The sequence below is a fragment of the Syntrophus sp. (in: bacteria) genome (genome assembly GCF_040768185.1).
GTDB lineage: Bacteria > Desulfobacterota > Syntrophia > Syntrophales > Syntrophaceae > Syntrophus > Syntrophus buswellii.
The window spans coordinates 1-57,671 of record NZ_JAXGNC010000010.1 but is presented as its reverse complement, the minus strand read 5'-3'; the positions used below and the strand labels follow the sequence as shown (position 1 = coordinate 57,671).

Genomic DNA, 57,671 nt, shown 5'->3' with positions numbered 1-57,671 from the left:
CCAGGACCGGCAGGTGGATCTCGAGGAGAGGCGCCTGCGCAATCTTGACGGCACGAACACGGATGCGGTCATGAAGGACATGGGAATGTCTCTGAAGTTTGCCGTAGCCAACAAGATTGACCCCGCAGCATCGGACGATATGAATGTCGACGTTCCCATCACCAGCATGAGATCTTTTTCTCCTGACGAAGTGGCCAAGCATGTGCCCAAGCTTCGAGGGATACTCCAGGTGAAGAGTCTCCTGGAAGAAGTCATCTCCAATGTAGACAACCGGAAGGAGTTTCGCAAATTGCTCAATGAATTAATGGGCAACGAGGAGGCCCTGGCGAAAATGCTGGAGCAGTTGAAAGGCTTCGAAAGCATGAAACTTCCTTCAGGTAACAAATAAGGGGAACCCCGAATGATTCTCCCGGGAACTGCCTGTCCAACCAGAGAATAGAACAACCGCTTTCAAGGAGAAGTCAAATGACTGATAAAACAAAACCTGTTGAAAAAACGGAAGAAAAAATTGAAGAGCTGGATCTCAAACGATTCCTTTCCAGCATGCGCCTGAGCACCGAGCTCAAGGAACCGGTCCCGATGGTTCAGGAAAATCTCCAGGTCGTAAAAGAAGATGTCAGCGACGAAGACCGATTCCTTTCCGGGATGGCCGCTCTGCTGCTCAATGTGGATAGATCCTCAAAACGTCTGGACAAGGGGAGCATCCAGGAACTGATCGCCCATATTGATCAGGTTGTGATCGATCAGGTCAACGAGATCATCCATCATGACGATTTCAAGTCGATGGAATCCGCCTGGCGTTCGCTCAACGATCTGGTCTTGAACACCAATTTCAAGGCCGACATCATGATTGATATTCTTGATGTGGGTAAGGACGAACTCTACGAGGATTTCGAAGCCAATGCCGTGGATATTACCAGCAGCGCCCTGTTCAAAAAGGTCTATGTGAGCGAATACGATCAGTACGGAGGGAAACCCTTCGGCGCCATCATCGGCCTCCATGAATTTACCCAATCGCCTGACGACGTCTTCTGGCTGACGACCATGGGAAAAATCGCCGCGGCCAGTCATGCCCCCTTTATCGGATCGGTTTCGCCGAAATTTTTCGGCTGCGACTCCATTGAGGAACTGTCCGCCATCAAAGACCTCGAGGGCCTCATGAACCATCCGAAATACGGAGCCTGGAACAAACTGCGCGACTCCGAGCAGGCGGCCTATCTCGGGTTGACCCTGCCCAGGTATATCACCCGTCTCCCCTATGATCCGGAAGTCAATCCCTGCAGAGAGATCACCTTCAAGGAGAAGATCCGGGGCAGCAATGACGAGGACTACGTCTGGGGCAGCGCCGCGATGCTCTTCGCCCAGAACATGGTGCGCTCTTTTGCCCAGTCCGGCTGGTGCCAGTATATACGCGGTCCGAAGGGCGGCGGCCTCGTAACCGGTCTTCCCGTGCACACCTTCAATCTGCGTGGCGAAGAAGAAATCAAGATCCCTATTGAGATGGCCATTCCGGATTATCGCGAACTGGAGTACGCCAACTGCGGATTTATTCCCCTGATCTACCGGAAGGGTACCGCCGATGCCTGCTTCTTCAGCTGCCAGTCGCTTAAAAGGGCCAGGAAGTTCAAGGATCCGAAGGACTCGGAGAATGCCCAACTGGTCACCAATCTTTCCTACACCTTCTCCATTACTCGAATCGCCCATTACGTCAAATCCATCATGAGGGACAACATCGGCAGCAATGCAGATGCCCAGTATATCCAGAACACGCTGAGCAACTGGATCTTCCAGTACGTGACGACCGTCGTTGATCCCGATGACCTGACGCTGCGCTTCTATCCTTTCAAGGCGGCATCCGTGGAGGTGACCGAACGGCCGGGAATGATCGGATGGTATGACTGCAGGATAGCGATCCTTCCCCATATCCAGTTTGAAGGGATGGATGCCGAGCTCCGGCTAGACACCCGGCTTTAGAAAATAACCTTTAACTTCCAAGAGGAGGAAACATCATGGCTGAATCAAATTATAGCTGCAGCGTTTCACAGGGATTCAATTTTCAAAAGGATCAGCAGGTTCTCGTAGGGCATATTGTTTCATGCAAGATCGGAAACGATCAGTTTGATTCCGACCTGAATGTGAGCAACCCGGAGAACGCTTCAAACCTGGTTAAGGTTTTCGGTATCGTATCGTCGATCTATTGGGCCGGCGGTTATGCCGATCCGGTTCAGTTTTCCTGCCAGGTTTCCAATTTCAATAAGACAAAAATTGCGACCTTGACCCACAAAAGCCTGGCCAATACGGAGGTCCTTTTTGATTTCAACATCTACGACTACGATCCCAAGGAGAAGAGATATTACAAGTGCTTCCACACCAACGACACGAAGCTCAAAGGGCTTGTCCTGAAATCGGGTGGAGAACTTGCTATGAGCATCGATATGGACCAGTCCATGGAAGTCGTCTCGCCCAAGAACTTCTCTTTTTCTCTTGGGGTCATGCCTCAGGATCTTGACATGGCCATTCATCTGGCTGTTTCCGTTTCTGATAAGTTCGCGAAAAAGTGGGGCGTTGAAGTGGCCAAATGATCCATTGTCAAAAGCGGCCCCCTTTGCAGAAGGGCCATTCACGAAGGGGGATCGGCGTGTCATCTCTCCTTCCGCCCCCTCCATCCGGGAAGGGGAAGAGGGAGGGGCGTTGCCCGCCGTGGCGGGCAGCCGATCGGTTCTGAAAACTTCTATTCTTAGAATCACCAAGGCGGCACAAAGAGATGGATGACAAACTAGCACGAGTCAGCTGGAAAATGGGACAGACCCTCCTGCCGGAACATCTGACGGCTATGGAGGATTCGCTGCTGGCAAACACCGTACAACGGTTCCGTATGCAGGGGCTGCCTGCCTACGGGATCGGAAAGCTGATCCTGAATGAGACGCTCTTAGGCGAAGGAATTTTTTCCGTACAGGAAATGACCATCGTCCTGTCTTCGGGATTGCTGCTGAGCATTCCGGGCAATGCCGGTCTCTCTCCGTTCAACTTGAACCTTCCCGGGACGGCGAATGTAGCCCTTTATCTGCACATTCTCGGCGACACGCCTACCGCCGAAAGCAGCCCGGAAGGCTGGGGCGACCAGGTCGACGAAAGGATCCCGAGGATCATGCACAGGATGGCCCTCTCTTCGGAGCAGGATTACCGTGGTGCCATTGAAACATTGAAGCTGGCCGAATTTCGAAAAAGCGTAGAGAGCGTCTGGCAGATTTCGCGGGACTATATTCCCCCGTTGCTGCAGGTGGGAACCTCCCCTTTTTTGAGGAGCGAAATGGCCTCGCTCTCCGAGGCTCTGGCCCTTTTTCAATACAATCTCTACATGGATGCCGTATCCTACCTGAGCGGGGACAGTCTTTCCAGCGTCAAGCAATGCCTGAAGAGCGTTTTTCGGACCCAGCGCCTGCTGGCCAACCTGGGTTCCCAGGTCCATCTCCACCCCTTCTTTCTCTGCGAAGAGCTGTTAACCCTGTATACCGAGGTCTGTTTCTACAGGAATACGACACCGGAAAACATTACGTCCCCCTACAACCATGATCAGCTTGCCTTTCTGCAGACGATTCTAGATCTGATCAACACGCAGATGCAGATGGTGAGGGCCCTGCCGCCTTACCTGCCCTTTGAACTGAGCGACAACATCTACAAGGTCAAACTGCCCGATGAGATCCGGCAGGCCACGAATGTGTATCTCCTGGCGCAGAAAGACCGGGTCATCAGCAGGCTTTCCCTTGACGAAGTCAAACTGGCCTGTCTCTCACGATTACCCGTCGTACACAAGATGGCCCTCCAGGGCGTTCCCTTTAAAAAAGTGGAGCACCCTTCCTTTCAGCACTCCTTCGGAGCAGAGGTGGAATTCTATCAGCTCAAGGAGGGAGAGGAATGGGACAATGCATTGAATGAAAAGGTCGTGGCTTTTTACAATCGGCCGGAACTGAAGGATACCGCCTTCTATATATTCTGGCGTATCGAGTAACCGTTTCCTGGAATTTCAGTCGCTGGACAATCCCGATGGCCCTATTCAGTAAATTCGGAGACCGCTCCGTTACCGGCAAAAAAGACGAAATTCAGGATATTCTTGAAAATCTGAATAACGTCCTCAATACCAAGAAGGGCTATGGCAGCTTCCTCTCCGATTTCGGCATACGGGACATGAACCAGTTCAGCTCCCGCGATCAGCTGGCCACGGTCATCATGGAGGAAGTTCAACACAACATCGAACAGTACGAGCCGAGGCTGCAGGTGGTGAAGATCTCCGTCGAGGACCATCCCGATCCTTTCCGCATTTCCTTTAAAATCGAATGCCTGGTCAAGGATACTCAGAAGGAGCTGTTCATGGAATTCAACTCGGTGCACCATGACTTTCACATCAAGAACTCATGAACCCGGAGCGGGAAATGTTCGAAGATAGCCTGAAAATGACGCTGGCCCTGACGATCGGCATGGACAGGATCAAGGTGCCGGGCGGTCAGATCAAGTTCCTGACGGCTTCCATACACCCTTACGGCTACACGGCACGCCTGGAGTTCTGGATTTCATCGGCAACGGCCAGGGGGAAGGAAAACGATCCCCTTTTCTCCAGGTTTGTGGAACAGGATCTGATCGAGGTCAAACTGGATATCGAGCCGCATTTGAAGCCCAGGGACACGAAGATTGAACCCCTGACTCTGCAGGGATTTGTAACGGACAAAGCGATTCTCACGGAGCTCACCATTGAGAATGTAAACCTGAAGGGCGATCCTGTTCTTTATCGGCATTACCAGATTGATTTTGCCGATCCTGCCCATGTCCTCTGGCGTCAGCATTTTCCCTGTGATCTGATGGTTGATGAAGACGTTAAGGAGCTCATCGAAGCCAACAAGGCGGACGGAGTGAATCTGACGTATGACTGGTCATTCTTGAATGAAAAATTTGCCGTCAGCACGCTTTCGCCGGGCTTCCCCGATGAACCAACCAGCTTTTATGACTTCATCATCTGGTACGCGGCGACTTACAACGGCGTCTTCACTTATGAAGGCAGGACAAACTCGTACACCCTGTCCGGATCAAAGGAACAGGATGGAAAAGTGACTGCCATGAGCGAACTGGAAGTCGCAGACCATCGGATCGATTTTCCTGAGACTTCCCGCTGCAATGACCGGTTTCTCAATGCCGTGGCGGAAGATCCCCAGGAAATGGAAACAAGCCGAAGTACGGCGGAGAAAGACCTGAGGCGGGACGTTCTGGTGCTGGAATCAAACGCCGGGAATTTTGAAAAAGCGTTCCGGCTTGAATCAAGAAAGCGGAAAAGCCGGCAGCATGAGCTGTTGCTGACCCATCGGCGTTTTCCCCTCCTCACCTACCGGCCGGGCACCTTTGTCAAATTCGAAGGCGGCCTCTGGAGCAAAAGGATTTTTCTCAAGGGGAAGGAATACCGGGTAAGGGATATCTCCCTCGAGGCCCATGCCGTCCATGATGCCCCCGATGCCGATCACAATATGATGTCTGCGACCTACAGAATGGAGATGACTTCCCGGTTGGAGCTCAAGGGGGAACGGGCGTTGAATCTGCCACCCTTCAAGGCCCCGGCCTACCCCATCCAGGTGGAGGGAAAAATCGTCAGCGACGAGGGGCAGGAGAAGGAAGAAACCTATCAGCTCTATCAATATCCGGAGTACGATATCGATATCCCCTTTGTCGGCGAGGAAACGGAGGAGATGCTCGAGCAGCAGGCGGAAAAAATCCCCTTCGTCGGCGATAAGCTGGAGGCGGAGAAGAACCATTACAGGGTTAAAATTCCGATTTTTGACGACCTGCAGGTTGTCTGCCCCTTTGAGCCTCTCTTTGCACCAGGGCACTTTTATTTTCCGGCCTACAAGGACGAGCGGGTGCTTGTGGAGCTCGATTTTCACGGCGCACGGATTGTCCGATTTCTGGACTGGCGTCCGGGCGGCCAGCTGCCCCTGGACACGCAGGGAAATCAGATTCTGTTCGGGAAAAGCGAGGACAGCCAGACCTCCATTCGCCATGAGTATGTGGACAACAAACCCCAGCTCAACGTGAAGCGTTCTTCCAGCAATGATACGGAAATCATCCAGCTGCAGGAAGGAACCATTATTCTCCAGACCAAAGAGGAGAGTTCAGAAGAAAAATAGGATTGCGATTATGGGAAACCTGGTTTGCCGGGTAGAGCTCGACAAGAAGAAGGGGATCGTCCTGACGGTGGAGAACGGCGAGGGAAAGATCACCCAGACGGTGGTCATGGATGGAACGAAGATTACGGCGACCGTCAAGGGGGCGAATGAAACCAGCACGATCACCCAGCAGGAGGATGGGATTCACATTGACTGCAAGGCCTTTACGCTCCATGCGGAAACCATCACCTGCGTCTCCAAAAAGGAGACCACCCATGAAAGCGGTGAGGATTTCACGATCAAAAGCAAGGGCAATCTGAATGCCTCCGCCGTCAGCGACGCGACGTACAAGGCCATGAATTCCGCCATGGAGAGTTCCTCGGAAACGAAGATCGGCGGGATGAGCCTGAAGCTCTCCGGCACAACCAGCGCGGAAATGAAGGGGGCCATGATTACCGTTGACGCGTCGGCGACGCTGGATCTGAAATCGAAAATCGGAAACCTCAAAGGCTTCAATGTCAATATAGGTTGAAAACCGGAAAAGATAGCGAGCATGAGAATCGACGAAGGCCTGTATAAAATCTTCCTGGAAGAGATGAACGCCCTGGAAAATTTCCGCATCGCCTACGCATCCCTGCACCCCGGCGTTCCTCTGGACCGTGAGGACCCGGACGTGAGGCGATTGATCGAGGCGATGGCCCTTTTTTCGGCGCGCACCCGGCTGGCCGGTTCGCGCAGCATCAGCGCGGTCAGCCGAAGGATCTTCCAGCAGTTTTTCCCTCACCTGCTGGCTCCCATCCCCTCTATGGCCATCCTTCAGGCTCTCCCAAGCCGGCAGTTTGTAGAGCCCGTGATCTTCCCCAGGGGATCGGAATGGATTCTTTCTCCGGAATCCGGTGGGGGAGCGGTCTTTCAAACCCTGGGAGACCTTCGCATCCTGCCGATAGAGCTTGCCAGATTCTCCATGCTGCTGCGGGACAAGGGATTCCGGATCGCCCTTCGCTTCGGCGCCTTCTTTGCCCGCAGTGAAGACATCGGACAGATGAGCTTTTTCATCAACCACCTCAACAATTATGAATCCTCCCAGATGGTTCTTTTTTCCCTCAAACGCCACCTCAGGAGGGTGTCCGTCCTCTTCAACGAAAAAGCCACCGAAACATCCTCCGGAGCCCCCTGCGGCGTATCCTTTGGAATGCCGCGGGCGGCTGATGATCATGCCCATCCCCTGCACAGGGAAAGGATTTTCTTCCACTTCCCCTGGCAGGAAACCTTCCTGAATGTTCAGGTCCCCCGGTCTCCGGGAAGCTGGAGCGATTTTACCCTCCTGCTCGACCTTGACCCCGGATGGCCGCGGAATCTTGTCTTGAACCGGGATGTGTTCCAGCTCTTTGCCATCCCCGCCATGAACCTCCGTCAGGGCACGGCCCAGCCGGTCATCTGCGACGGGACTCAGGAACGCTATGCGATTCGCCACCCGGAGAAGGATTACGGATTCGAAATCCATTCCGTAACGGGTGTCCATGAGGTCACCAGAGAGGGCATGGCCTTTGTCAAGCCGGGCATTCTTTCCGGATCGGCCCCGTCTTACGAGACCGAGGAATCGATGGACCCCCAGGGACGGAGGCGCCATTACCTCCACCTCCACTTCCCCAAGGCCTTCGAAAAGCCGAGAACCATCGTGACCGACGCCCTCTGGTTCCAGCCCTGGTTCAGTGCCAGAATCGCGGAAAGGCTGACGGCCACCCCCTACAGCCGCAGAACGACGGGGCTGAAGTGGGATCTCCTCGTCAACCCGGTCCCCCATGCCGAAAACCTCTTCCAGGACAGCATCGAGGGATTTCTCCATTTTCTCACCCTGACCAACCGGGAAACATTGAGCCGTGATGACCTGATCGACATCCTGCAGGTGATGGGCATTACGAGGCAGAAACAGTTCCAGGCCCTTTGCGACCTGCTGGCCGATGTCCGGGTTGAAAAATCCCCGCTGCCGGAAACCCGCTTTTCAGGGCTTTTGAAACATAGATATATCCTGCGCTTCAGAGAGTACGATCCCAGCAGGGAACCCCTGATGGAGATTTTCCTGACGCAGGTGGAACATATCCTTAACGCGTGGATTTCCGGCGCCACCGTCGAAGTCCGAAAGGAGATCGGGGACGCTGAAACCGGCATGCCTCAGATAAGGAAGAAAAATGAAGAATAAGTCATGGGAAGCCATACATGAACTCTATACCCGCATGGAAAAGCTCTGCGGGAGAAGCCTGTACGTTCCGGAAGAGCAGCTTTCCGCCGCCGGGGAAGAAAACCGCGAAGAGATGGAGAGAAAGCCGGAGGCGGCACCGGGGGCATTGAGCATCGACGACATGGTGCGCATCCGCGCGGAACTCAGGAATCAGCTGGACTTTCTTCAGGCGACGCTTGCCGAACACTATTCCGGAAGGGAAACCTACATGGTCCTGTTCGCCGTGGTGGCTCAAATTGACGAGCTGATCCAGACGAATGTTCTCCACAGTCTCAACACCAGCTGGCCGCTTCTCCAGAAGGAGCTCTTCGACCTCGAAGATGCCGGTGAAGTCTTTTACGAAATCCTGGATGACATCCTGTCGAAGCCGCAGACCAACACCTTTGTTTATGAGGTCTATTTCTTCTGCATCCGTTACGGATTCCGCGGGCGGTACGAAAACAATCCCGTGAAGATAACGGAATATCTCAAAAAGCTTCAGGCGAAGCTCAAGCAGGATGAGATCCCTCCGCCGCCTGCCGCAGGCGGCGAGAATGTGAAGCTGAAGCGGTTTTATTCGCCCTACTGGTACTACCTGATAGCGGTGGGCGTCATTGTGTTCGCCTATCTCTTTTTCTTGATCCTGGCGAATATCGACCAGCCGTAACCCGCCTGGCCGCCCCGGGCGCTTTTAAGGAAGCAGAGGAAGGTCATGCCCAACAAGATCGATGAACTATTTTCCCCGGAACGGTTGAGCCAACGCTGGCAGAAGGCCCCGAAGCCCGCAGGCCGATCCGCCACCGCCAAGGGGGAAGGACCGTCTCCCCTGGAGCTTTTTGAACACCTGAAAACGCTCGTTTCCGGACGCTTCTCCGGGGATGAGGCCGTCGTGGTCAATCGGATGCTTGAAGAGCTGCATCTTCACCTGTGCCGCGTGTTTCCGAAGGGCTCAAAAACGGAGCCCCGAGCGGAAGACATTGCCGCTCTTCACGAGGCCCTGAACCGGCTCGAGGATCTTCTGGACGCTTATGAAATCGACCGCCCCAACGGGAAGGGGAGATAAGATCTTCGCCGCCGTGCGCGCCCGGTGCAGGAAGAAAAGAGCGGGACATACCGTATCGGAGGATCGTGATCCATGACGGGCCTGAGGGAAAAAATATCCGGAGCAATCCATGAGTTCGATATCGTCTCGCTTCTGCATCTCCTGAAGACCATGGATTACGCCCCGGAAGACATCCGGTTCCGGAGTTCCAACAGCACCTGTTCACAGCCCGGCCTGATCCAGGGCATTCAGTTCTACTCCGAACCGGTTCGAGAGGCGGTCATTACGATGAACATGGGCCTTCTGAGCGCCCAGTCCCCGCTGCCCTCCTACTTCAGAAAAAAAATGGACCAGGAAGAATCCGGTCGGGCCTCGCTTGTGGATTTTATTCGATATTTTGATCACTGCCTGATCCGGAATTATCTCCTGAACATCTATCCCGAAATCAACGCCTTTTTCTTCCCGGACTGGGAGTTGACCAAAAGGCGCTATCTCCAGATTCTTAATATCAGATCCATCGGCACACTGCACTGGCTCTTCTCGAAGGTCTTTCCCGAGATCGGCGTCCAGGTTGAAAATGCCGTGTTAAGCAGTGACGTGCAGACGCGGCCGATCCGCCTGGGGGAAACCGCGCTCGGCTTTGATGCGGTCTTTGGCAGCAGAACCCGTGTCCCCATTAACGGCCGGAGAATCACCTTCTACAGCGACGAGGAGATGACCGATACCCGGGTGCCCTGGCCGAAGGAGATAAAAAACCGGCTCACCAACCTGGTCTTTCCAGTCCTGCGACCGGCTGGGATCGACCTGGAAATTCTCCTTGTTTTAAAATCCCAGAAAAGGTGGGTGCGCCTTCACGAGAAAACCTACCTGGGTTATGACCGGATTCAAAGTGACGAGGATACCTACCGGCGGGTTCGTATCTTCAGGGGGCATATCGGGCAGTCATTCGGAAATTCAGAATAATCCCGGCGCCCATCGCCGCGGGAAACATCAGGGGGGAGTGCTATGGAATGCAAAAAATGCGGCATCGACCTTTCCGGAAAAGAGTACAAAAAGGTCGCCTCATGGCCTTTCTGTTTGGAGTGTTTTCAAGCCCTGTTCGCCAGGGCCGAGGAGGAGAAAAAAACCCCGGACGCTGCGCCCGAGGCGGGGGCAGCGGAAAAACCGCAGCAATGCCTGATTTGCGAAAAGGAGCTTGAAGAAGGAGCCGCCCGCGAACTCCTCGGGATGATCCTCTGCCGCCAGTGTTATGAAAACCTGATCAAAAAACCGGAGATCCCCCCCGCGACAGAAACAGGGGAAAGGGAACAGGAAATGGCCGAGACGGAGAAGCCGCCGGTGATGCAGGTCCGCGTGGACTTCAGCACCCCCGTTCAGTGTTATGGCTGCGGCAGGCAAATCCCCTTCATCGGCAGCAAGCAGTTCGACGGCCATCCCTACTGTCCCGACTGCTACCACTGCCTTCAGGAGATCATCGCCCGGAAGCCTAAGCCATTTCCCACGGAGTATGCCGCACATCGCGCTGAAGCAGAAGAGGTCCCTGCCGGTGCGGCAGACCAGGCCGTCGGCCTGGTCTGCCAGGCCTGCCGGCGTCCTGTCCTGCCCGCCAACCTGAAGACCGTGGAAGGCTTTGAGATCTGTCTGGCCTGCCTGGCCACGGATCCGGAAACGGCCCTGGAAATTGCCCGTGCGCGGCACCGCAGCACCCTGGAAAGGATCAGAAAAGAGTTGCTTTAGCCAATTTTTTCATCTACGGGAGACCCCATGAAGATTGAACTGATACAAGGGACACTGGAAGTCGGAGAGAAACCCGGCCTGGACATCACCGATCCGAGGTTTACGGACATCGCCACCCTGGTGCAGGAGGGCAGCTATCTGGAGGCGGCGGCGGGGGCGGAGGCGATCCTGGAGGACCACATCTACGACATACGCATGATCGGCTATGTTCTCTACGGCCACTTCATGGAAGAGGGCATCCCGGCCCTGACCGACATCTATCGGAGCCTGGCAGACCTCCTGGGCGAAAACCTGGAGGCCCTCGGCCCGACGAGAAACCGGGCCAGGCATATCCAGACCATCCTGAACTGGCTGGTCCGACAGATTCTCAAAACGCTTCAGTACGAAGAGGGTAGGAAGAGCCGCCTTTACGAAGACTGGGTTTCGTCCGTTTCCAGCGATTCGGTCCGGGAGTCCCTGGAGGCGGGCGAAAAGCTGAGCCGCGTCCTGGGGGCGACCCTGGAAGACGCGGCCGCTCCCGTCCTCGAGGGCCTGGGGAAGATCAGCGACTGGCTGAAGGCTTTTGAGCGCCTTGTCTACCGGGCACCTGAACCGGCAACCGAAGAGGCACACGAGGAATATCCACCGGAAGGAAATGAACCGTCCGCACCAAGAGAGGAAAAGCCGGGCGAAGGAAAGACGGGACAGGAGGAAGGCAGGCCGGCTTCCATCCCCGACTCTTCCAGAGGAGAAAAGGCGGATCATGCGGAAGGCTCTTATCATCTGACGGCCCTTTTACGCAAACTGGAAGTCTTCGACGAGCTGATTTCAAAAGGAAAATATCCCAGTGCCGCCATCGTCGCCGATGACGTCAACGCCATTATTGCCGACTTCGATCCCAGGATCTACTTCCCGAAGCTCTTCACCCCCTTTGTGAGACAGTCCGCCGCACATATCCATGAACTGACGGCTTTTGAAGAATACAAAACCTCTGCGGCATGGCAATCCCTGAAGGATTTATACCGGGTAGATCTGGAGAGCTTCGTCGACTTCGATCCGGCGCTCGTCGGCCTCGACGCCTGCGGTGGGGCCGGAGGGCACGAATACCCCGGTCCCCGCGGGGACAGCTCAGAGGACGAGGACCAGTACCTGGAAGATTCTTCGGACCAGGAATCCGATGAGACATGGTGAAGTCCTCTCAGAACGGTCCGCCCATGAACGCAAAAAAACACTTCCGTTCTTCCCCGAGGAAATGCTCCATGCTCCGCAGACTCCTTTCATACATCCTGCCGGTCGGCTGTCTTCTCGGCGCGCTGCTTTTCGGGTCCTCCGCTCTGGCGGCTGCAGGAGAACTGAAGACTGTGACCTTTCTCCCTCAGTGGCTGCCCCAGGCCCAATTCGCCGGATATTACGTGGCCTATGAAAAGGGCTTTTATAAAAAGCACGGCATCGATCTCAAAATTCTCCGGGGCGGGCCGGGATTTCCCTCCGATGTCATGCTCTCCCGGAAACAAGCGGACGTGACGACGCTCTTTCTTTCCGACGCCATCCAGCAGCGGGACCGGAACGTTCAACTCATCAATATCGGCCAGATCGTTCAACGCTCCGGCTACATGCTTGTGGCCAAAAAAGGCAGCGGAATTTCCAGGCCGGAAGACTTGAATTCCAGGAAGGTCAGCCTCTGGCAGAGTTTCAGCGTTCAGCCGCAGTCTTTTTTCCGCCGATACAAGATTACCGTCCGCCCCGTGGTTCAGGGGACGACGGTGAACCTCTTTCTTCGGGGCGGTGTGGATGCCGCTTCGGCCATGTGGTACAACGAATACCACGCCATTCTCAATGCGGGGTGGGATGAAAACGAGCTGACCCTTTTTTTCTTTCACCAGTACGGCCTGAATTTTCCCGAGGACGGGATCTATGTTCTCGAGGAAACCTTTCGTCGGGACCCGGCCCTGTACTGCAGCTTCGTCAGGGCGTCGGTGGAGGGCTGGAACTACGCCTTTGAGCACCGCAAGGAGGCGCTTGACATCGTGATGAGATACGCAGCCGAAGCTCATACGGGAACCAACCGGACCCATCAGCAGTGGATGCTTGACCGGATGAAGGACCTGATCCTGCCGGAAGGTTCAAGGGTCCCCATGGGCGTCCTGGAGTCCGGGGGCTATCAGACGGTCGCGGAAGAGCTTCTCAAGGCAGGCCTTATTCGACAGATCCAGCCCTTCGACCGTTTTTACGTCGACTGCCTGCGTGACGGCTACCATGATTAAACACGGCCTCGCCTTTAAACTGACCCGCGTCATCCTGTCCTGCACAGCCTTCATTTTCCTTGCAGCCTTCGGCTACACCTACCTTTACTCACGGGACCAGCTTCTCAGGGATACCCAGGTCAATGCGGCAAACCTGACGCTGGCCGCCGTCAACAAGATTGAGACAACCCTCAACGGAATCGAGAAAGTCCCCACCTATGTCGCCCGTTCGCTGGCCACCCAGAATCTGGAGGATTTGCCCCTGCAGCGGGAGATGGAAAATTTTCTTTCGACCAATCCGGAAATATTCGGTTCCGCTGTCGCCTTTGAACCTTATGCCTTTGATGGGAAAACGCTCTATTACGCCCCCTACATCTTCCGCGAACGCAACACGCTCAAAAGGATCGCCCTGGGAAGTTCGCAGTACGACTATTTTCATCTCGACTGGTATCAGATCCCCAGGGAGCTGGGGCGCGCCGTCTGGAGCGAACCGTACTTTGACGAGGGGGGTGGGAACATCCCCATGGCCACCTACTCCGTTCCCTTCTACCGGTACGTCGACAACAGGAGAACCTTTACGGGCGTCGTCACCGCGGATATTTCCCTGGATTGGCTTCTGGATATCGTCGCGAAACTCATCCCGGAACAGACGGGTTACGCGTTCCTCGTATCTCGAAACGGCGTTTTTGTGATCCATCCGAACAAGCACTATATTCTGCGGGAAAGCGTCTTCAGCATTGCCGAAGCCCTCGATAATCCAGAGCTGCGGCGGATCGGCCGCCACATGACCCGCGGAGGAGAAGGATTCGTCTCGATCACGCGCAATTATGCCAGCCAGAAGATCTGGATATATTACGCGCCGCTGCCCTCCCTGGGCTGGTCCATGGGCATCGTCTTTCCGGACGAGATCCTTTTTGCCGAGATCCAAAGGTTGAACCGGGTGAAGCTCGCCATCGGCGCCGCCGGTTTGTCGGTTCTCTTTTTCGCCATCATCTTCATTTCCGGAAAGGTGACCCGCCCCCTGCGGGTCCTTGCGGAAACGACAAAGGAAATTTCCAGGGGAAACCTCGACCTCGATATACCGCCCACGGCTTCGCAGGATGAAGTGGGGGAACTGACCCGGTCGTTCCGCGACATGCAGACCGCTTTGAAAGATTATATCAGCGACCTGGCTGAAACAACCGCAGCCAAGGAACGGATTGAAAGCGAGCTGAAGATTGCCCACACCATCCAGATGAGCTTCCTGCCTAAGAAGTTCCCCCCCTTCCCGGAAAAGCAGGAATTCGAAATATTTGCGGCTCTGGAACCGGCCAGGGAGGTGGGAGGGGATCTCTACGATTTTTTCCTGATCGATAACGAACACCTGTTCTTTTCCATCGGCGATGTTTCCGGGAAAGGCGTCCCCGCGGCCCTGTTCATGGCCGTTACCAAAACCCTGATCAAGGGCATCGGCTCAAGCCAGGGAATCCAGCCGTCGGAAATCCTCAACGCCGTCAATGCCGAGCTTTGCATAGACAATGAATCGTGCATGTTTGTCACCCTGTTCTGCGGGATCCTGAACTTCAGGACGGGGGATCTGCGCTTTACCAACGCAGGCCATAACCCCCCCGTGCTGGTGCCTGCGGAGGGCGCACCGCGCTGGCTGGAAGTTCCGCCGGGGTTAATTCTCGGAATCATGGAGGATGCCTCCTATGACACGAGCCTCATGACCCTGAAGCCTGGAGAGACGCTGCTCCTTTATACGGACGGCATTACCGAAGCCATGAACGAAGAAAAACAATTGTTTTCCGATGCGGCGCTCCTCGAAACGGTAAGTTCCTGCCAGAGTTCGACACTGGAGGAGTTGATCTCTTCCGTCCTGACATCCGTCAGGCATTTTGTCGGCCAGGAGCCGCAATCGGACGATATTACGATCCTGGCGCTCCGCTACCGAGGTCGGCCATGATGAGGACAAGCATTTTATTTTCCGCTCTTCTTCTGCTGACCATCCTGGGTTTGTCCGTTACAGGCTGCTCCGATCGTGGGGAACCCGTTCGAATCGGCGTCATAGCGGAGCTCACCGGTGATATGTCGGCAGTCGGGGCATCCTGCCGCAAGGCCGCCCAGATGGCGGCTGATGAAATCAATGAAGGCGGGGGTCTCTTGATCAATAAAAAGAGGCATCCCGTAGAACTGATTCTGGAGGATAACGGCGGCAGAGAGGATCTGTCTGAACAGGCCGCCGTTAACCTGATCCGCAAGCACTATGTGGTGGCCATCGTCGGACCGAACGCCAGCCGCTATGTGATGCGGGCGGGAGCCGTTGCCGAGAAGAATGAAACGTTGCTGATTTCACCCTGGTCCACATCTCCCTGGTCCACGCTTGACGAGACGTCGGGAAAACCGAAGAAATTCGTCTTTCGGGCCTGCTACAACGATTTGTTTCAAGGCCGTGTCCTTGCGGAATTTACTCTTGAAACACTGCGGCTGAAAAAAGGGGCTGTGCTTTACGAAAGCGGCAAATCGGTCATTGCCCATTTCTTTCGGGATGCCTTTGAAAAGAGCGGGGGGAAGGTGGTGGCCTTTGAAACTTACAAAATCGGCGATACGGCCCTTGCGGATCAGTTGAAAAGAATCAAGGCGGCTCGTCCAGAGATCGTTTTCCTCCCCAACTATTATTGGGAAATACCTCTTCAAATCCATCTTGCAAAAAAAATTGGCCTGACGGCCTCCTTTCTCGGCAGTGACTCCTGGGGAAATTATGAGCTGCTGGAGAAATGCGGCTATGACTGCGAATCCTGTTATTTCAGCGGCCACTATGCGTTGGATGCTTCGACCGCTGCAGCAAAACAGTTTATCAACAATTACCAAGCACGGTACAACCAGATTCCCGATGATGTGGCCGCTTTGACCTACGATGCCCTTGGGTTGCTTTGGGAGGGGTTGAAGACTGCCGGAACAGTGGACCGGAAAAAACTCCGCAATGCCGTGGCAAAAATGACGCACTACGAAGGTGTCACGGGGACGATGAAGTTCAGGGAAGGTTCCGGAGATCCCATCAAGAGCGCCGTCATCCTCCAGATTAAGGACGGCCTGTTCACCTGGTTTTTGGACATCAAGCCTGAGGATTCCGCGGTTGCGTTCTGAGCGGGAACTTCAGCCCGGATTGAGAAGATGACGAAAGAGGGAAAACCATCCCTTTCCCCTCTTTTCGGTCGGGCTAATGGATATTCGCATCGATCTCCTTCGCTTTTTTCAGAATGAAATCAACCCCATGGTCAAAAGGGATCTGCTCGAACACGTGGGCGGTCTCCGGATTGATCGCCGCCCTGGCCTTGTGCCTGGCGCGGTCCCGATCATTCGAGCAAGCCCAGGCGGCATGCGCCGTCGGGGACATTCCTCTGCGCTTGTTCTCCGATATGGCATACAGATGTGTCACCCTTGCTTCGGCGTCGGCTAACGCCCGTCTGACTGCCTGGTCGAAGGTTGAACTGTAGACCTTCATGCCCGCACCGGCAGAGGGGAGTAACGTTGTGTAGTAACCGACATGGTAGTCGATAAAGTCGTTCAGAGAAAGGGCTGTCCCCATCTCGCATACGGAATGGTGCATCTGGGCGCCCATCTGGATGACGGGAATGAGATGGATGTAGGGCAGGAACATCTGTATGCGTTCGGCGAGGCCCTTCATGTGAACAGCATTTTCAACATTTCTCCGGACATTGTCTTCTGTTCCAATCGACTCGACGCGAGATAGTATTTCATAGATCGCAAACTGGTGGTCCGTCGTCGTCCCCGAGATCGTCGCGCCTCGAGGCAGCCCGTAAAGCTGAGAGATCTGCCATAGACGGTCCCATTCCATCTGCCGCCATTTGGTGATGCCTGCGAACTGCCAATCAGAGTCATTATTGATATTAATCGTGCTCTTCTTGTGCGACGGCATTTTGATGTATGGCCGCAGCTCGCGCGGGATAGGAACGTTGCTCTCGCTTCGTCGGGCACGCTGCAGCTCGTACTCTGAGCCGCGTACCTCCTCGAGCTTCGCCTGGTAAGCTCCGGCTGCCGGGTCGCCCTTGTACTGCCACTTTGCGAACCATTCTGCGGTATAGGCGTAGATTTTGTATTTTCTGCCCCCGGGCGTCGCGCCTTGACCTTTAAGGTAACGCTGCACAAGCCTGGCCTGGTGACTGAGCCGCCCCTCGTACTCCCGATCAAGAATCGCAGCCATCAGTTGAATGCGATGCTTGTCCCGGACCGGGTTGGGCGCTTTGGGCGCACCGGCTATGAGCTTCAGGTACTTCGTTACGAGGGGATTGTCGGATGTCTCGAACCGGGACCTGGCCATGAGGGTATCGATGTCCGGGTCCCGTCTGAGGCCAAGCTGATCGAGGATGAATGTGCACATATGTTCCGACAGCTCGGCCTGGACCCGGAACCAGCCGCCGATCTTCCCAATATCCCTGAACCAGACCTCCGGGCGTTTCTGCATGTCCTCGAATTTGGCCCTGGTGGGGGATTTTCCCTCGAAGCAATCCATGTTCTTGACCTCGTCCAGCAACTTATCACCCTTTCTGTTGCGGAAGACGACTTCAAAGAATTTATTAAGGTCAGGCTCGTTGACTGCATCAGCGCATTTCTTGAGCCACTCGAGTGAAATTCCGGCTCCAGCGGCGCACATCTGGCGGAGGACGGACATAAGGGTCGTGTTTTTTTCATAGATATCCCAGAGTCTGCCGCAGATTACCAAATCCTCGATCTGGCGAGTCTTCTCTGCTTCTATCGTTTGATTGAGGCTGAGGCTGATCATTTCTTCTTTCTCCAGATGGTCTTGGGGTTAAACTCAACGGACTTTCTTCCTGCCGTCGTCAGGAAGACTCTGAATCCGGGCCGGAATCTTGAGTATCGAGGTGTCATGCCGATCCATTTTCCATCTTCTTCCGGATAACCATCACGGAAACCAGGTATTCCATAAAACTCCGGTCATGAAGCCGCAGGGTCCAGGGAACTTCTTCTACCGAGAGAAGTTCCAGCACTTCAACAGCGTTGGGATGGCCACCTCCGGACATGAGGGACCGCAGGATATCCGGGCTTGATCCCCGATGTCCTGAGCGCTGTGAGTGCCCTCCCAGCCAGGACTCCACGGGAGTGGCACCGGCATTCCAGTCGTAGGGGGTCGACAGGACGGCACTTCCACCCGGCTTCAGAATCCTGCCCATCTCCGCCAGGCAGTCATAGGGTGACCAGACGCAGTCCAAAACATTGAGGCTGATCCCGGCGGAAAAGGTCCGGTCGGCAAAAGGCAGGGCCGTCGCATCGCAGACCCAGAAATCAACCTGCTCCGCCCTTTCGAAGGCGGCCGGGAACCGCCGGCGCTCATAGACAATGCCGCCCCGGCGCTTGGGGTAGCAAACGCATCCGCTTTCGAGAATGGTCGCCGCTGTCTTCAGCATGCCGAAGTTCAAATCCATCCCGAGGACGATGTCATCGACCTGTTCTGCGAGTTCGAAACTCGTCCGGCCCACCGCGCAGCCGATATCGATGACCGGTCCCTCTGCCCGTCGCTCCGCGAGCGAAAACCCCCGCTGGAACAGTCTCCGGATCGAACCGGGCGGGACGGGGCTTTGCTTCCCTTCGCCGGGGTCCAGATCCCCGTAGTGATCGAATACGTAAGTGCTGAGGTGCTGGCGCCTGGAATCAAAGGCCGATCCCGGACCGAAGCAGTCTCCCAGGAGGCTTTCCATCGGTTCGGTCAGATCGTCCCGGCAGAGGACCGGCAGGAAATTCTGGGAAACGTAGGCCCTCAGGTTGGCCAGCAGGATGGGGATGCCGTCCAGGACCGGGTATTCACTGAGGCAGCCGGGGTTTGAACAGACGAGGATCCCTTCCCGAATTGACCCGTTTCCCTCCCTGAGGACCGATCCGATCTTCAGAGCAGATTCGTGTCCGGCTGCTCTGCACACCGGGCATAACGGCTGAAGAATCTCAAAATGGCGCAGTTTAATGGGGCTACCCTCCAATCATCACCGTCGGGCATCCGGGCGGAAGAATTTTTCCCGTGGGGCTTGGAATCGGAGCGACACAGGTCGGATGGGCCGTCTGATCATTGACCCGCGCAGCGGGCAAACCCCCGATCATGACGGTTGCAGATCCTTTGACCACGATCCCGGGCCCTCCGGGGATGCATCCTGGAAGGGTGCAGGGCGTGGTTGTGCTTGTCAGCCTTGCGGCGGGCTGATTACCGATGAGCACGGTGGGCATGCCGGTTATGATGGTCAGCGGAAGCGCCGGGTGCGGAACAGGCGTCGGGACAGGCGCCGGCGGATGGATGGGGGCGTGGCAGTGGGGCGCATCCTGCAGGACCATGTCACCCACGCGGGCGGCGGACGGCATGCTCTCTCCTCCTTGATCTTCGTAATTCCATGCGTTTCCTGCTCAGTTCAGGTGAATGATCTTTCCTTCGACACGGAGGTCGTCATCGCAGTGAAGATCCATCGTCTTCGCAGCGTCTATTTTCAGTGCCCCTTCGCTCCTGAGCACCGCTTCCTCTTGCGCATGAAGGTTTATTGTTCCGGCTTCCAGGGTAATGGACCGGGTCGATTCGAGCTTCAGTTGAGCCCCCCGGAGGGTAAATACGGGGCCCGCATCGGTCAGGCGGACCGTCAGAGAGATTTCTCCTCCCGATTCCACGATGGAGATAAGCTCCTCCTCGTCACCGCCATGAACGACGATCTGGCGCCCGGAGCGGAGCGGAATCCGCTCTACGGCATCCTGAGAGACATCTTCCAGGGGCTTGGGCTTCACAATGACCACGGTGTCTTTTACGCTCACGATCCGGCTCCCCTTTCAAGGCGATCGAAGAAACGATCAGGTTTTGGCGCCGTCTATGACGAGGGTCAGCCTGTTTCGATTATCCTCCCGCCGATAGCGGACATCATCCATCAACTGCTTGACGAGAAAAATCCCCAGCCCCCCGATTCGCCGTTCCTCCATATCGGCCGATACATCCGGATCGGGAACGGAAAAAATATCAAAGGGAACGCCGGAATCCACGACCTCGATCACAAGGCCCCGCTCAGGACAACATGTGCAGGTGATCTCGATGCTGCCTGTCGAATCATCATCCCTGTATGCATACTTGATAATGTTTACAAGGACTTCCTCCATGGCCAGTTCGAGTGTCCGGATTTTTTCCGGAGAAAATCCCTGTTTTCCGGCGAAGGAAGTCACGAAACCCATCAGCGCATAGAGGGATTCCATTGTTCCCGGCAATGTGATCGTTGAGGGCATGGTCATCCATTTGACCTATTTCAATGCATCTTCCCGGGTATCAAATATTTTGAACATCGTGGCGAATCCGGAAATTTGAAAGATATCCCTGACGGTTCCCCTCAGTCCGGAGAAGATCATCTTTCCCCCTCCGGGCTTCAATTTTTGCGCCGTTGCCAGAATGCTTCGCAGCCCTGCACTGCTAATATAATCAAGTCCGATGAAGTTGAGAAGAAAATTCTTTTCACCCCGGGCCACCTGCTCCGCAAGCGCCTTTTCGAATTCCGGTGCCGTAACGGCATCGATTCTGCCCGTGACGGATACAACGACCCAGTCTTTTTCTTTTGCTGACGCTATTTCCATGAAGATCACCCATTTTGTTCCAGGCTTCGGCCCTCTATTGTCAGGGACAAGTCATGAGAAGTCAATTCCCTTCGACAGGGACCGCTATCCCCTGTGGTGGAGATACCAGGAAAGCTGACGGCAGATTCCCCGGATAATCCGGACCTCCCTGGCGGAAAGGCGCATCCGGGAAAAGAGCCGCCGGATGTGCATCATCCAGTATTCGGGGTTTTCCGGGTTCAGAAAGCCGATTTCCTGCAAAAGGGCGCCGATGTGCCCGTACATTCCCTCGGTTTCCCGGGAAGAGGCCATTTTCGGGGTGAACCGCTCTGGAACCCCTATTTCCGCCATCGAAATTTCATAGCAGAGGATCATGACCGCATGAGACAGGTTGAGCGAGCGGAACCGCTCCGAGGTGGGGATGGAGACAACACTCTGGCAGTACCGCAGGTCCTCATTGGTCAACCCCGTATCCTCCGGGCCGAACAAAAGAGCCACGTCATTTTTTCTCGATAGTTCAACCACCTGCTCCGCCATATCCCTGGGCGACATCACCGGCCCCCGGGCAAGGCCCAGCCGGGCGGTCGTTCCGACGACATAGTGAAATCCGGAAAGGGCTTCCCCCAGGTCCCGGCAATAGACGATGGAATCGACTACATCTGCAGCCAGATGGGTGGACATCTGACGGATTTCCTCCTGCGGGTAATCCCGGTCACTCACCACCATCAGCCTCTCCACTCCCATGTTCTTGGCGCAGCGCGCCGCCGAGCCTATGTTTCCTGCATATTTCGGACGGTTTAAAACAACCGCGATATGCTCCTTATCCGCCGTTAACCGCATGCCCTGCAACACCTTCTCTTCTCTCTTCGTCCCTTGTTGACAGACCTTTTCCAATCGCATAGAAAGGAGGCAAATATGTAATCCTTTTTCACCCAAAAGAAAAGTTTTGAAATAAACCTTTGCCAACGATCCGCCTTCTTTTTATCCTGTCGACATGTTCGGGCCGTATCGTGCCGTCCGATCAATCCGGGTAGAGGAACTTTTTATTGGAACATTCATCGTCTTGCGACTTCAATACCGCCGGATCCGGGGGATTGACAAAACGCTTCAAAGAGTCGGCTGCCGGGCTGGGTGTCGTTCTCACCGATGAGCAGCTGCAGAATTTCCAGCGGTATTATCAGGAACTGGACCTGTGGAACTCCCGTTTCAACCTGGTGGCTTCCACGGAATCTGCGGAGGAAGTCTTTGTCAAACATTTCCTGGATTCCCTGACCCTGGTCCCCTTTCTCCCCCTTCCCGACGGACGCCTCCTGGACATCGGAACGGGTGGGGGATTCCCGGGGATTCCCTTGAAGATTGCCATCCCCGGTCTGAAGGTCACCCTGCTGGAGGCCTCCCGAAAAAAGGTGTCCTTCCTCAAATCCCTCTGCCGGATCCTGAAGCTGGAGGGAATGTCCATCCTCCAGGAACGTCTTGAAAGCCTGCTGAAAGAGGAGTCATCCAGGGACTGCTTCGACATGGTGGTTTCCCGGGCCGCCCTGAAGCTTCCGCAATACCTTCAGGCGGCAGGCGGGCTGGTCTCCCCGTCCGGATCGATCTTTGCGATGAAGGGAGCCAATTACCGGACGGAACTGGATGACGTGTCGGATATCCTGACCGACTGGAACCTGGTCTTGACCGATGTGCACACCCTGACCCTTCCCCGGGGGGGCGATTTCCGGGCGATCCTGATCTTCAAAAAGTTGCAGACCCATCTCACCTTCAGGGGCCCGGCGGCTACAAGGATTTGAAATCATGTGTATTATTCATAACTTACTATAAAGATTGACGAAAATACTCCTTCTAAAATCGATTTTTTTGTGTTAACGTCTCCACCTCTTACAGGATCATGAAATATTAAAATCGGGTTTGCTCCCATGCGAAAAGTGATATCCATTGCCAATCAAAAGGGGGGAGTGGGAAAAACCACGACAGCGATCAACCTCTCAGCGACTCTGGCTTCAGCCGAAAAAAAGACCCTCCTCATCGACTGCGACGCCCAGGGAAATGCCAGCAGCGGCGTGGGCATCAACAGGGAGCAGATTTCGGAGAAAAATCTCTACTCCGCCCTGATCAACAGGGTCCCGCTGCAGGAGGTGGTTGTCCCCACCTGCATCCCCTATCTCGATGCCGTAGCCGCCACTCAGGATCTGGTTGGGGTTGAGGTTGAATTCATTTCGATACAGGAGCGGGAAAAGCAACTTCGAAGGCTGATCCGGGAATTGGATACGCAGTATGATTTTATCATCCTGGATTGTCCCCCTTCCCTGGGTTTTTTGACGTTGAACGCCTTGGTGGCTTCATCCTCGGTCATTGTCCCCCTCCAATGCGAATATTTTGCGCTGGAAGGTCTGGGACAGCTCATGAGTACGCTGAAACTCGTCAAGACCCGCTTGAATCCGATGCTTTCCCTGGGAGGCATCCTGCTGACGATGTTTGATTCACGGAATCTTCTATCCCGGCGGGTCAGCGAAGATGTGCGCAGCCACTTCGGAGGCTCCGTGTTCAATACGGTGATCCCCAGGAATGTCCGTCTGTCCGAGAGCCCGAGCCACGGACTTCCGATCATTTACTATGACATCAAATCCCGCGGGGCGGTTTCCTACATGGAGCTTGCCCAGGAAGTTCTGAACAGCAAGAGGATCTGAATGCCGCCTAAAAACATTCTGGGCAAGGGATTGGGGGCCATTCTTCCCGATATCCTTGAAGACTTGAACGAACGGCCCTCCTTCATATTCTGCAGTGTGGAGGAGCTGATTCCCAACCGTTTTCAGCCCAGAAAGGAATTTGACGACGAAGAGCACCGGAATCTTGTTGAGTCCATTCGAACCAAGGGGCTCCTCCAGCCGGTGATCGTCCGGCCGCAGGAGGGGGGATACGAGATCATCGCCGGTGAACGCCGCTGGCGGGCCGCCAAGGAGGCCGGCTGCACGGAAATCCCCATTCTGATCCGGGACGTTCAGGATCTGGAACTGGCCGAACTGTCGCTCATTGAAAACCTTCAGCGTTCGGCATTGAACGCCCTTGAAGAGGCAGAGGCCTATCGCACGCTGATGGAGGTTTTCGGACTTTCCCAGGAGGAGATCTCCTCACGGGTGGGAAAAGACCGCTCCACGATCGCCAATACCCTGAGGCTGCTGAAGCTCGAGGATGAGATTCGCAGGGCGCTGGTCGAAAAGCGGATTTCCCCGGGCCATGCGAGGGCTCTTCTGACCCTGGCAACAAAAAGACCGGCTGAAAGCCCTCGATGTCATCCTGAAACAGAAGCTCAGCGTACGGGAAACGGAGCGCCTCGTTGCCAGGCCTTTGGAAAGGCCTCCCAAAAGACCCCCAGGCGATGAGGCCCGTCACTTGGAGGTGCTGGAAAGGGCCCTCTCCACCCGGCTCCGGACATCGGTCGTTATTCGACAAGGACGTAAAAAAGGCAGAATTGAGATTCGATATGCCTCTTCTGAAGAGCGGGACCGTCTGCTCGCCCTGTTAAATCCGCCGAAATGAATCGCGGAAAAGAGGAGACCACGGAGCCTCTTTCCCCGTAAGGAGTAAATTTTTCTCAACACTTATCAACACATGTTGATAAGTGTGTGGATAGGTGTTACAAAGTGGAGAATATCTGGGAAGAAAGCATTAAAATCATTAAGGAAAAAATTAGTTCGCAGAATTATGAAACCTGGATTCGTCCGCTGAAACTGGCATCGATCGAGAACAATCGCGCCAGTTTATCGGTGCCGAACAAGTTTTTCAAAGACTGGCTGACGGAAAACTACCGAGAGGTGATTTGCCAGGCCCTCTCCAGCTCAGCGGGAAAAGAGTACTTAATCGATTTTATTATTCTTCCGGAATCGGAAAAACATCCCCGTTCCGCGACCAATCCGGCGCGTAGGAAAAAAACCGTCGAACCTCAACCCCAGGAAACGCGAAGGCAGAAGGTGCACCCAACCTTGAACCCCAATTACAGTTTTGAACGCTTTGTTGTGGGATCCTCCAATCAGTTCGCCCATGCCGCCTCCGTGGCCGTAGCCGAACAGCCGGCCAAGAATTACAACCCCCTGTTCATCTATGGGGGGGTGGGCCTGGGCAAGACGCACCTTCTCAACGCCATCGGGCTTCTGAGCATGTCCATTTACCCCGACATGAATGTGGTCTACGTCTCGGCGGAGGAATTCATGAACGAGCTGATCCTCTCCATCCGCTTTGACAAGATGCCGCAGTTCCGGGAAAAGTTCCGCAACATCGACTGCCTGCTCATGGACGACATCCAGTTCATCGCCGGCAAGGAAAGAACCCAGGAGGAATTCTTCCATACCTTCAATACGCTTCACGATTCGGGCAAGCAGATCGTCGTCACCAGCGACAAATTCCCCAAGGACATTCCCAACCTCGAGGGCCGTCTCCGTTCCCGTTTCGAATGGGGGCTTATTGCCGACATCCAGCCGCCGGAGATAGAAACCAAGATCGCCATCCTGGAAAAAAAGGCCCAGGAAAACAACATCCTGGTCCCGACCAACGTGGCCTATTACATCTCTTCCCATGCCGAATCGAACATTCGCGAACTGGAAGGCTTTCTCGTCCGGATCGCCGCCTATTCCTCGGTGACGGGAAGAAACATCGACCTGGACCTGGTCAAGGAAGTCCTGAAAGACATCATCAGGCAGCGGGAGGCTGACGAGGTAAGCTTTGAAGAGATCATCAAGTCCGTCGCCGCCAAGTGCAACGTGAAAATCTCCGACATAAAATCTCAGAGCAAGAACAAGAGCACCGCCATGGCCAGGCAGATGGCGATGTATCTGACCAGGAAGCTGACGGGAAGCTCATTTCCGGACATCGGGGAAAAGATCGGGGGTAGGGATCATTCCACGGTCATTTATGCCAACAACAAAATCCGCAAACAGCTCGAGACGGACGCCAGGTTGAAAGCGCTCCTCCAGGAAATTGAGGATCAGCTTCTTAAAAAGAACTAACAGGGCGACAAGGGACTTATCAACAGGTCTTTTTTATGATAACAAAACGAAATTCAAATGGATTTATGTTTCTTGACTGCAATCCACAGGACTTATTACTAGAACTATCTTTTAATAAATAAACAAAGAAAAATAAAAAACTAATTAGGATGAAATGGGGAAAGGTCATGGAATTCGATATTTCGAGACAGGTTTTTTTGGATGGTGTTCAAAAAACTCTGGGAATTGTTGATAAAAAAAGCACCATGCCCATTCTTGGGAACCTGTTGATCCAAACAGAAGACGGCCAGATAAAGATCGTGGCTACGGACCGGGAACTGAGCCTGGTGGCCAGTTACGAAGCACGGGTTGTCAGGGATGGTGAAATCACTCTCTCCGCGAAGAAACTCTTCGAAATGATCCGGGAAACTCAGGAGGAAGGCATCCACTTCTACTGCGATGACCATAATCAGGTCACCCTGACCAGTCAGAAGGCCGTCTACCGGATTCCCGGCGTCTCCGCCATGGAATTTCCCACGGTGGTCTATGACGAGGAGGTTCCCCTTTATCCCGTCCAAGCGGCCCTGTTGAAGGAATTGCTTTCCAAGACGGCCTTTGCCGTCTCCACCGATGAAACGCGCAAGAACCTGGTCGGCGCCCTGATGGAGACGGAGCAGACGGAACAGGGGACCGTTCTGAGAGTGGTCGCTACGGATGGACACCGCCTTGCGAAATGCTTCGACATGCTTGAGGGAACCCCCACCTTTTCTCTGGAGGAAGGCATCATTCTCCCCCGGAAGGGAATCGCCGAGATCCGGAAGCTCATCGATTCGGAGCCTGGAGAGATCCGGATCGGTTCGGACCGGGGAATGTTTGTTCTCAAGACCGCCAACACCCTGTTGAAGGTGAGCCTGATCGACGAGACGTATCCTGACTATCGGCGGGTGATCCCCAGCGAGCAGGGAGCCCGGGTGATCCTCAACCGCGATTTGCTTCTGCACGCCCTCCGGCGCATGAAGGTCATCTCGACGGAGCAGTACAACGGCGTGGTGATGACGGTGTCCTCCAGCAAAATCGTTATGAACTCGAACAATCCCGATGTGGGAGAGGCCAATGACGAACTGGAAGTGGCTTACTCCGGAGACGAGATCCAGGTCGGATACAACGTGGATTACCTCATTGACGCTATCGAGGTGATCCGGGAAGAGGAAGTGATGATGAGCATCGGCGCCTTCATGAAGCCGACGCTTATTCTTCCTGTCCACAACGACCGTTTCCTCTGCGTCGTGATGCCGCTGAAGCTTTGAGGGCGTAGGAACGGAAAAATAACAAAGTGATTCAACAGAGCAGTATGGAAGAGAGATCAGAAAAAATGACAACGGACAATTATTCCGCTGAAAGTATTAAAATCCTGGAAGGCCTGGAAGCCGTCAGAAAACGGCCGGCCATGTATATCGGCAGCATCGGCAAGGATGGTCTGCACCACCTGGTGTATGAAGTGGTGGATAACAGCATCGATGAGGCGTCGGCCGGATACTGTGACCGGATTACCGTGAAAATCCGGGTGGACAACAGCATCATGGTGGAGGACAACGGACGGGGAATTCCCGTTGATATGCATGAAACGGGAGTTTCAGCCGCTGAGGTGGTTTTGACCAAGCTGCACGCCGGGGGAAAGTTCTCCAACGACAGCTACAAGATTTCCGGCGGGCTTCATGGGGTCGGCGTCTCCGTCGTCAACGCCCTTTCCAGCTCCCTGGAACTCAATGTCCGCCGGGACGGAAAGGTTTATACGCAATCCTATGTCCGCGGCGTGCCCCAGAACCCGCTGACCGTGACCGGTCAGACCTCCGGCCGGGGAACCAAGGTTTATTTCAAGCCCGATGAGGAGATCTTTGAGGAGCTGGAATTCAATTTCGACATCCTCGCCAACCGACTCCGGGAACTGGCCTTCCTGAACTCCGGCATCTTCATCACCTTGATCGATGACCGTACGGACCGGAAAAGCGAATTCTTTTACGAAGGGGGCATCGTCTCCTTCGTCGAGTACATCAACCGCAACAAAAAGGTCCTTCACAAAGAGCCGATTTTTGTCACCGGAGCGCGGGAGGACTGCACCGTGGAAGTGGCGCTGCAGTACAACGACACCTACACGGAAAACATCTTTTCCTTTGCCAACAGCATCAACACGACGGAGGGGGGAACGCACCTGAGCGGATTCCGGTCGGCGCTGACGCGCGTCTTCAACAACTATGCGGTCAACAACAATCTCTTGAAAGGGAAGGAATCGCTGCGGGGAGAGGACCTGAGGGAAGGCCTTTCCTGCGTCATCAGCGTCAAGGTCGCCAATCCCCAGTTTGAAGGCCAGACCAAGACCAAGCTGGGAAACTCCGAAGTGCGGGGGCTCGTGGAAGGCATCGTTTACGAAAAAATCGGCACCTACCTGGAGGAAAATCCCACGACAGCCAAGCAGCTGCTGAGCAAATGCCTCGATGCCTCGCGGGCTCGGGAAGCGGCCCGGAGGGCCCGCGAGCTGACACGCCGGAAGAGCGCCCTGGAGGTGGGGGCGCTGCCCGGAAAGCTGGCGGACTGCCAGGAACGGGACCCGGCCCGAAGCGAGATTTATCTCGTGGAGGGGGATTCGGCGGGAGGTTCCGCCAAGCAGGGGCGTGATCGCCGCAACCAGGCTATCCTGCCCCTGCGGGGAAAAGTCCTGAATGTGGAGAAGGCCCGCTTCGACAAGATGCTGCAGAACGAGGAAATCAAGACCATGATTACGGCCCTGGGGACGGGGATCGGGGAGGAGGATTACGACGTCAGCCGGATCCGCTACCACAAGGTCATCATCATGACCGATGCCGATGTGGACGGTTCCCATATCCGCACCCTCCTGTTGACCTTCTTCTTCCGCCAGATGCGGGAGCTCGTGGAAAAGGGATATCTCTATATCGCCCAGCCGCCGCTTTTCAAGATCACGGAAAAGAAAAACGAGCTTTACATTCATAACGAGGACGAAATGAACAACTTCATCCTCCAGAATGGCGTCAAGCGGATAAAACTTTATTCCAACGGGAAAGAAGAGGCCGTCACCGGCAATTCCCTGCTCAACCTGGTCAAAAAGATTCTGCGGGTTGAGACCATTCTGGAGAAGTTCGAAAAAGAGGACTGCAATCGAAAGATTATCCTCTCTCTCGCCGAACGGCCGTCTTTGTCCATCCAGGACTTTGAGGATGAAGGGCTCCTGAGGGAAACGGCCCGCCAGACCGCGGATTCCCTCGGGGAGGAGATCATGGAAACGGGTGTGGAAGCAGATGAGGAGCACGGCGGATATAAAATGTTCTTCCGCCTGGGAAAAAATGGAAAGCCTTCAAGGATTTCCTTTGGAAAATCCATCTATCGAGCGCCGAAGTTCTCGGAAATCAAGGCGCTTCTTTCCCAGATTTCCGCAGTCGGCAAGCCCCCCTATTCGGTAGTGGCTCTGGACGGAGAGGAAAGCGACCGCCGGGAACTTCCGGATATGTCCGCTCTGGTGCAGTTCGTGACCTCCGTGGGCAAGAAGGGGATTTCTGTCCAGCGCTATAAAGGTCTGGGAGAAATGAATCCCGAACAGCTCTGGGAAACCACCATGAATCCAGAGAAGAGAACCCTTCTGCAGGTCCGGGTGGATGATGCCGTGCAGGCCGATGAGATTTTCACCACGCTGATGGGGGATCAGGTTGAACCCCGTCGCGACTTCATCTACAAGAATGCCCTTTATGTGTCCAACCTGGATGTCTAGGAAAGAGGAATAAAAAAGAATGGATCCATTGGCAGTACAAAGAAATATCAATGTAAATATTGAAGATGAGATGAAAAAGTCTTACATGGACTATGCCATGAGCGTCATCATCGGCCGGGCCATTCCCGATGTGCGCGATGGCCTCAAACCGGTTCACCGTCGCGTCCTTTTTGCCATGAGCGAAATGGGAAACCGATGGAACCGGCCCTACAAGAAATCGGCCCGCATCGTCGGGGATATCATCGGTAAATACCATCCCCATGGCGATCAGGCAGCCTACGGTACCATCGTCCGTCTGGCCCAGGATTTTTCCATGCGCTATCCCCTCATTGACGGCCAGGGAAACTTCGGGTCCATCGACGACGATCCCCCGGCGGCCATGCGTTACACGGAAGTCCGCATGGCCCGGATCACCGAGGAAATTCTGGCGGATCTGGAAAAAGACACGGTGGATTTCATCCCGAACTATGATGAATCCCTGACGGAACCTTCCGTTCTTCCCTCGCGGCTCCCGACCCTGCTGCTGAGCGGTACGGCGGGAATTGCGGTCGGTTTAGCGACGAACATCCCGCCGCACAATCTCACGGAGGTTCTTTCCGGGACCATCGCCCTCATCCGGAATCCGGAAATGACCCTGGAAGAGCTCATGACCTATATTCCGGGACCGGATTTCCCCACGGCGGGGTTCATTAACGGGCGGGAAGGAATTCTCTCTGCCTATCGGACGGGACGGGGCATCATCCGGATGCGGGCCAAGGTGATCATCGAGAAGAATGAACGCAATGACCGGGAGAGCATTGTGGTCACCGAGATTCCTTATCAGGTCAACAAGGCGGCCATGATCGAAAAGATCTCCGAACTGGTCAAGGACAAGAGAATTACCGGAATCTCCGATCTCCGTGACGAATCCGACCGCGAGGGAATCCGGGTTGTGATTGATCTGAAGCGTGACGAGAACTCCAGCGTGATCCTCAATCAGTTGTACAAGCACACCCAGATGGAATCGACTTTCGGGATCATCATGCTGGCCATCGAAAACGGTCAGCCCTATGTGTTTAATCTCATTGAAGTCCTGAAGAGTTTTATCGAATTCCGAAAAATCGTCATCGTCCGGCGTACGACCTTTGAAGTCAACAAGGCGCGGGAGCGGGCTCATATCCTGGAAGGTCTCATCATCGCCCTCAATAACATCGATGAAGTTGTCGCCGTCATCAAGGCATCCAAGAGTCCCCAGGAGGCGGCAGCCGCCCTGTGCAGCCGTTTCTCGCTGACGGACATTCAGGCCAGGGCGATCCTGGACATGAGGCTGCAACGTCTCACGGGACTGGAGCAGAGCAAGATCAAGGAAGAATTCGATGCCATCTTAAAGGAAATCGAGCGGTTGCAGGGAATCCTCGATGATCCCCAGAAGGTCCTGGAGGTGATCATCTCGGAGACGGAAGAGATCATCGAACGGTACGGCGATGAACGTCGGACGGAGATCGTGGCCAGCTCGGAAGACATCAATATCGAGGATATGATCGCTGAAGAAGACATGGTGGTCACCTACTCGCAGGGGGGGTACATCAAGCGCAATCCCTCAAGCCTCTACAGGACCCAGCGCCGGGGCGGGCGCGGCAAGGTCGGGATGATGACCAAGGAAGAGGATGTCGTGGAGAAGCTCTTCATCGCTTCCACACACGATTATGTCCTGATCTTCACCAATGCCGGCCGGCTCTACTGGCTCAAGGTCTACCAGATTCCCCAGGCTGGGAGAATGGCCAAGGGGAAACCCATCGTCAATCTGATCAATCTGGGGCCGGAGGAGCGGGTGGCGGCGGTTCTTCCCGTGCGATCCTTCGAAGAGGGGCAGGCGGTCATCATGGCCACCCGGGCGGGGATCGTCAAGAAGACCGATCTTTCCGCCTATTCCAATCCCCGTTCCGGCGGAATCATCGCCCTGACGATCGACGAAGGGGATGAGCTGGTCGATGTGAAGCTCACGGGAGGCGGTCAGGATGTCTTTCTGGCCACCCGGCAGGGCAAGGCCATCCGTTTTCACGAGGACGACATCCGCACCATGGGCAGAACGGCCCGGGGTGTGAAGGGAATCTCCATGGATGAAGATGACGTCGTCATCGGCATGGATATCCCGCGAGAAGGCAATGCCATCATCACCGTTTCTGAAAAGGGCTACGGAAAGCGAACGGCGGTTTCGGAGTACCGCCTGCAGAGCCGGGGCGGCAAGGGAACGATCAATCTGCGCATCATACCCAGCAAGGGAGGACTGGTGGCGGGCATCCTGCAGGTCACCGGCGAGGAGGACCTGCTGCTCATGAGCAACAGCGGCAAGATCATCCGGATGAAGATTGAAGACGTGCCCCTGATTCATCGGAGCACCCAGGGCGTCAAGCTGATCGAACTCGATGCGGAGGAACAGCTCGTGGGCATGACCAGTGCCGAGCGCGACACCCGTGAGGAAGAGGAGAATGTTTCCGAAGAGAATGAACCGACCGATCCTGTCTTCCCGGAGGAGGACTAGGACCGGTGAGCGCGTCCTGGCGGCTTCTCGATCACACGGCGGATCTCGGCATGGACGTGGAGGGATCCTCGCTGGAGGAGGTGTTTGCCTGCGCCGGGAGGGCCATTTTTGAACTGATGGCGGAGCTGGATGCGGTGGAGATCCGCGTGAGCCGTGATCTGGTTGTTGAAGGTACCGACCTTGCCGATCTCTGGGTCAATTTTCTCCGGGAGGCGCTCTATCTCTGGAGCGGGGGATGCCTGCTCATCAAGGAAGTTCAAATTCGTCAAATATCCGATACCGCCTTGGAGGCGACCCTGTCCGGCGAAGCCTACGACTCCGGCAGGCATGTCCTGAATATGGAGATCAAGGCGGCGACCTACCACCAGGCGGAAGTCGTCCGCACCCCGAAAGGCTGGAAAGGACGGGTGATCTTCGATGTCTAAGATCAGCGTGACCCTGAACAAACTGGATGCCTGCCGCTGGTCCATTCCCAGAACCGGCGGAATGCGGGTTCCCGGTTTGATCTACAGCAGTGAAACGCTCCTCCGGGCCATGGGAAACGACGAAAGCCCGCAGCAGGTCATGAACGTGGCCCACCTTCCGGGAATCGTCAAGTATTCCCTGGCCATGCCGGACATGCACTGGGGGTACGGCTTTCCCATCGGCGGCGTGGCGGCCTTCGATGCGAAAAGCGGCGTGATATCCCCCGGCGGCGTGGGGTACGATATCAACTGCGGCTGCCGGATGATCACCTCCAGGCTGAACTTCGAGGACATCCGGGACCGGCTGAAGGATCTCGTGGTCGCCCTTTTTCACAATATTCCCTCGGGAGTCGGTTCAACGGGGGTTCTCAAGCTGTCCCCGAAAGAGGAGCGCCAGGTTCTGACCCAGGGCTCCCGCTGGGCGGTGAGCCAGGGCTACGGTTCGGAAGAGGACATCGAGACGACGGAAGACCACGGGGCCATGGCCGGTGCCGATCCGGACAAGGTGAGCCCCAGGGCCATCGAGCGGGGGCGGGACCAGCTTGGGACCCTGGGATCGGGCAATCACTTTCTCGAGGTGGAAGTCGTGGAGGAGATCTTCGATCCGGAAGTGGCCGCGGTCTTCGGCCTTTCCGTTGGCCAGGTGGCCGTGCTGATCCACACCGGATCGCGGGGCCTGGGCTATCAGATCTGCGATGATTACCTGGCCCGGATGGTCAAAAAAATGAGTGAACTGGGTGTCCCGATTCCGGACCGTCAGCTTGCCTGCTCCTGGCTGGAATCCCAGGCGGGAAGGGATTACCTGGCCGCCATGTCCTGTGCGGCGAACTACGCCTGGGCGAACCGGCAGATGCTGATGCACTGGACGCGGGAAACCTTCGAGAAAACGCTGCGGAAAAGCCCCCGGGAGCTGGGCATGAAGCTCCTTTATGACGTCTGCCACAATATCGCCAAACTGGAAACCTTTCCCGTAGACGGCAACATGATGGAGCTCTGTGTCCACCGGAAGGGCGCCACCCGGTCCTTTCCTCCTGGCCACCCGGCACTGCCCGTCTGCTACCGGAAGGTCGGCCAGCCCGTGCTGATTCCCGGCGACATGGGCACGGGTTCCTACGTGATGGTGGGAACGGAAAAGGCCTATCAGGAAACCTTCGGCAGCACCTGCCACGGTGCCGGCCGGGTCATGAGCCGGGCCCAGGCGACGCGCGCCAGCTCCGGTCGGCAGATCGCCCGGGAAATGGCCGACCGGGGCGTGCTGGTCATGGCCTCGGGCAAGGGAACACTCAAGGAGGAAATTCCGGAGGCCTACAAAAAGCTGGACGATGTGATCGATGTGGTCCATCGTGCCGGACTTTCCCGGAAGGTCGCCCGTCTGCGGGCCGTGTGCTGCATCAAGGGATAGCCGGAAACGGCGCCATCGAAAAGATGGCCGCCCAAACCCGGGCTTTTCTGAATTTCCCGTTCTTTTTTACCGAATTTGGAGGTCACTATGGGAGTCTTTGTCAACGAACTGGCTCAAATGGTTGAATCCCACGCCGAAGAAATTGCCGAGCAGTGGGCAAAAGCGGTAAGAAGAAATCCAAAAACGCCTTCATTTCAAAAACTTTCCAAGGACCACTGCCTCAACTGCGCCGCGGGTTTCTACCACAGATTCGTCAAGATTTATTTTGACAAGAGCCCCTATCCGGCCCTCGAAGAATTTTTTACCCGATATGCAGAGGCCCGCTATCAAGAAGGAATCCCACTCCAGGAGGCCATCCAGGCCCTTCTCATGCTGCGCCGCCAGATGTGGCTCTTTCCGGATCTTCAGACCCTCTTCGCTGCAAACGTCGACCAGTCCCAGGCCGTAGAGACCCTCAACCAAACCATCCGCATCTTCGACCAGGGCATTTACCTGATCATGGAACGGTATCAGAAATTGAGCAGCGGAAAGCAGGAGAAGATGCCATGCAAAAAAGCTCACGGTGATCATTGAACGGAAAGGTAACAGCTATGTTTCGTTCTGCCCTGAACTCGATAGTGCCAGCCAGGGAGACACGATCGAAGCCGCTTCCTGATTCAAGGCTTACCGTGGCGATTCCAGACCATGCCGAACTGCGGATAGGCTCTCCAGGCCATCCAGGAAGAAACTGATGCGAGCCATGGTCAGTCCCGAGTGATGATAACTGGTGCCACGGAGTTCATTATTTTAGTGATGGGAGCGAACATAAATGCCAAAGAAGCGCAGCGGTATCGTTTATCAATTCCGGATTGAGTTGCTTGAAATAGAACCAACGATCTGGCGGGTCATCCAAGTGCCGTCCGGTTACTCCTTCTGGGATTTGCATGTTGCCATACAGGATGCAATGGGCTGGCTTGACTGCCATCTGCATGCATTCCACATCCGCATGCATTACATGAGGACGAGCGTCGAGATCGGCATTCCCGATGAAGAGGAATTTGACCGTGCAGTACTTCCCGGATGGGAGATGCCTATCACCGAATATTTTACGGAGCCCGGGAAATCCGCAATCTACGACTACGACTTCGGCGACGATTGGTCGCACAATGTCCTTCTTGAAGCGATCATGCTTAAAGAAAGCGGCCGTAAGTATCCCTGTTGCATTGCCGGTGAGCGGGCGTGCCCGCCGGAAGACTGCGGAGGTGTGCATGGATACTATAAACTGCTCAAAATAATATCTGATCCGGGTCATCCGGAATATGAAGATCACATGAAATGGCTTACGCGCTACACGAAAAAAGGCCGTCCCTATGAACCCGGAACGTTTCATCCTGGAGAGGTAAAGTTCTCGAATCCAAGGAGAAGATGGGAAAAGGCCTTCTCAGAGTAAGTCCACAATTGGAACGGTGTTTTCATGTAATGAAAATCTTTCTGTAATCAGGGCTGAGAAATGATGAAGATTGACATAGACGGGCTCACGGAAGCGGAACTTATTGACCTGAACAACCGGGTGGTTGCGAGACTGAAGTTTCTGCACCAAATGAAGGCGCACGGAGCGATGCTTGAGTTCAGCATCGGAGAACAGGTGTCGTTTCAACCCGATGGGCGCCCTCTCATTACGGGTATCATCTCCAAGTACAACAGGAAAACGGTGACGGTGGTCACATCGGATGGTCACCAATGGAATGTCCCCCCGATGTATCTCCGCAAGGCTGAAGCCTCACCGCGTCAAGAACCGAGCCGCGGCCAAATCATCAAGATGCTGAAGAAGTAAAAGCCCCTTATGTGAGAGCCTCGGGACATACCCGATCCGGCGACACCGTCTTGCAGTGCCGACTTGCATTTCTCTTGATAAGGTATTATTTTTTAGGGGAATTCGGCACCAAAGAACAAGTGATCTGCTGGAAATAGAGCCGTCCCGGGCATGTTGCCTTATAGTCAAGTCCTTGAGGTAATGATCATCATTCCGGACCGTAAATGCTCTGATAATCCCTCTGGTGGCCGGGGATCCGTTACAGGGCGCCATGAGACAGTTTCAAAGCGGGTAATGGTATGGACGTAACCCGGATCATCGCGGCGGCGGGCGGCAGGTACTCCCGGGAGATGGGTATCGACCTCGATGAATGCCGGTCAGACCATGTCTTCCGGTGGTTTCTCGCCTCGGTCCTGTTCGGCGCCCGGATCTCCGAGACCATCGTAAAACGGACCATGGAGGCCTTCAAGGCGGCGGGCGTCCTGACGCCGGAGGAGATGGAGAGGACCGGGTGGGACGGCCTGGTGTCGATCCTGGACCGCGGCGGCTACGCCAGGTATGATTTCAAGACCGCCACCAAGCTGCTGGAGCTCTCCAGGACGCTCCGGGAGCGCTATGGTGGCGATCTCAACCGGCTGCACGGAGAGGCTTCCGACGCCGGAGATTTGGAGGAGCGACTCAAGGCGTTGGCGAAGGGGATCGGCCGTGTGACCGTGAACATCTTTCTGCGCGAGATGCGCGGAATCTGGCCGAAGGCGCGGCCTCTGCCCTCCGATCTGGTCGTGCTGGCCGCCGGAAACCTCGGTCTCTGTCCCCGGGGGATCGGGGATGGGGAGCAGGCCTCCGATCTGCTGCAGAACCGGTGGAAGGAAAGCGGTGGAAAGGCAGCGGATTTTCCCGATTTTGAATCCGCCCTCCTGCGCATCGGGAAGAACCACTGCCGGAAAAAGGGATGCGGCGCCTGCCCCGTCCGGACCGTGTGCCGGAGCGCGCCGGGATGATGCAGCCGGTCGGTCATGACGGTGAACCGCATCGACACGAAACATTCTTGAGGAGAGCCATGAAATGAATGAGCTTCTGTTTGATCCTGATACACACCGAAAGGCAGGCCATCTCCTGGGGGAACTTCTGGCGGGCTATGAAGGGGATCTCTCGAATCCGCCCGGATTCGGACAGATTGATCGGGACGCCATGCGGGCGATCATGACGGAGCCTCTTCCTGAAGAGGGGAGATCCCTTGAGGAGCTGTTCCAGGAATTCCGGGAAGTTGTCATGCCGAATTCGACGCATGTGGCGCACCGGCGCTTTCTGCCTTACGTGCTTCCCTCTCCCAACGGGATCTCGGCCTTTGCCGATGCCCTGGCAAGCACCCTCAATCAGAACTGCAACCTCTGGACGCTGTCCCCTGCCGCCAATGCCATCGAACAGCGGGTCATTTCCTGGTTTCAGGACTTGTTCTCCTTTCCCGAAGGGAGCGGAGGCATCATTACGAGCGGCGGGTCCATGGCGAACCTGACGGCCCTGGCGATTGCCCGGGACACGTACCTCGGAACATCCGCCAGGATGGACGGGCTGCAGTGGAGGGTATCGCCGCTGAGGCTCTACGTGTCGGACCAGGTGCATAACTGCGTGGACAAGGCGGCCGTTATTCTCGGCATCGGGCTCAATCATGTCCGCCATGTTCCCTGCGATTCTCAGTTCCGCATGCGGATGGATCTTCTCAAAGAGGCCGTCATGCAGGACCGCCGAGATGGGTTCAGCCCCTTCTGCGTGGTCGGTTCAGCGGGAACCGTGACCACCGGGGCGTTTGACCCCCTTGACGAGCTGGCGGATTTCTGTGACGAGGAAGGGCTCTGGCTTCACATTGACGGGGCCTACGGCGCCCTGACGGTTCTCAGCGAAAGAAGGCGCCCCCATCTGCAGCCGGCAGGCCGTGCCCATTCCCTGTCGCTCGACCCGCACAAGTTTCTCTTCGCACCCCTGGAGGCCGGCTGCGTCCTTGTTCGGCGCGCCGAGGACATGCGGACCACCTACAGCTTCGTTCCGACCTACCTGTCCATGTTCTCCGATCCCGACTTTCTGAACTATGCGGAATATGGCCCCCAACTCTCGCGGAGCTTCAAGGCGCTGAAGGTCTGGTGGTCGTTGCGGGCCTTCGGGCGAAAGGCCTATGCGAAAGCGATCGACGATCTCTGTGACCTTGCGGAATATATGGAGGCGCGAACGGAAGCCGAGCCGGAGCTGGAACTGCTGGCCCCGGTCACCTTGAATGCCGTGTGCGTCCGCTGCCGCAATCTGTCCGACGGCCAGAATGAGCGTGTCCTGGCCCGCCTGCTGTCCGAAGGGGTTGCATTCCTCGGCAGGGCGGAAGTGAAAGGGAAATTCTGTCTGCGGGCCTGCTTCATGAACCTGCGGACCACACGCGACGACGTGGACCGCATTCTCGAGGAGATGGTCCGTTTTGGAAGAGAGGAGATGAGGGTGTGAGCCGCTTTTCGAAACGCATATCCCCATCGGGGGGGCAATCATGTGCCTGATTGCCTTCAACTGGCAGCCGGAAACGGAGACGCCGTTGATCCTGGTTGCCAACCGGGACGAATATTTTCATCGCGGAACCGCCGCGATGTCCAGCTGGCTCGATCAGCCCGAGATTGTCGCCGGGCGCGATCTTGAAGCCCTGGGGACGTGGCTCGGCGTCAATGCCGGAAGCGGCCGTTTTGCCGCCTTGACGAACATCCGCGCCCCAGCCTATCGTCGGGGCTGTGAAAAGAGCCGCGGCCAACTGGTGTCCGGATTTCTGCAGTCTGCGCTTCCGGCCAGCCGATACCTCGATGAGATCTGCCGGGAGCGGCCATCCTACAGCGGGTTCAACCTGCTCGTGTTTGATGGAGAGGAGCTTTACCATCTGAATTCGGAAAAGCAGCCGCGGCCTGTTGAACCTGGACTGCACGGCCTGAGCAACGCCTGCCTGGACACGCCCGGCTGGCCTAAGGTCGAAAGCGCCAGGAGGAAGCTGTGCCGCTGGCTGGAACAGCCTGGATCCATGAAAGATCTGGCGCTTCTGCTCGACTCCAGGGTGCTTGCGGCGCCGGATACGCTTCCGGACACCGGCGTTTCTCCTGCAGAGGAGCACAGCCTATCGGCGGAATTCATTGCCATGGACGGTTACGGAACCCGTTGCAGCACAGCAATGATCTGGGGGCGGGATCACGTGCGGCTTCTGGAAATCACCTATGACTGTGACGGCCGGATCTGTGGACAGTCCGAGTTTCAGATAAATCGGGAAGACCGGTTATCGGATCCCCGGCCCTGGATCTCGACGGATCGATCTCCGGTTTTGAATGTGACGTGAAAAAAAGTTGTTTGGAATGTTTTGTCAGGAAATTTTTGCAGAATAAGGAGGAGAAACATTATGGCACAAGATCCGGGAATGGGAAAAAAGGTGATCGCCACCGTTATGGACGTGAAGGGGGACTGCAATGCGGGCCATGTAAAGGGGGAGACCTTCGAAATCTGTTGTCATAATCCAGCCGGACTATGCGGATTTTTCTTCCATGATATCTTTCCCAGCCTTTCCACCTTCCAGTTCGGCGGAAACCTTCCCTGGTGGGAAGGCGATGTGATCGAGCTGCAATGCCCGGACAGCTATAATCTCGTCACCCTGAAACTGGAGCGGTTTGACCGGGATTGATCGTTCCTGAACAGGTTCGCGGCCGGAGAAACAGGAGAGAGAACATGAATGGACGGCATCCTCCAAAGTCCGATGAAAATCCGATAGTGAGGGAAGACCTTCGGACCGGTTTGACTGCAGAGGCCATAAAAAACGATATTCTTGAAAATCTGGTTTACGTTCAGGCGCGGATCCCCAAAATAGCCACCCGGAACGACTGGTACATGGCCCTGGCCTATACGGTCCGCGACCGGCTGCTCGAGCGCTGGGGCATGGCCATCGAGTCCCTTCAGCAAAGCAGCCGCGCCGTCTGCTACCTTTCCGCCGAGTTCCTGCCGGGACCTCATCTGGGCAACGCCATTTTGAACCTCGGCATGTACGAACAGACGAAAGAGGCAACGGCCCGACTCGGACTGGATCTGGATGCCCTGATTTCCCATGAAGGGGAGCCGGGACTGGGAAACGGCGGACTCGGCAGACTGGCCGCCTGCTTTCTCGACTCCCTCGCGACCCTGGAAATTCCGACCATCGGATACGGAATCCGTTATGAATTCGGCATTTTTGACCAGGAAATCCACGATGGGTGGCAGCGCGAAGTGACCGACAAGTGGTTGGCGTTCGGCAATCCCTGGGAGATCGTCCGCCCCGAAATTGCGTATTACGTTCCCCTGGGCGGCTACACGGAAACGTATTATGACCGGCTGGGCCGCTTCCGCGTCCGCTGGGTGCCGGAGCGGGTCGTCAAGGGCATCGCCCATGACACCCCCATTCCTGGTTACCATGTGGAAAACGTCGCCCTTCTGCGGCTCTGGAAATCGGAAGCCTGCGAATCCTTCGATTTTCAGGCCTTCAATGAGGGCGATTATTACGGTGCCGTGGAGGACAAGGTGGCCTCCGAGACGATCTCGAAGGTCCTCTACCCAAACGATGAACCGATACCCGGAAAGGAATTGCGACTCTCCCAGCAGTTCTTTTTTGTGTCCTGCTCTCTTCAGGACATGATCCGGGTTCACCGCCTCGGGGGCGGTGTGCCGGCCACCTTCGACCGGAGATACGCGGTGCAGTTGAATGATACGCACCCTGCGATCGCCGTGGCGGAGCTGATGCGCCTCCTGGTGGATAAACAGCGGATCGACTGGGAGCGGGCCTGGGAGATCACGAGAAACACCTTTTCCTACACGAATCACACCCTTCTTCCGGAGGCCCTGGAAAAATGGCCCCTGCCGCTGTTCCGGAAGGTCCTTCCCCGGCATCTGGAGATCATCTTCGAGATCAATCGCCGTTTCCTCGAAGATGTCCGACTGACCTATCCTGGCGACAGCGAACGGTTGAGGCGTCTTTCCCTCATCGAAGAAGCGGATGATCGCTATGTCCGCATGGCCAACCTGGCCGCCGTGGGAAGCCATGCCATCAACGGAGTGGCGGCGCTGCACACGGATCTGCTGAAGGAAACCGTGATGAGGGATTTTTATGAACTCTACCCGGAGAGATTTCTGAACGTGACGAACGGCGTTTCTCCGCGGAGATGGATGCTTCTGTGCAATCCCGGAATGTCCGGCCTTATCACCGATGCGGTGGGGGAAAACTGGGTCTGCAACTCCCAGGATTCCATCGCGGGCCTGGAATCATTCGCCGATGACGGGGCATTTCGCGAAGCCTGGCGCAAGGTGAAGCAGGGCAATAAGATGGAGCTGGCCAGGCACATTTCGGAGCGCACCGGAATCGTCGTGAATCCGGAAAGCCTGTTCGACATCCAGGTGAAGAGGATCCACGAGTACAAGAGGCAGCACCTCAATGCCCTCCACATCATTTCGCTCTATATCCGGCTGAAGAGAACCCCCTCTCTGGATGTCCCGCCCCGCACGGTCATCTTCGGCGGGAAGGCCGCTCCCGGCTACGCCAGGGCCAAGCTGATCATCAAATTCATCAACTCCATCGCCGATGTTGTCAACATCGATCCCGATGTCGCTGATCGGCTGAAAGTCGTCTTCTTTCCCGACTTCAATGTCAAGAACGGCCAGCTCATCTACCCTGCGGCGGACCTTTCGGAACAGATTTCCACGGCAGGAAAGGAAGCGTCGGGCACGGGGAATATGAAATTCTCCCTGAACGGCGCCCTCACCATCGGCACGCTCGATGGAGCCAATGTGGAGATCCGTGAGGCGGTCGGTCCGGAGAACTTCCTGGTCTTCGGCCTGACGGCCAGGGAGGTTACAGACCTGAAAATGCAGGGATACAGGCCCTGGGAGAGCTACGAACAGAATGAGGAGCTCCGGGAAATCATCGACCTGGTCCGTTCCGGTTTCTTTTCCCGGGGAGACCGCGATCTCTTCGAGCCTCTTGTCAACGAGCTCCTCAGCCGCGACGAATACTGCCTCCTTGCAGACTATCCCTCCTATCTCGACGCTCAGGAGAAGGCTGGCAAGGCATACCTCGTGCAGGGACATTGGCTTCGTATGTCCATTCTGAATGTAGCCCGGATGGGCGGATTTTCTTCCGACCGCTCCATTCGGGAATATCTGGATCATATCTGGAAGGTCGACTCCCTGAAGGCTTCAGGAAGCAGGGGGAACGGCAGGCCTTGATAACATCACGAAGGCACGGCGCATGACAAGGAGCAGCCATGAAATTGACCGGAACAAAATCGCAGGACAGGAACTCCAAACCCGTTGACAACAAGCCGGAACCCAAAAAGGGCTCCGGCTGGGCGAAGATGCCGCCGCGCAGCACCTGGATATGGTTCGCCCTCATCCTCATCGCGAACTTCCTCTTGATGAAGCTGCTGATGCCTGCGCCGGAACAGCCGTCCATCGTCCCCTATACCCTGTTCAAGGATCAGGTGGGCAAGTATAATGTTCAGGCGATCTTCAGCCGCGGCGAAACGATCACCGGCCGTTTCAAAGTGCCCCTCACGATTCATTCCGCGGAGGAAAAAGGCGACGCCAAGGCGCCGACGAAGGAAGAGCCCAGGAAGGTGGACCATTTCAAGACCATCCTGCCCGCCTTTGTCGATCAGGGTCTGGAAGCCTATCTGATCGACCATGCGGTCGAAATCAGCGCCAAGCCGCTCCGCGAAGAGCGCAGCACCCTGGCGACGATTCTTTACAGCTTCGGTCCGGGCCTGCTCTTTATCGCCTTCTATATCTGGATCTTCCGACGTATGGCCCAGCAGGGAGGCCTTGGAGGGGGACTCATGGGCATCGGCAAAAGCAAGGCGCGCCGCTATGACCAGGAGGAGGGGCAGAAAATCACCTTCAATGACGTGGCCGGCATTGACGAGGCCGAAAACGAACTGGTGGAGATTGTGGATTTCCTCAAGGACCCGTCAAAGTATACCCGCCTTGGCGGAGCCGCTCCGAAAGGCGTCCTGCTGGTGGGCCCTCCGGGCACGGGAAAGACCCTGCTGGCGAAGGCGGTTGCCGGGGAGGCCGGAGTGCCCTTCTTTTCGATCAGCGCCTCGGAATTTGTTGAGATGATCGTCGGAGTCGGCGCCGCGAGGGTGCGGGACCTCTTTCAGCAGGCCCGCGATCAGGCGCCGTCGATCATCTTCATCGATGAGCTGGATGCCATAGGCCGTGCGCGTGGGCCGGCGGCCATAGGCGGGTCCAGCGAGCAGGAGCAGACCCTGAACCAGATCCTGACCGAGATGGACGGCTTTTCCAGCCGCCAGGGCATTATCGTGCTGGCGGCGACCAACCAGCCGGACGTCCTCGACCGCGCGCTCCTGAGGCCCGGTCGCTTTGACCGGCGTGTGGTGGTGAACCTTCCGGACAAGACCGGCCGCGAGGCGATCCTCAAGGTTCACGTCCGGAATGTCCCTCTCGCCGAAAGCGCGGACCTGGTAGAGCTTGCCGCTGCGACACCGGGCTTTTCGGGGGCCGACCTGAAAAACCTGGTCAACGAGGCCGCGCTGCTGGCGGCGAGGCGCGGCCAGAGTGAAGTCCATTACAAGGATTTCATGGACGCCCTGGAGAAGATCGTACTCGGCCCCGAGCGCCCCCTTCTCCTGAGCCGTGCGGACAAGGAGCGCATCGCCTACCATGAGGGAGGGCACGCCATTCTGGGTCTGGTGGTTCCCGGTGCGGACCCTGTGAACCGGGTGACGATCGTACCGCGGGGTCAGGCCCTCGGCGTGACCTACCAGCGGCCGGAAAGCGACCGCTACAATTATCCGGAGGCTTACCTCCGGGCACGGATTATTGGAATGCTGGGCGGACGGGCGGCGGAGGAGATCGTCTATGGAACGAAGACGACCGGCGCCGAAAGTGACATCGAGCAGGCGACCGGGCTGGCCCGCCGGATGGTGACGCGCTGGGGAATGAGCGAACGCCTCGGGCTGGTGCAGCTTGCGCCCCGGGATAACCCCTACCTGAGCGGCATGGACGGATATGGTGGCTCCAGGCCATTCAGCGAGGATACCGCCGAAACCATCGATGCCGAGGTTCGCAGGATCATCGCCGAGAGCCACGAGGAGGCCAAGCGGCTCCTCAGAGCATACCGCTGTCAGCTCGACGCCCTCGCCGAGGCCCTTGTGGCCCGGGAAACCCTCGATGAGAAGGAAATCCTGGCTGCAACAGGCCTGCCTCCAGCACCGCCCCTGGAGACGGGCAAGCTGCCGCTTTCCGATGAGGAGAGTCAGAGCTCCGCGGGCGCCGCCTGAGGAGCTTCTGCAGGCGACCGACGGCCACGAAAGGATGGGGGCAACTGGGGGAACAGCGGTTGCTGACAGGCAGGCGATCATTGCAGGGGTTTCCGTGCCTGGATGGGTCCGCTCCGGCTCGGTCCGGAAGATCACGAAGCACGTGGGGGTGACAAATGAAAAACCTGAGCAGCGTATTCAATCCTGACCGTGTGGCATTGATCGGCGCCAGTGATCAGGAAGGTTCCATTGGAAAAATTCTTCTTTCGAATCTGCTCCTGGCAAAAAATAGAACGATCTTCCCGGTCAACCCGAAGAAGAAGGTGCTGCTGGGCCAAAGATGTTTTGAGAATATATCGAGCATTCCCGAGCCTGTCGATCTGGCCGTGATCGCGACCCCGGCGGAAACGGTTCTCGATCTGGTAGAGGAGTGCGGCAGGGCGGGGGTCGGTGGGCTGGTCATTGTTTCCGCAGGCTTTAAAGAAAGCGGCGAAAAGGGAGCATCTCTGGAACAGCAGCTGAACGAGATCCGGAAAAATTACGGCATGCGGATCCTCGGGCCGAATTGTCTCGGGTTTGTTCGGCCGAACGCCGGTTTGAACGCCACCTTCATGAAGGCCAATCCTCTGCCGGGAAAGATTGCTTTTATATCCCAGAGCGGCGCCCTGGGCAGCGCCATCCTGGACTGGGCGGCTTCGGAGAGCGTCGGGTTCAGCATGTTCGCGTCGCTCGGTTCCATGAGCGACATCGACTTCGGCGATCTCATCGATTTTCTCGGAGAAGACGAGGCGACGCGGAGCATCCTGATTTACATGGAAGGGGTGGGAAATGCCAGAAAGTTCATGAGCGCCGCTCGGGCGTTTGCCCTGCGAAAGCCCGTGATCGTCCTCAAGCCGGGAAGATATACGGAAAGCGCTGAAGCAGCCCGGTCCCACACAGGCGCCATGGCCGGGGATGACGCAATCTATGACGCCGCGTTCAAAAGAGTGGGGGTGGTGCGGGTAAAGGATATTTCCGCTCTCTTCGACGCGGCTGAAATTCTCGCTTCCCAGAGGCTTCCCCTCGGCCGGAAGCTGGCCATCGTCACGGCAGCCGGTGGTCCCGGTGTCATGGCCACGGACGCCCTGATGGATTTCGGAGGAGAGCTTGCAAAGCTTTCCGACGAGAGCCTCGAACGGTTGAATGCCTTCCTGCCGCCCTTCTGGAGCAAGGGGAATCCCCTGGACCTGCTGGGGGATGCGGATACCGGGCGGTTTGACCAGGCGATCCAGGTCTGTCTGAACGATCCCGGGGTAGACGGCATCCTGGTCATCAGCATTCCCATGGATACGGCTCCGCCGGTTGAAGTGGCCCGGGTGATCATTGAAAATGCGAAAAAAGCGTTCAAGCCGATCATTACGACCTGGATGGGGGCGGGAAAGGTGCGTGAGGCGATGGATATGGTCGCCCGGCAGGGTATTCCCAATTATGAAACCCCGGAAGGGGCCGTGAAGGCCTATATCAATCTGTACAACTATGAAAGGAACCTCGAACTTTTGTATGAAACCCCTTCCGAGCTGCCGGTGCGGAGAGTCGTCCAGGAAAACCTGCCGGCTTTCCTCAAGAGAATCCGGGAGGAGAAGGGTTCCTTAAACGAGATTATTTCGAAGGCCGTCGCTGAGGAGAGATACCTTCTCAACGAGAACGAGTCCAAGGAGTTCCTTGCCGCCTATGGCATTCCAACCACGGTTCCTGCACTCGCCGTTTCCGAAGAGGAGGCGGTGGCCGTTGCCCACCGCCTGGGATATCCCGTTGTCATCAAGATCGCCTCGCCGGACATATCGCACAAGAGCGATGTCGGTGGCGTCGAGGTCGGAATCCGCTCCGAGGAGCAGCTCAGGCAGGCCTACGGGGGCATGCTGGCAAAGGTCGGACAACGGGCTCCGGAGGCGGTGATCGAAGGAATCACCGTTCAGAAGATGATAGAGAACATCGATTACGAGCTGATCCTGGGCTCGAAAAAAGATAAGGATTTTGGTGCCGCCATTCTCTTCGGGATGGGTGGGGTGACGGCGGAACTGATCCAGGATTTCTCGGTAGGCCTGCCTCCCCTGAACACGACACTGGCAAAGATGCTGATGGAGGAAACGAAAGCCTACAAGCTCGTTCAGGGATGGCGCGGCAAGCCCCCGGCCGATCTCGAAGAGCTTGAGGCGACGCTGATCCTTTTCTCCTACCTGGTCGCAGGTTTTCCCGAAATTGCGGAGATTGACATCAACCCGCTCGCCATATCGGACGGCAAACTGTACGCCCTGGATGCGAGAATCATCCTCGATAAAGCCTATCGGAAATCGGCGGACCTTTATCCGCACCTGGTGATTACCCCTTATCCCACGAGGTTCATCACGACCTTTCTATTGCCTGATGGAACAGAGGTGACCCTTCGGCCGATTCGGCCTGAAGATGAACCTTTGGAGCGGGAGCTCCTCGAGACCCTGTCCGAAGAGTCCCGCCGGACAAGGTTTTTCTCATCTTTTAGGAACGTCACCCGCGAGTGGCTGATCATGTTCTGCAACATTGACTATGATCGGCACATTGCCCTCGTCGCTGAAATTTCGGAGCAGGGGAAACAGAAAATCATCGGTGTCGCAAGACTGATCATCAACCCGGATTTCAGCTCCGGGGAAATCGCCGTGCTCATCCATGATCGGTATCAGCGAAAGGGGATCGGGCAGAAGCTGATGGAGACGGTCCTCAACATCGCCCGGTTAAAGGAGCTGCCTGAGATCTACGGGGAGGTTCTGACGGATAACCGGGAAATGCTCAATCTCAGCAGAAAAAATGGATTTTCCATCAAGCGGCTTCCCGATGGAACGTCGAGCATTCGCTTGAAACTGCAGTAAATGGTCGATCCGCCGCCATGCCGGTCAATCCGGAAAAGACGGCATGAATTCATCCGATCTCCAGCACAGGCAAGGGGGGCATCATCTGGTGCCCCCCTTGCCTGTGGGCCCGAAACCGAAACGGTGGGAAAATTATGCCTTCCGGGTGACCGATTCAATCAGCACATCTTCCAGGGGCCAGTCCTGGAAAGGACCCCGGGAGCCGGTTTTGACTTTGGCCATGGAATCGATCACATCCATCCCCTCCGTCACTTTGCCGAAGACCGCATAACCGAAGTTGTTCTTGCCGGCATAATCCAGGAAGGAATTGTCCACAAAATTGATGAAGAACTGGGACGTGGCTGAATCAATGACCATGGTCCGTGCCATGGCCAGCGTGCCCCGCTCGTTTTTCAAGCCGTTTTCCGCCTCATTCTTGATGGCAGGACCGGTGGGTTTCTGCTGACCGCCCTTGTCGAATCCTCCGCCCTGGGCCATGAATCCGGGGATGATCCGGTGGAAAATGGTTCCGTCGAAAAAACCGTCTTTTACATACTGCAGAAAATTTTCAACGGTGATGGGGGCCTTGTCCTGATAAAGGACCGCCTCAAAAGTTCCCAGGCTGGTTTTGAAGACCACGGTGGGGTTGGAACTTGTATCTTGCATGGTTGCCTCGTCTCCTTGAATGGTTTTGGTCGGCTGTCTGACAATGGCCGATCGATGTTCTGAAATGTTGCGGAAGTATAGAGGGAAACCTTCAGGGTTGTCAAGGAAGGATACGGACAAAAACCGCCGGACTGGCTGAACGTTCCGTCAGCGATTGGCGGGGACTTCTATCCGGACGGGCACCATCCCCGCACGGGAATCGGCCGTACCGATCGAAACGGCCCTGCCCGTGATACCCAACCCTGTAAGCCTCTGCAGAAGGGCTTGCACCTGCCGGGGCGGCAGCTCCGCCGTCAGGATCTCCATTCCTCCGGATGTCCTGCGCTCGATCCGTGAGGCATCAAACTGCCGCAGAAGGCTTATGATTTCCGCCGTCGATGCGCTTTTCCCGCGAAGGCCGCTGTCGGTAACAGCGGAATCCGATGTGTTTTCTCCATCTCCGGATTTTTTCCGAGCCATGGGGGGAGAGAGGGCTCCGGAGAGCGATGGTCGGGGGGCGGCGAAGACGGGGGGCTCTTCAGCCTTCCGGGAGCCGACGCTTTCAAGGGTTTCCAGCGGCAAGGGCGCCAGGGCCACTGCCCCCTTCCGCGGCTTTGCCGCATCCTCTTCCCCTGAAAGGTGCTTCCCGCTGTCCCGCATCCCCTCCCCATCCGGGCGCGGCGGTGAAGCCTGTTCCAGCCGGAGAGCGGACTGATCTGTCGGCTGTACAAGGCCGGGCTGAGGGGATTTCGCGCTCTTCGCTGCCGAAGGCGGCGTCGTTCCCCGCGGGACGGATGGACCGACGGCGGGCGCAGGCGGAATGGCCGCCCGGGAATGGTCCTTGCGGTGAGGCCCCTGCGTTCCCATGGAGCGCTCCAGCGCCGGCTTGGGCAGGGCGACGTGGAGGTCCCCATCCCTGTGGAACTGCGTCTCCTGGGTGCGATAGACCTGGAAAGCGAGGACTGAAAGAATGAGGAGCGCCGCGGTGGAAAGGGGAATCTTCAGGTGCAGCGGGGAGAAGAGCCTCCGGAAGAACCCCTTTTCCGGCTGTGCCTCGTCCCGCACCCTGGTCATGATTCTCTGCTTCAGCCAGGGTGGAGGCGTCACCTCCTCCAGGCCGGACAGGATCGTCCCCATCCGCTCCAGATCCGCGATGGCCTTGCGGCACTGCGGGCAGGAGGCAAGGTGATCGCGTACCCTCGCGCTCTCCTCGGGTGAGAGAAGACCTTCCAGGTAGGCGGGCAGGCTGTCTTCGATATCCCGGCAAGTCATGAAAAATCTCCGATTCTGGAACGCATGAGGTCTTTCAGGGAATTTCGTGCCCGGAAAAGCCGCGAGCGGACGGTACCCGGGGGGATCTTGAAAACGTCGGCAATCTCGCCGTAGGACAAGCCCTGAATGTCTCGCAGGACAAGAATTTCCCGGTAGCCGTCATCAAGGAGGCCGATGCATTCCTGCACCCGGGCTTCCAGTTCCTTTTTCTCCAGGCGCTCCTGGACGGAGTCCTCCTGCAGAGGCTCCGCCTGGCAACCGCATCCGTATCCGTATCCTTCTTTGCCGGAGGACGCCTCCGGGAAAAAATCTCCGGAACGCACCCGGGCCTTTCGCTGCTTCAGCTCGATCAGCCGGTTCTTCGCGCAGTTGACCACGATGCCGTAAAGCCAACTGGAAAAACGCGCCTCCCTCCGGAACTTCGCAACGGACCGGAAGGCGGCGAGGAAGGCCTCCTGGACGACATCACAGGCCTCCTCGTAATCTCCGATCATCCGGTAGGCAACGTTGAGCATCTTTTTCTGGTGCCTGTCAACCAGAACTCCGAAAGCCTCGACATCCCCTTTCTGGCAAAGAAGCACCGTTTCGAGGTCATCGTCCTCGATGATCGGAGGTTGCTCTTTCAGAGAATTCGAGGCTTCCATGGAGGCTATCGCACCTGTGGGATTGTCCTTAATACCAGTGTAAGCGTTATCCTGGATTCTTTTCCGTTTCCGGCAGCGGGAAAACGCCACTTCTTCATCCGCTCCAGGAGGCAGGAATTTACAGCGGCATCCTTCAGCGCTGCCGGGGAAGCGGTGACCTTACGAACCGCGCCGTCGGGAGAAAGGACCAGGATAAAGGTCTGTTTCACGTGAAACACCTTTCCCGCCAGGCAGGACTCCAGGGTGGAAAGCTGCCCCTTCACGATTCCCGCTGCGTCCTCCTGCGAGAGGCCTCCCGCCACTTCGATCCTGTTCACGGATAGAGAAACGGTGCCGGGCCGGGCTTTCCCGGATCCGTCCTTTTTCTTCTCCGCCTTCCCGTCCGGGGGCATGGCGCTATCCAGGGTGGCCGATTGTTCGCGGACCGGGGCGGCCAGTGGGGCGTAAGACAACATCCTGCCCTTTCCCATGGCGCCTCCCACTGCGTAATCTGAAACACCCTGGGGCAGGGGCAACGGCTGTTGCACGGTGGTGGGTTTGCCTCCCTGCCGAACCTCGCTGTCCACCGCAACGAAGGAGGTATGGGCTGTCAAAAGGTTGTAGGTCAGTCCCAGGTTCGTCACTTCTTCGCTGCGCTCCCGCTTTTCCCGGAGCCGGTTGTAATCGGAAAGGAGCGCAATGCGGTGGCGCGCCCAGAGATAACGAAGGGCCGCATTTTCCGGCAGCGGCGTGACCCCTGCCACTGCGAGGGACTCGGAATAGGGTCCTTTCCCGGAGATTCCCGTCAGCGTCACATGGCCACCGGGTTTCCCACGCCATTTTCCGAAGAGGATCACGGGACGCTCGGCCAGAACATCGGGCAGGGAAACCGGTTCCACATCATAAGCGGAAAAGCCTTCAAAATCCACCTTCACCTGGGTCAGTACCGGTGCAGAAATCATGGCGCGGAAGCGCTCCGCCCTGGACTGCGCTGTTTCCCGCTTGTCGATGATGAAAGGCTCGCCCATGCCGGTCCGCGCCATCCCTTCGATGAGGTGGCGGTTGACGCTCGTCCCGATTCCGAAGGCAAACAGGTTGGCGTTGTCGAGATTGTGCCGGATGAGATCGAAGACCTCTTCCTCAACGGTCACATAGCCGTCGGTGACGACGACCAGGGTCCGCGAGTCCTGTTCGCGCTTTTTGAGGGAGAGGGCGCGCTTCAGGGCCGGCAGTATTTCCGTTCCGCCGCCGCCCCGCTGGCCCTCAAGAAGAGCAATGGCCCGCCGGACATTTTCCGCCGTGGCCGGCAGGGACTCCTCGGACATCAGGGACGAACCCCCGGAGAAGAGCAGGACGTTGAACCGGTCCGAGGGGCGCAGGCCGCCGATCAGGTTGGCTAGTAGCTGCTTGGAGATGTCCAGGGGAAAGCCGTACATCGATCCCGAAACATCGACGATGAAGATGTATTCCCGGCCGGGGATCTGTTCGGGGGCAATCCTTCTGGGCGGCTGCATCATCAGAAGGAAGAAGTTCTCCTGTTCGCCCCGGTAGAGGAGCAGGCCGGATTGGACGTTGTCGCCGTCAAGGCGGTAGCGGAGGATGTAATCGCGGTTTCCCCCCGACTTTTCCGACGGATCGAGCAGGACTTGAGCCCGGGCCGGTCCTTGAAACGCTGTGTTCACGGAATGGGAGGGGCTGGAGATGTCCCGGACCGGCAGACCCGTTGCCAGGCTGACCGATATGTCAAAATCGTAGGGAGGGGCTTCGCCGGAATGAAGATAGGGGTTGGCGCTCCACGATTCTGAAGGCGGCGCCGAATCGGCCTGCGTATTGGAATAGCGGGGGCCGACGACGGCGGGATAAACGAATTCGTACACCCGGTTTTCCGGCATGAGCAGTTCCGTGTATTTCAACTCCACCGCGATCTCGTCTCCCGGCAGGATGTTGGCCACATTCATCTGGAACACATTGGGCCGCTGCTGCTCCAGGAGAGAGGCGCTCCGCCCCTCGTTCCGGGCCTGCTCGTAGTCCCGGCGCGCCTCATCGCGCTTCTTGATTCTGGCCTCGATGACCCGCTTGCCGATCGTCATTTTCATGCCGTAGACGGCGGCCCTTGTGGAGGCGGGAAAGACATAGACCGCCTCCAGAGGCTTTTTCCCCTCATTGCGGTAGCGTTGGGTGACCGTTACATCGGCGATCACGCCGGAGATAGTGACCGCTGCGGAGGTGGCTTTCAAGGGAAGCCGATCCAGGGTGGGGCTGTCGCTTTTTACCAGAAAATAGGGGGACAGGGTGCGGTCCTCCGCCGATCTGTCCGGTTGCGACAGGGCGGCATTCCAGGGAAGTATGACGGCCGTCACGATCAGGACGGCCAGCAGTCTGCTCAATCTTTTCATGGCAATCTCCTCTGAGGCGAAAATGTGTTTACGACTTATGAAAGCTTAGACAAGGAAGGTTCTCGAAAAGTTCCCAAAAAAATGAAACGGGCCCGTCCGTCCTCGAGGCGGGGTTCATCGGGGCACCCTTTGAGCCACGGCCCGCTTCCGGGGAACTAACGGGGATGTGGCAACATAACAGGGGTCTCGATGGGAGCGCTCTGATTGCGGAGGAACCCGGAGCGGTCAGCCTCGATGTGCGGGATGTTTGAACATGCCGTTGAACGTTCCGGCAGGAGTCGGCCCGAGGGCGCGCCAAAGAAATCCTGCCTTCGGTAGAATGCCGGTCCGTCAGGATACAGGGATTTCGGGGAGGGCGGATTCCTGCCGGGCACGGTCCAGTTCATGCCGGACGGCCACCCCGATTTTTTCCAGGATATAAGGTTTCCGGACGAACGTTCCGGCGCCCATTTTCTGCGCGTTGCGTACCCGCTCCGTTTCTGAAAAGCCGCTGACGATTACGGCCTTCTGCCCGGGCTCGATCTCGCGGATTCTCCGGAAGGTCTCCATCCCGTCGATTCCCGGATCCATGATCATGTCCAGCACCACAAGATCGGCTTTTTTCCTGTGGATGCGCTCGACGGCCTCTTCTCCGCTGGCGGCGGCCTCAACGTGATAACCGAGCTTGCTCAGCATGCTCATCGCCAGTTCCCTCTGTTCCTGAACATCATCCACAACGAGAATGGATTCTCCCCTGCTTCGGTAGGAATCGGGCGAAATCGCCTGCCTCCGCTGGACGACCTCTTCCCTGGTGACCGGGAAGTAAAGGGCAAAGCTGCTCCCCCTGCCCTCCTCGCTCTGAACGTCGATGTGACCCTGGTGGTCCTTCACGGTACCCCAGACGACGGACAATCCCAGTCCGGTTCCGCTTCTTCCCATCACTTTCTTGGTGTAGAAGGGCTCAAAAATCTTGCCCAGGTCCTCCGTAGAAATCCCGTTGCCGGTATCGGAAACCGTCAAGACGAGATAATCCCCCTCCTTCATCTCCTCGTATCCCTGCAGGGGCTTGTCCAGGTGCCGGTTCTCCGTCCGGATCGTGACCTCTCCCCGCCCCGGGATGGCCTCGGCTGCATTGGAGACCAGGTTCATGACCATTTTCCCCAGGTGAACGGGCGACCCCCTGAGGTTCAAAAGGCTCTCGTCAAGGTCTGCCGCGATCTTCACATCAGGATGGTAAGAGTTCATCTTTTCAAACTCCGGACTTTTGAGATAGTCCAGAATCACTGTGTTCAGATTGACGACTTCCGAAACGGTGACCCCTCTTCTGGCCAGCGTCAAAAGATCCTGGATAATGGCCGCGCCCTTAACGCAGGATTTCATGATGGAATCCGCGTATCTGCTCATAAGGCTCTGCGGAGGCAGCATTTCCAGGAGCAGTTCCGAATAGCCGACCATGACACCGAGAACGTTGTTGAGATCGTGGGCGACACCTCCGGCCAGCGTTCCCAGGGCTTCCATTTTCTCGGCGCGCTTCAGCCGCTCCTCGAGTCGCTTGCGCTCCGTGATATCCTCGACAGCTACCACCGCTTCCTGGGAAGGCGCGGCAGATGGCAGAAGCGCCGCGCTCAGAATGACATTGCGCAGAGCGCCGTCCTTGCGCCGGTTGATGGTCTGAATGGAAGCGGTACCCTGCGATGAGAGCTGAAGAAACAACTCCCGCTCCGCCTGCCGATACTCCGCCTCATCGCGGTACATCATCCGGGCGTCTTTTCCGATGATTTCGGTTTCGGAATAGCCGAAGCTGTCGCACCAGACCTTGTTGACCCGCTGAAAGACATGATCCTTGATCGTGGCAAGACCGATGGGAGTGGCGTTGAAAATGCCGCGGAGAGCCGCTTCCGCCTGCCGCAGTTCCTCCTGGCGGGTGCGAAGCTCGCGGCGCTTCCCGTAAAGCGACGCTGCGAGCAGGGTGAGCATGACGGCGACCACGGCAAGGCCTGCCAGGGGAACCGCCCGCAGGGCCACGGTCCACATCCATTCGCTGGCGGCAATGTCCATGCCGAAGACCATCTGTACGCCGCCGGTTGCCGGTTTGGGCTGTGGCACGAATGCACTTACCCAGGTTCCCCAGCGGTCCTCATAGGGGCCTCTGACGGCGGCCCGTCCGGTGTCGAAAACGGCGTGAAGCTCTTTCGAGGCTTCGCTGTAGACCTGTCCAGGCGGTGAACAGTCCCTTGAGGTATGGGGTTCCGAATCCACATGAAAAACGATGGAGCCATCCGGCCTGCGGCTTATGAGATACAGGAAACGGCACCTGGGATTGGAGCGGCGGATGTTGGCCAGCTGCGCCTTGATCCGCAGATAATCGGGTGAGGTGAGGTCTGCCGCCGTTCCTTTCAGCGAAGTCATCCGCTGCGGGTTGATGGCCGTGGCGATCATGGCGACCTGCGGAAGCAGGTCGGTGCGGAGTTCCCGGTCGGCTCGAAGCATGGCCAGACACGTGGAAACGATGATCACCGTCAACACGGACAGGGCAAAGAGAAGGCGGAATGCACCATCCGAAAGGTGAAATTGTATTGAGCGGGAAGTGGGCGTATGCTTTGATTCCATTCCATTCATGAGCGGCTTCGTGCCCCCGGCAGTCAGCCTGACTGGGCCTTGTCCGCCTTATTTTGAAAATCGTTGATCCCTTCGTGCGGGAACACTCTTGGACTTGCATAAACTGCTCCATACCCGGGCCATGGAACGGCCTTTCCGGGGAGGTTTACTGGAGGGGATTCTCTAGGGCTGCCCGCCGTTGAGATAAGGCCGGTCGTTGAATAACTCGATGTCCGCCGATCCGTTGCAGAATCGAATGACGGTTCTGGAAGCGGGATCGACGCAGAGGGATCGGAATTCGGCGAGGGGAAGGTTTTTGATCCTGCAGAGAATGGACGCCAGGGTAAAGTTGTGGGCAACGACCAGCGCGTTTCGGGAGTTGGCGAGGATGCCCTCGATGACCTTCCAGGCCCGGGTTTGGACATCCAGAAAAGATTCCCCATGGGGCATGCCTACCGAAGCCGGATCAGCAAGCCATTTCCTGAGGAAGTCCCTGTGGTGCGCCATCAGCTCCGGGATCGTGAGGCCTTCAAAATCGCCATGGTTCATTTCCGTCAGATCGGATGACAGGTGAAGGGGGGCCTGGTGAAACTCGTTGATGATTTCGGCCGTTTTCCGGGCGCGGACCAGGGGGCTCGAATAGATTGAAGCAATCGGGAAATCCTTCAGGGAAAGCGCCAGCCGCCGGACTTGATCCAGCCCGGCGGCGCTCAGGTCTACATCGGTTAAGCCCTGGATTCTTCTTTCCTCGTTCCAGGGGGTTATGCCATGTCGAACCAGAATCAGGATCATCTTTTCTCCGCGAATGCGCCTTTTCGCGAAATCAGGGCGTCTTGAGGGTTTTCAGAAATCCAAGGACGGCGGCGTTGAAGCGTTCGGCCTGTTCCACATTGACCAGGTGGGCCGCACCGGGAATGACGTTCAGCTCGGAGAAGAGAATTCGCTCATGCAGATAAACCGCCTCCGAGACGGGGGTCCCCTCGTCCTGCTCCCCGACGATGACGAGGGTCCGGGCGGAAATGCCGGATATCGCCCGGCGGAGGTCCAGGGGGCGGATCGCTTCGCAGCATCCGCAGAACCCTTCGATGGACATGTTCAGGATCATCCCGCGGATCTCGTTCACCTCTTCCGGCAGGCGCTCCTGGCCCGCCCTGGTGAACCAGCGGTCGATCGTGGCATCAGCCACGGCCGCCATTCCATCCTTCCGGACCATCTGGATGCGCTCGTCCCAGACCTCCGGAGACGCCGTGCAGGACGTCGTGTCGGAGAGGATCAGGGAGAGCAGGCGCTCCCCATGGAAGGCCCCCATCATCTGGCCGGTCATGCCCCCCAGGGAAAGTCCGCAGAAATGGACCTTCTCCAACCCCAGAGCATCCAGCAGTCCCACGGCGTCCAGGGCCAGCATTTCCATGGAGTAAGGGCCGGGCGGGGAGGCCGACTGCCCGTGGCCGCGGCTGTCATAACGCAGCAGCCGGTAACCGGCTTCCGCAAACGCAGGCGCCTGAAATTTCCATATCCTGAGGTCTGATGCCAGAGAATTCGAAAACATCACGACCTCCCCCTGTTCGGGGCCTTCAAGCGCGTAATAAAGCTCCGTTCCATTCACCTTTGCCAGCGGCATTTCAACCTCCTGATCTTAACGGTCATGTCTGATGCATTGATATATTGTCACGCAATCCCCCCGCCGCTTCGTCATCTCTCCGCGGGGCAAGGCCGGTCAAGGACCGAAAACTCGCCATGCGGGTCTTTATAGAGCGATCTGCTTATTTCACCCTATATAAATTCACAGGCCGAATCGCTTCGCCAAGGCATCCAGGGTGATGTTCGTGGAAATTTCGTCATGGGGGATGAGAATATAACGCCAAGGTTTGCCGCCGCTGCTTAACGCATGGTTCGATGCGTTGGCGCACCACTGAACAGCCGCCTCCTTTTTTACCAACACAATCTCATCCTCCATCTGATTCCGGGCTTTCGGTTCGAGCATAAAAATTGTATCCGCCGTTTCCGCGACAAAATCCGGCTGATATTCAAGATGGTCGGCGCCATGACGATAAAAGAGCTGGAACTGGCCTTTGGCGGGTTTGAACCACTTGAGGGAATCCCTGTCTAGAATCAAGGCCAGCCGACGTTCCGCTTCCGAGTCGAACTTCTGTACCGGATACAGGCAACGGGTAAAACCGTTGAAGAGATATTTCGCCATGTTGCTCTTGTCTACAGGAGACACATGGTAATCCATAGGCGGCTCCGCTGCGGAACAGGTATAGGCGCTTTCCTTCAGCTCCGTGTAACCTTTGCTCACGATCACTTCGTAACCGGCCGCATCCTCCCAATAATGGTCCTGCATCTGCACATGGATGAACCGCGCGATATCCCGCTGGTAACAGCGGAGCACCTTCCGCGTTTCTTCCTTGGAAAGATAGGTTTGAAAATGCTGCACCGTCTGTGCGGCCAGATTGTAGAGAAGATCGGCATGATCGTCATAAGAAATGTCATCGAAATCGACCAGGCCGCTCACCACGTAATCCTCTGGACGTACTTCTTCAATTCCGCCGCGGTTCAATGCCAGCACTTCCGTTTGATGAGTGCGGAGATGCTGAATCCAAAGCTCATCGGAAACGGCCGGATACTTCAGTGTCTCCAGGGACAGCGTAAAGGGTTTGAAACCCGACTTCACTTCCCCCTTCGGCGTCACGAGGATACGGGGGATGTTGATGGTCTGTTCGGTAAACAATTCGACCGTTTTGGCCACGACGGCTGCGATATCCGGTTTTTCCGTCATGCCCTCCAGTTCCAACTGCGCGGGCTGACGCTGTTCCTCTACCGTTTTTATAATGGCCGCTTGAATCTCCGGCTTTTTCAAGGAATGAATGTCCGGGATGAGCTGCGGCTGATTTTCCAGCTTGCGGATAACGTCCCAGGCGATCTTCGCCACATGCTGCTCCTCCGGTTTCGGAAAAGCCTGAGCCTGCCCCTGACCTGCCAACGTCGTGCTTCCCGTCGCCTGTTGCGGTTTGACCCCCAGTTTCGTCGCCAGATTCGTCTGCGATACCACCGTGACCGTCTTCTGCCCCAGCGCCGCCTCGTCCAGCACGACGGCCTGCAG

At 56.6% G+C, this 57,671-nt stretch carries 50 protein-coding genes and 2 pseudogenes (1 of these 52 running past the window's edge); 37 read left to right on the top strand and 15 right to left on the bottom strand.

What is annotated here, in order from left to right:
• The 16 genes from tssB to AB3175_RS10550 all read left to right on the top strand — a co-directional run.
• On the top strand, window positions 1-388 hold the 3' portion of the coding sequence (gene tssB, locus AB3175_RS10625) for a type VI secretion system contractile sheath small subunit (protein ID WP_367360919.1). It extends 131 nt beyond the left edge of the window; 388 of the gene's 519 nt are visible here — the last part of the coding sequence; the start codon falls outside the window, past its left edge; its stop codon occupies window positions 386-388.
• Between the two features lie 77 nt (window positions 389-465).
• The gene (tssC, locus tag AB3175_RS10620; RefSeq protein ID WP_367360918.1) at window positions 466-1,974 is read left to right on the top strand and encodes a type VI secretion system contractile sheath large subunit; all 1,509 of its coding nucleotides are present in this window, start codon (window positions 466-468) and stop codon (window positions 1,972-1,974) included.
• 35 nt (window positions 1,975-2,009) lie between these two features.
• Window positions 2,010-2,582, top strand: coding sequence for a hypothetical protein (locus AB3175_RS10615; protein WP_367360917.1), 573 nt, complete (start codon window positions 2,010-2,012; stop codon window positions 2,580-2,582).
• 182 nt (window positions 2,583-2,764) lie between these two features.
• The gene (gene tssK / locus AB3175_RS10610; RefSeq protein WP_367360916.1) at window positions 2,765-4,009 is read left to right on the top strand and encodes a type VI secretion system baseplate subunit TssK; all 1,245 of its coding nucleotides are present in this window, start codon (window positions 2,765-2,767) and stop codon (window positions 4,007-4,009) included.
• Between the two features lie 35 nt (window positions 4,010-4,044).
• Window positions 4,045-4,416, top strand: a complete 372-nt coding sequence (gene tssE, locus AB3175_RS10605) for a type VI secretion system baseplate subunit TssE (RefSeq protein ID WP_367360915.1) — start codon at window positions 4,045-4,047, stop codon at window positions 4,414-4,416.
• Window positions 4,417-4,430: 14 nt separating this feature from the next.
• On the top strand, window positions 4,431-6,167 hold the full coding sequence (locus tag AB3175_RS10600) for a hypothetical protein (RefSeq protein ID WP_367360914.1): 1,737 nt from the start codon (window positions 4,431-4,433) through the stop codon (window positions 6,165-6,167).
• Between the two features lie 10 nt (window positions 6,168-6,177).
• Window positions 6,178-6,678 (top strand): hypothetical protein, encoded by a 501-nt coding sequence (locus tag AB3175_RS10595; RefSeq protein ID WP_367360913.1) that lies wholly within the window; start codon window positions 6,178-6,180, stop codon window positions 6,676-6,678.
• Between the two features lie 21 nt (window positions 6,679-6,699).
• The gene (locus AB3175_RS10590) at window positions 6,700-8,346 is read left to right on the top strand and encodes a type VI secretion system baseplate subunit TssF (protein WP_367360912.1); all 1,647 of its coding nucleotides are present in this window, start codon (window positions 6,700-6,702) and stop codon (window positions 8,344-8,346) included.
• Complete coding sequence (locus AB3175_RS10585) at window positions 8,336-9,031, top strand: DotU family type IV/VI secretion system protein (protein ID WP_367360911.1); 696 nt, start codon at window positions 8,336-8,338, stop codon at window positions 9,029-9,031. Before AB3175_RS10590 ends, AB3175_RS10585 begins: the two co-directional genes overlap by 11 nt.
• 45 nt (window positions 9,032-9,076) lie before the next feature.
• Window positions 9,077-9,427 carry a hypothetical protein gene (locus AB3175_RS10580; protein ID WP_367360910.1) on the top strand — a complete coding sequence of 117 codons (351 nt, stop codon included), beginning with the start codon at window positions 9,077-9,079 and terminating at the stop codon, window positions 9,425-9,427.
• A gap of 72 nt (window positions 9,428-9,499) precedes the next feature.
• Complete coding sequence (locus tag AB3175_RS10575) at window positions 9,500-10,369, top strand: type VI secretion system baseplate subunit TssG (protein ID WP_367360909.1); 870 nt, start codon at window positions 9,500-9,502, stop codon at window positions 10,367-10,369.
• A 42-nt stretch (window positions 10,370-10,411) separates the two neighbouring features.
• On the top strand, window positions 10,412-11,143 hold the full coding sequence (locus AB3175_RS10570; protein ID WP_367360908.1) for a hypothetical protein: 732 nt from the start codon (window positions 10,412-10,414) through the stop codon (window positions 11,141-11,143).
• Between the two features lie 27 nt (window positions 11,144-11,170).
• Complete coding sequence (locus AB3175_RS10565; protein WP_367360907.1) at window positions 11,171-12,313, top strand: type VI secretion system protein IglI family protein; 1,143 nt, start codon at window positions 11,171-11,173, stop codon at window positions 12,311-12,313.
• A 68-nt stretch (window positions 12,314-12,381) separates the two neighbouring features.
• Window positions 12,382-13,386 (top strand): ABC transporter substrate-binding protein, encoded by a 1,005-nt coding sequence (locus tag AB3175_RS10560; protein WP_367360906.1) that lies wholly within the window; start codon window positions 12,382-12,384, stop codon window positions 13,384-13,386.
• The gene (locus AB3175_RS10555; RefSeq protein ID WP_367360905.1) at window positions 13,379-15,310 is read left to right on the top strand and encodes a SpoIIE family protein phosphatase; all 1,932 of its coding nucleotides are present in this window, start codon (window positions 13,379-13,381) and stop codon (window positions 15,308-15,310) included. The genes AB3175_RS10560 and AB3175_RS10555 overlap by 8 nt, the downstream gene beginning before the upstream one ends.
• Window positions 15,307-16,491 (top strand): ABC transporter substrate-binding protein, encoded by a 1,185-nt coding sequence (locus tag AB3175_RS10550; RefSeq protein WP_367360904.1) that lies wholly within the window; start codon window positions 15,307-15,309, stop codon window positions 16,489-16,491. The genes AB3175_RS10555 and AB3175_RS10550 overlap by 4 nt, the downstream gene beginning before the upstream one ends.
• Window positions 16,492-16,564: 73 nt before the next feature.
• Here the strand turns inward: AB3175_RS10550 and AB3175_RS10545 are convergent, their stop codons facing one another.
• The 7 genes from AB3175_RS10545 to AB3175_RS10515 form a co-directional block, all read right to left on the bottom strand.
• Complete coding sequence (locus AB3175_RS10545) at window positions 16,565-18,148, bottom strand: hypothetical protein (RefSeq protein ID WP_367360903.1); 1,584 nt, start codon at window positions 18,146-18,148, stop codon at window positions 16,565-16,567.
• 103 nt (window positions 18,149-18,251) lie between these two features.
• Window positions 18,252-19,301: a methyltransferase domain-containing protein gene (locus tag AB3175_RS10540; RefSeq protein WP_367360902.1), complete on the bottom strand. Its 1,050-nt coding sequence runs from the start codon at window positions 19,299-19,301 to the stop codon at window positions 18,252-18,254.
• Window positions 19,302-19,347: 46 nt separating this feature from the next.
• Complete coding sequence (locus tag AB3175_RS10535) at window positions 19,348-19,731, bottom strand: PAAR domain-containing protein (protein WP_367360901.1); 384 nt, start codon at window positions 19,729-19,731, stop codon at window positions 19,348-19,350.
• Between the two features lie 42 nt (window positions 19,732-19,773).
• Window positions 19,774-20,169 carry a hypothetical protein gene (locus tag AB3175_RS10530; protein ID WP_367360900.1) on the bottom strand — a complete coding sequence of 132 codons (396 nt, stop codon included), beginning with the start codon at window positions 20,167-20,169 and terminating at the stop codon, window positions 19,774-19,776.
• Window positions 20,170-20,205: 36 nt separating this feature from the next.
• Window positions 20,206-20,628, bottom strand: a complete 423-nt coding sequence (locus AB3175_RS10525) for an ATP-binding protein (protein WP_367360899.1) — start codon at window positions 20,626-20,628, stop codon at window positions 20,206-20,208.
• 15 nt (window positions 20,629-20,643) lie between these two features.
• On the bottom strand, window positions 20,644-20,970 hold the full coding sequence (locus AB3175_RS10520) for an STAS domain-containing protein (RefSeq protein WP_367360898.1): 327 nt from the start codon (window positions 20,968-20,970) through the stop codon (window positions 20,644-20,646).
• Between the two features lie 84 nt (window positions 20,971-21,054).
• Window positions 21,055-21,789 (bottom strand): RNA methyltransferase, encoded by a 735-nt coding sequence (locus tag AB3175_RS10515; RefSeq protein WP_367360897.1) that lies wholly within the window; start codon window positions 21,787-21,789, stop codon window positions 21,055-21,057.
• Window positions 21,790-21,995: 206 nt separating this feature from the next.
• Between AB3175_RS10515 and rsmG the strand changes: the two genes are divergently transcribed.
• The 21 genes and pseudogenes from rsmG to AB3175_RS10410 all read left to right on the top strand — a co-directional run bounded on the left by rsmG (window position 21,996) and on the right by AB3175_RS10410 (window position 47,076).
• Window positions 21,996-22,739 (top strand): 16S rRNA (guanine(527)-N(7))-methyltransferase RsmG, encoded by a 744-nt coding sequence (rsmG, locus tag AB3175_RS10510; protein WP_367360896.1) that lies wholly within the window; start codon window positions 21,996-21,998, stop codon window positions 22,737-22,739.
• Window positions 22,740-22,865: 126 nt separating this feature from the next.
• Window positions 22,866-23,636 (top strand): ParA family protein, encoded by a 771-nt coding sequence (locus AB3175_RS10505; protein ID WP_367360895.1) that lies wholly within the window; start codon window positions 22,866-22,868, stop codon window positions 23,634-23,636.
• Window positions 23,637-24,329 carry a ParB/RepB/Spo0J family partition protein gene (locus AB3175_RS10500; protein ID WP_367360894.1) on the top strand — a complete coding sequence of 231 codons (693 nt, stop codon included), beginning with the start codon at window positions 23,637-23,639 and terminating at the stop codon, window positions 24,327-24,329. It begins immediately after the preceding gene.
• Window positions 24,223-24,486, top strand: a complete 264-nt coding sequence (locus AB3175_RS10495; protein WP_367360956.1) for a hypothetical protein — start codon at window positions 24,223-24,225, stop codon at window positions 24,484-24,486. The genes AB3175_RS10500 and AB3175_RS10495 overlap by 107 nt, the downstream gene beginning before the upstream one ends.
• Before the next feature lie 104 nt (window positions 24,487-24,590).
• Complete coding sequence (gene dnaA, locus AB3175_RS10490; protein WP_367360893.1) at window positions 24,591-25,949, top strand: chromosomal replication initiator protein DnaA; 1,359 nt, start codon at window positions 24,591-24,593, stop codon at window positions 25,947-25,949.
• A gap of 167 nt (window positions 25,950-26,116) precedes the next feature.
• The gene (gene dnaN / locus AB3175_RS10485) at window positions 26,117-27,235 is read left to right on the top strand and encodes a DNA polymerase III subunit beta (protein WP_367360892.1); all 1,119 of its coding nucleotides are present in this window, start codon (window positions 26,117-26,119) and stop codon (window positions 27,233-27,235) included.
• A 65-nt stretch (window positions 27,236-27,300) separates the two neighbouring features.
• The gene (gene gyrB, locus AB3175_RS10480; protein WP_367360891.1) at window positions 27,301-29,706 is read left to right on the top strand and encodes a DNA topoisomerase (ATP-hydrolyzing) subunit B; all 2,406 of its coding nucleotides are present in this window, start codon (window positions 27,301-27,303) and stop codon (window positions 29,704-29,706) included.
• A gap of 19 nt (window positions 29,707-29,725) precedes the next feature.
• Window positions 29,726-32,227 carry a DNA gyrase subunit A gene (gene gyrA / locus AB3175_RS10475; RefSeq protein WP_367360890.1) on the top strand — a complete coding sequence of 834 codons (2,502 nt, stop codon included), beginning with the start codon at window positions 29,726-29,728 and terminating at the stop codon, window positions 32,225-32,227.
• A gap of 5 nt (window positions 32,228-32,232) precedes the next feature.
• Window positions 32,233-32,652, top strand: coding sequence for an archease (locus AB3175_RS10470; protein WP_367360889.1), 420 nt, complete (start codon window positions 32,233-32,235; stop codon window positions 32,650-32,652).
• Entirely contained in the window at window positions 32,645-34,093 is a 1,449-nt protein-coding gene (locus tag AB3175_RS10465; protein WP_367360888.1) for an RtcB family protein, read from the top strand. Before AB3175_RS10470 ends, AB3175_RS10465 begins: the two co-directional genes overlap by 8 nt.
• Before the next feature lie 87 nt (window positions 34,094-34,180).
• Window positions 34,181-34,666, top strand: a complete 486-nt coding sequence (locus AB3175_RS10460) for a hypothetical protein (RefSeq protein WP_367360887.1) — start codon at window positions 34,181-34,183, stop codon at window positions 34,664-34,666.
• Window positions 34,656-34,742, top strand: a pseudogene (locus tag AB3175_RS10455) (type II toxin-antitoxin system HicB family antitoxin); the annotation flags it as partial. The gene AB3175_RS10460 and the pseudogene AB3175_RS10455, both read left to right, overlap by 11 nt.
• Before the next feature lie 159 nt (window positions 34,743-34,901).
• Window positions 34,902-35,522 (top strand): plasmid pRiA4b ORF-3 family protein, encoded by a 621-nt coding sequence (locus tag AB3175_RS10450; RefSeq protein WP_367360886.1) that lies wholly within the window; start codon window positions 34,902-34,904, stop codon window positions 35,520-35,522.
• 60 nt (window positions 35,523-35,582) lie between these two features.
• The gene (locus AB3175_RS10445) at window positions 35,583-35,906 is read left to right on the top strand and encodes a hypothetical protein (RefSeq protein WP_367360885.1); all 324 of its coding nucleotides are present in this window, start codon (window positions 35,583-35,585) and stop codon (window positions 35,904-35,906) included.
• A gap of 278 nt (window positions 35,907-36,184) precedes the next feature.
• Window positions 36,185-36,886 carry a hypothetical protein gene (locus AB3175_RS10440; RefSeq protein ID WP_367360884.1) on the top strand — a complete coding sequence of 234 codons (702 nt, stop codon included), beginning with the start codon at window positions 36,185-36,187 and terminating at the stop codon, window positions 36,884-36,886.
• Between the two features lie 64 nt (window positions 36,887-36,950).
• Window positions 36,951-38,372: an aspartate aminotransferase family protein gene (locus tag AB3175_RS10435; protein ID WP_367360883.1), complete on the top strand. Its 1,422-nt coding sequence runs from the start codon at window positions 36,951-36,953 to the stop codon at window positions 38,370-38,372.
• A 40-nt stretch (window positions 38,373-38,412) separates the two neighbouring features.
• Window positions 38,413-39,237, top strand: coding sequence for an NRDE family protein (locus AB3175_RS10430; RefSeq protein ID WP_367360882.1), 825 nt, complete (start codon window positions 38,413-38,415; stop codon window positions 39,235-39,237).
• A gap of 60 nt (window positions 39,238-39,297) precedes the next feature.
• A complete protein-coding gene (locus AB3175_RS10425; RefSeq protein WP_367360881.1) occupies window positions 39,298-39,576 on the top strand; it encodes a TIGR04076 family protein in 279 nt (92 codons plus the stop codon).
• Window positions 39,577-39,620: 44 nt separating this feature from the next.
• On the top strand, window positions 39,621-42,140 hold the full coding sequence (locus AB3175_RS10420) for a glycogen/starch/alpha-glucan phosphorylase (protein ID WP_367360880.1): 2,520 nt from the start codon (window positions 39,621-39,623) through the stop codon (window positions 42,138-42,140).
• Window positions 42,141-42,178: 38 nt separating this feature from the next.
• Window positions 42,179-44,215 carry an ATP-dependent zinc metalloprotease FtsH gene (gene ftsH / locus AB3175_RS10415; RefSeq protein ID WP_367360879.1) on the top strand — a complete coding sequence of 679 codons (2,037 nt, stop codon included), beginning with the start codon at window positions 42,179-42,181 and terminating at the stop codon, window positions 44,213-44,215.
• Between the two features lie 155 nt (window positions 44,216-44,370).
• Complete coding sequence (locus AB3175_RS10410; RefSeq protein WP_367360878.1) at window positions 44,371-47,076, top strand: GNAT family N-acetyltransferase; 2,706 nt, start codon at window positions 44,371-44,373, stop codon at window positions 47,074-47,076.
• A 132-nt stretch (window positions 47,077-47,208) separates the two neighbouring features.
• Here AB3175_RS10410 and AB3175_RS10405 read toward each other — a convergent pair whose 3' ends face one another.
• The 8 genes and pseudogenes from AB3175_RS10405 to AB3175_RS10370 form a co-directional block, all read right to left on the bottom strand.
• Window positions 47,209-47,721: a peptidylprolyl isomerase gene (locus AB3175_RS10405; protein ID WP_367360877.1), complete on the bottom strand. Its 513-nt coding sequence runs from the start codon at window positions 47,719-47,721 to the stop codon at window positions 47,209-47,211.
• Window positions 47,722-47,868: 147 nt separating this feature from the next.
• Complete coding sequence (locus tag AB3175_RS10400; protein WP_367360876.1) at window positions 47,869-48,972, bottom strand: DUF2275 domain-containing protein; 1,104 nt, start codon at window positions 48,970-48,972, stop codon at window positions 47,869-47,871.
• A complete protein-coding gene (locus AB3175_RS10395) occupies window positions 48,969-49,616 on the bottom strand; it encodes an RNA polymerase sigma factor (RefSeq protein ID WP_367360875.1) in 648 nt (215 codons plus the stop codon). The genes AB3175_RS10400 and AB3175_RS10395 overlap by 4 nt, the downstream gene beginning before the upstream one ends.
• Before the next feature lie 5 nt (window positions 49,617-49,621).
• Window positions 49,622-51,991 carry a VIT domain-containing protein gene (locus AB3175_RS10390; RefSeq protein WP_367360874.1) on the bottom strand — a complete coding sequence of 790 codons (2,370 nt, stop codon included), beginning with the start codon at window positions 51,989-51,991 and terminating at the stop codon, window positions 49,622-49,624.
• A gap of 330 nt (window positions 51,992-52,321) precedes the next feature.
• Window positions 52,322-54,589, bottom strand: a complete 2,268-nt coding sequence (locus tag AB3175_RS10385) for an ATP-binding protein (RefSeq protein WP_367360873.1) — start codon at window positions 54,587-54,589, stop codon at window positions 52,322-52,324.
• Window positions 54,590-54,751: 162 nt separating this feature from the next.
• On the bottom strand, window positions 54,752-55,360 hold the full coding sequence (locus tag AB3175_RS10380) for a histidine phosphatase family protein (protein WP_367360872.1): 609 nt from the start codon (window positions 55,358-55,360) through the stop codon (window positions 54,752-54,754).
• 31 nt (window positions 55,361-55,391) lie between these two features.
• Window positions 55,392-56,189 (bottom strand): alpha/beta fold hydrolase, encoded by a 798-nt coding sequence (locus AB3175_RS10375; RefSeq protein WP_367360871.1) that lies wholly within the window; start codon window positions 56,187-56,189, stop codon window positions 55,392-55,394.
• A 162-nt stretch (window positions 56,190-56,351) separates the two neighbouring features.
• Window positions 56,352-57,671 (bottom strand): annotated as a pseudogene (locus AB3175_RS10370) (type III restriction endonuclease subunit R); the annotation flags it as partial.

Bases quoted from the DNA above. Each gene is read 5' to 3' on its own strand.
- tssC (WP_367360918.1), top strand. From the start codon at position 466: ATGACTGATAAAACAAAACCTGTTGAAAAAACGGAAGAAAAAATTGAA.
- AB3175_RS10615 (WP_367360917.1), top strand. From the start codon at position 2,010: ATGGCTGAATCAAATTATAGCTGCAGCGTTTCACAGGGATTCAATTTT.
- tssK (WP_367360916.1), top strand. From the start codon at position 2,765: ATGGATGACAAACTAGCACGAGTCAGCTGGAAAATGGGACAGACCCTC.
- tssE (WP_367360915.1), top strand. From the start codon at position 4,045: ATGGCCCTATTCAGTAAATTCGGAGACCGCTCCGTTACCGGCAAAAAA.
- AB3175_RS10600 (WP_367360914.1), top strand. From the start codon at position 4,431: ATGTTCGAAGATAGCCTGAAAATGACGCTGGCCCTGACGATCGGCATG.
- AB3175_RS10595 (WP_367360913.1), top strand. From the start codon at position 6,178: ATGGGAAACCTGGTTTGCCGGGTAGAGCTCGACAAGAAGAAGGGGATC.
- AB3175_RS10590 (WP_367360912.1), top strand. From the start codon at position 6,700: ATGAGAATCGACGAAGGCCTGTATAAAATCTTCCTGGAAGAGATGAAC.
- AB3175_RS10585 (WP_367360911.1), top strand. From the start codon at position 8,336: ATGAAGAATAAGTCATGGGAAGCCATACATGAACTCTATACCCGCATG.
- AB3175_RS10580 (WP_367360910.1), top strand. From the start codon at position 9,077: ATGCCCAACAAGATCGATGAACTATTTTCCCCGGAACGGTTGAGCCAA.
- AB3175_RS10575 (WP_367360909.1), top strand. From the start codon at position 9,500: ATGACGGGCCTGAGGGAAAAAATATCCGGAGCAATCCATGAGTTCGAT.
- AB3175_RS10570 (WP_367360908.1), top strand. From the start codon at position 10,412: ATGGAATGCAAAAAATGCGGCATCGACCTTTCCGGAAAAGAGTACAAA.
- AB3175_RS10565 (WP_367360907.1), top strand. From the start codon at position 11,171: ATGAAGATTGAACTGATACAAGGGACACTGGAAGTCGGAGAGAAACCC.
- AB3175_RS10560 (WP_367360906.1), top strand. From the start codon at position 12,382: ATGCTCCGCAGACTCCTTTCATACATCCTGCCGGTCGGCTGTCTTCTC.
- AB3175_RS10555 (WP_367360905.1), top strand. From the start codon at position 13,379: ATGATTAAACACGGCCTCGCCTTTAAACTGACCCGCGTCATCCTGTCC.
- AB3175_RS10550 (WP_367360904.1), top strand. From the start codon at position 15,307: ATGATGAGGACAAGCATTTTATTTTCCGCTCTTCTTCTGCTGACCATC.
- AB3175_RS10545 (WP_367360903.1), bottom strand. From the start codon at position 18,148: ATGATCAGCCTCAGCCTCAATCAAACGATAGAAGCAGAGAAGACTCGC.
- AB3175_RS10535 (WP_367360901.1), bottom strand. From the start codon at position 19,731: ATGCCGTCCGCCGCCCGCGTGGGTGACATGGTCCTGCAGGATGCGCCC.
- AB3175_RS10525 (WP_367360899.1), bottom strand. From the start codon at position 20,628: ATGCCCTCAACGATCACATTGCCGGGAACAATGGAATCCCTCTATGCG.
- AB3175_RS10520 (WP_367360898.1), bottom strand. From the start codon at position 20,970: ATGGAAATAGCGTCAGCAAAAGAAAAAGACTGGGTCGTTGTATCCGTC.
- AB3175_RS10515 (WP_367360897.1), bottom strand. From the start codon at position 21,789: ATGCGGTTAACGGCGGATAAGGAGCATATCGCGGTTGTTTTAAACCGT.
- AB3175_RS10505 (WP_367360895.1), top strand. From the start codon at position 22,866: ATGCGAAAAGTGATATCCATTGCCAATCAAAAGGGGGGAGTGGGAAAA.
- AB3175_RS10500 (WP_367360894.1), top strand. From the start codon at position 23,637: ATGCCGCCTAAAAACATTCTGGGCAAGGGATTGGGGGCCATTCTTCCC.
- dnaN (WP_367360892.1), top strand. From the start codon at position 26,117: ATGGAATTCGATATTTCGAGACAGGTTTTTTTGGATGGTGTTCAAAAA.
- gyrB (WP_367360891.1), top strand. From the start codon at position 27,301: ATGACAACGGACAATTATTCCGCTGAAAGTATTAAAATCCTGGAAGGC.
- gyrA (WP_367360890.1), top strand. From the start codon at position 29,726: ATGGATCCATTGGCAGTACAAAGAAATATCAATGTAAATATTGAAGAT.
- AB3175_RS10465 (WP_367360888.1), top strand. From the start codon at position 32,645: ATGTCTAAGATCAGCGTGACCCTGAACAAACTGGATGCCTGCCGCTGG.
- AB3175_RS10460 (WP_367360887.1), top strand. From the start codon at position 34,181: ATGGGAGTCTTTGTCAACGAACTGGCTCAAATGGTTGAATCCCACGCC.
- AB3175_RS10450 (WP_367360886.1), top strand. From the start codon at position 34,902: ATGCCAAAGAAGCGCAGCGGTATCGTTTATCAATTCCGGATTGAGTTG.
- AB3175_RS10445 (WP_367360885.1), top strand. From the start codon at position 35,583: ATGATGAAGATTGACATAGACGGGCTCACGGAAGCGGAACTTATTGAC.
- AB3175_RS10440 (WP_367360884.1), top strand. From the start codon at position 36,185: ATGGACGTAACCCGGATCATCGCGGCGGCGGGCGGCAGGTACTCCCGG.
- AB3175_RS10435 (WP_367360883.1), top strand. From the start codon at position 36,951: ATGAATGAGCTTCTGTTTGATCCTGATACACACCGAAAGGCAGGCCAT.
- AB3175_RS10430 (WP_367360882.1), top strand. From the start codon at position 38,413: ATGTGCCTGATTGCCTTCAACTGGCAGCCGGAAACGGAGACGCCGTTG.
- AB3175_RS10425 (WP_367360881.1), top strand. From the start codon at position 39,298: ATGGCACAAGATCCGGGAATGGGAAAAAAGGTGATCGCCACCGTTATG.
- AB3175_RS10420 (WP_367360880.1), top strand. From the start codon at position 39,621: ATGAATGGACGGCATCCTCCAAAGTCCGATGAAAATCCGATAGTGAGG.
- ftsH (WP_367360879.1), top strand. From the start codon at position 42,179: ATGAAATTGACCGGAACAAAATCGCAGGACAGGAACTCCAAACCCGTT.
- AB3175_RS10410 (WP_367360878.1), top strand. From the start codon at position 44,371: ATGAAAAACCTGAGCAGCGTATTCAATCCTGACCGTGTGGCATTGATC.
- AB3175_RS10405 (WP_367360877.1), bottom strand. From the start codon at position 47,721: ATGCAAGATACAAGTTCCAACCCCACCGTGGTCTTCAAAACCAGCCTG.
- AB3175_RS10400 (WP_367360876.1), bottom strand. From the start codon at position 48,972: ATGACTTGCCGGGATATCGAAGACAGCCTGCCCGCCTACCTGGAAGGT.
- AB3175_RS10395 (WP_367360875.1), bottom strand. From the start codon at position 49,616: ATGGAAGCCTCGAATTCTCTGAAAGAGCAACCTCCGATCATCGAGGAC.
- AB3175_RS10390 (WP_367360874.1), bottom strand. From the start codon at position 51,991: ATGAAAAGATTGAGCAGACTGCTGGCCGTCCTGATCGTGACGGCCGTC.
- AB3175_RS10385 (WP_367360873.1), bottom strand. From the start codon at position 54,589: ATGAATGGAATGGAATCAAAGCATACGCCCACTTCCCGCTCAATACAA.
- AB3175_RS10380 (WP_367360872.1), bottom strand. From the start codon at position 55,360: ATGATCCTGATTCTGGTTCGACATGGCATAACCCCCTGGAACGAGGAA.
- AB3175_RS10375 (WP_367360871.1), bottom strand. From the start codon at position 56,189: ATGCCGCTGGCAAAGGTGAATGGAACGGAGCTTTATTACGCGCTTGAA.